We start from the raw sequence: 56,878 nt of genomic DNA, 5'->3' as shown, positions 1-56,878 counted from the left end.
CAAACGCTGAAGGCGTTCCGCGCGAACCAGGGGCTGCTGCTCGCGGGCGCGGTCGCGTACTACGCGTTGCTGTCCATCGTCCCATTGCTGATCCTGATCGTGGTCGTGCTGTCGCGGGTGGTGCCGCAGCAGTTGGTGCTCGATGCGCTCGCGCATCTGCTTCGCTGGCTCGTGCCGGGGCAATCGGCCGCACTCGTGCGTGAGCTGTCGAACTTTCTGCAGCATCGCGTGGTAATCGGCTGGGTGCTGCTGCTGACGATGATCTTCTTCAGCTCGCTCGCGTTCACCGTGCTCGAAAACGCGATGTCGTTGATCTTCGTGCATCGCGTCGTCGTGAAGCGGCGCCACTTCCTGATCTCGGCGCTGCTGCCGTACTGCTACATCCTGTTTCTCGGCGTGGGGCTGCTGATCGTCACGTTCGTATCGAGCGCGCTCGACGCGATCGGCGCCGAAGGCCTTCAACTGTTCGACCTGCATGTGTCTTTGCATGGCTTCACGCGCGTGGTGCTGTATCTGTTCGGGCTCGCCGGCGAAATCTTCGTGCTGACCTCGGTGTATCTGGTGATGCCGGTCGGGCGTCCGTCGCTCAAACACGCGCTGATCGGCGGCGTGGTGGCCGGCGTGCTGTGGGAGATCACGCGGCACGCGCTGGTCTGGTATTTCGCCACGCTGTCGCAGGTCAGCGTCGTTTATGGCTCACTGACGATGGCGATCGTGATCCTGCTCAGCTTCGAATGGCTCGCCACCTTGCTGCTGTTCGGCGCGCAGGTGATATCGCAATACGAGCGCTTTGGCCACGAACCGCTCGACGCACCGCAGCCGACGATCAGGACCGGCTAGGCAGGCTGGTCGCGACGAACATCCGTTGGTGGCGAAGCAGGTGCTCGGTGCCGTGCTGCCCGGGCATCACGACAAATGACGCGGTAGCCGTTCCACGATCCGCGCGCGCCGACGCTCGACGAAGGACGTGACTGGTAAAATGACGCGCGCTCCGTGCACGCGCTCATTAGGCCTGCTTCGTCGCGGGCCATCACGTCGGCCGTTATTTCATGCTCACACACGTCCTCGCCGCTTTCGCGGCAGCCTTCACTGCGTCATTCGCGCAAGTCACATCGTTCGCGCCATCAGGCATGGACGCTCTCGCCCATGCTTGACGAAGCCCGCATCGCGCGCGGGTTGAGCGCGCGCGGCATCACCCCCGATGCGCGCCAGCGCGAGGCCATCGGCGCGCTCGTCGCGTTGCTCGGCGCGCAGCAGCGCGCGCGGCATGCATGGTCAACCGCCGCGTTCGGGCCACAAGGCGTCTACTGCTATGGCATGCCGGGGCGCGGCAAGAGCCTCGTCGTCGATACGCTGTTCGAGCTTGCGCCATGCCGCAAACGGCGCCTGCATTTCCACGAGTTCCTGCGCGAAATGAACCGCCGGCTCGTGCACGCGCCGCGGGGCGACGACCGCCTCGGCGACGTGTCGCGGCAATGGCTCGACGGCATCGAGCTGCTGTGCTTCGACGAATTTCATGTGCACGATATCGCCGACGCGTTCCTGATGGGCCGCTTTCTCGACACCGCGATCAACCTCGGCACGCGCATCGTGCTGACGTCGAACTATGCACCGGACGATCTGCTGCCCGACCCCGAGTTTCACGAGCGCTTTGTGCCGACCATCGGGCAGATCAAACGCGGCTTCACGGTGATCCATTTCGACGGCGCGCGCGACTATCGCTTCGGCGGCGAAACAGCGGAGGTGCCGCGCTTTTTCGCGCCGCTCGACGCATCGAGCGACGCTGCGTTGCGCGACATCTTCATGAGCCACGAGCGCGACGCGGTGATCGAAGCAGTCACGCTGAGCGCGGCGGGCCGGCCCCTCGAAGCGCGCGCGGCGGGCAGCGCGCTGATGTGGGCGGACTTCGGGCAACTGTGCGTCGCGAGCCGCTCGCACCTCGACTACCTCGATCTCGCCGAGCAATGGCAAGGCTTGATCGTCGATCGTTTGCATACGGAAGCACTGAGGCAGTCGCATACGCTGCAGCGCCTCGTCTGGCTGATCGACATCTTCTACGACCGCAAGCGTGCCCTCTTCATCGCGTCCGATCAGCCGATCGAGAGCGCGTTGATCGGCCTCGAAGGCGCGCACGATCTGTCGCGTACGCTGAGCCGGCTGGCGGAGATGCAATCGCGCACGTATCGCAGCACGCTTGAACACGGCGCAGGGGACAACTCACAAGTAGGCATCGACGCCGACGGTTCATAGTCCCGCAACAGAAGAACCGCGCGCAATTCTGCAATTCTTGCAAAGCCACGGTAAAGCGTGCCAACGCCCTTTCGCGTCGACGCACGCGCCACGGTGCTGCGCGACGCGCCGGGCCGGCGACGAAGCGGCAGCGGACGCGGACGCGGACGAGGCCCGCCGCTTGCGCGGGAATAGCTTCTGCTACCGCGAGCGGACACTCCATTGTTCAGCGGATTGCTTCCGCTTCCGCCCGCCCATGCTCAGAACCGCTTCCTTGGCCGCCGCGTTGTGCGCCGCCTGCCTCACGACCGCGTGCGTGCATATCGGCCCCTCGCGTCTGAAGGCCGACCAGGTCGACTATGCGCGCGCGCTCGGCGACGCGAAGAAGCGCGCGATCCTCGCCGCCGTGATCGGTCTGCGCTACGGCGACGCGCCCGCGTTCCTGACCGTCAGCAGCATCATCGCCGCCTACACGTTCGATACCACCGGGGGCGCGACCGTCAACGCCGGCTCGGGCAGCATGCCGAACTACGCGCAGGCGACCGGCAGCGTGTCGTACTCGAACCGGCCAACCTTCACGTTCACGCCGACCACCGGCGAAGCGTTCGCGTCCGCGTATATCCGGCCGCTCGCGCCGGCGCTCGTGTTGCCGCTCGCTGAGGGCGGCGTGCCGATCGATCTGCTGTTGCGCATCACCGCTCAATCGATCGGCGGCCTGCGCAACGGCGATGCGCTGGGTGGTGACAACAGCGCGGGGGCGCCGGGCTTCTTCGAATTGCTGCAGGCGTTACGTCGTCTGCAAATGGCGGGCGAGCTGAACGTCGAGACGCGTCAACTCGATGCGAAGGCCGATCTCAAAGGCGGCCAGAGCCCCGCATTGGCCGTGTTCCTGTCGATCGGCGCGACCACGAGCGGCGAGTCGCCGAGCACGGCCGTCGATGTCGCGCGCGTTCGCAAGCTACTGCATCTGTCGGCGAAGACACGCAGCTATGAGATTGTGTACGGGCCTTCGTCGACTTCTCAGAAGGGTGAGCGCATTCCGATGGTCACGCGCTCGGTGCTCGGCATCCTCAGCGATCTCGGCGCGCAGGTGCAGGTGCCGCAGGAGCGCATCAGCGATGGTTCGACGAAGCCGACCGTCGGGTTGATCGGCGGCGAAACAAGGCCGACGATCATCGTCCATTCGGGCAAGGCCGCGCCGGACGACGCTTATGTGTCGATAGCGTATGGGCCTTCGGTGTATTGGGTCGAGCGCAATGACTTCGATTCGAAATATGCGTTTACGGTGGTGCAGAATCTGATGGCGCTCGCGGAATCGGATACGAGCAGCAAGGCGCCGGTGGTGACGATTCCGGCGAATTGAGTCGCGAACAAACCACCCGGCGGCTCGATCGGGATTTCCGCAATGGGAAGCCGCTGGCTAAACTACGGTTCTATGATTATCGACTTTATTTGGCGCATCGCGCTTCGCCTCGGATACCGGCTCGCTCGTGTCTGGTGGCACGTTCGACGCCCCCACCACGAGGGCGCGCTCGTGGCAATCTACGTCGGGCAGTCGCTGTTGCTCGTCAAGGCGTCATACCGGGCCGAGTGGAATCTTCCCGGAGGAAGTGTCCACCCGGGTGAGACGCCTGAGGCAGCGGCGCAGCGCGAGATGGAGGAGGAAATTGGTCTGCCGCCGCACCCATTGATCCCCGCGGGCAGCGTCTACGGCACGTGGGATGGGCGGAGAGACCGGGTGTATTTCTTTGAACTGCGCCTCGACAGCCTACCCGATCTGCGGATCGATAATCGTGAGATCATCGCCGCGCACTTCGCCTCGCCGCAGGAACTGCGCGGCACTGCGCTAACCGCCCCGGTAGCTGCGTATCTCGCCGGAGATCTTTGCCGTTAGGTCTCGACAGCGCCGGTGTCCGACACGCAAGCCTGGATCATCGACAATCAATTGATCCGCTAAAGGATGGAGGACGATTGAGATGGACAGCATCGATCTGTCGGATATCTACCGAGGCTACATCGCTTGCCTGAACAAACAGGACTGGTCAAAGCTGGGAGACTTTGTCGGCGACGACGTGGAGTACAACGACGAACGGATCGGCTTGTCAGGCTATCGTCAAATGCTGGAGAGAGATTTCCGTGAGATCCCCGACCTAAGCTTCAATATTCAGATCCTCGTTTGCGAACCGCCGCACATTGCAAGCCGGTTGTATTTTGACTGTACGCCGACCGGTATGTTTCTGGCGCTCCCTGTGCAAGGAAAGCGGATCGCGTTTGCTGAGAACGTCTTTTATGCATTTTGCGATCGTAAGATTGCGCAGGTCTGGTCGGTCATAGATAAGCGTGCGATCGAGAGTCAGTTGTAGTCATTGAGGAGTGGATTAAAAGCGTGGTGAATCGTTCTCTTCGGATGACGAAACATTAAGGATTTCTTAAGCCATTGTCTATTTGCCGGCACGCGCCATTAGCGCAACATCGGCTTCAACGAACGCGTCGATCGACCATTCCTCTCAGAGTCAATACGCTTTGACCAGAAAGACGTGCTTCAGGGTTTATCGCGAGATCGTCGAGTCGCAGCGCAACGGCGAAGCACAACGCATCCACGAACTGTACAAACAGCCATAAGAGCAGTTTGGGCCGTGCTCAATTCGCGCACTCTCTGTAGCAGATGTTGCTCTTACAGTTTGCCAACTTGAATAGTACTAAACGCTTGGCTGCTTAGGGATCATTCGCCACAACCTAGCGACGCTCAGAAATCGTAAGCAGTTGATTTCTTCAAGTGTACTAAGTTTTAATTCGAGCAGGACGTGATAGCTTCATACACGTCAACTGACTCGACCTGAAGAACAAGGAGGTCAACATGCCTAACTGTTTCTGGAATAACGTAACGGCAGCCGCGGTTGCACTGCTATCGCTGCAAAGCCTGGCATACGCTGACGGCAGCGCATGCACAACCGCCACACTGAGAGGCGCGTACGGCGTCAAGGTTCATGCGCAGTCGCTGGGCATACTCACAGGGACGCCCCCAAATCAGGTGCTTCACCGCTATGCCATTCCCAACGATGTCGACGCCGTTGCACTTGCGACCTTTGACGGCAACGGATCGGGCACGCAGGAGGACTTTGCAATGGTCAATGGCGCAGTGAGGCCCGGCTCACCACCCGATTCCTTTGTGCCAAACGAAATGCTGTCGTACGACGTGGATCGGAATTGTACGGGCCACCTGTACATTAGTTTTCCGAGTGATGTCACGCTGACGCAAAAGACCGTCGTTGTCGACAACGGCAACGAAATGTTCGGCGTGACGAGCTCTCAGCATATTCCGAGTGGCCCGCCTGCCGCCGACATGACATCGTGCACTATGGGTTGCGACGTAGCCCTTCAGGGAACCGCTCATTTCGTCAGAGTCGGACAGGGACACAAAGACTGACGTCGCGGTACTCGCTTCATGCGGCATCAAATACGCGGCGCGGCTCATTGCGCGGCACGCGAGGCGTACCCATGTCTTTGTGATCGAGCCCACCACCGTTGCGCGGCTGAACTTTACGAGCGGGATATAAGTCCAGCCGCCGCGCCAATTTTCGCGTCAAGCGTTCGCAAAACGCATCAAGCACATCGAGCGCATCACCTCAAGCAGCGCCCTTCCCTTTTGACACCCGCTCAATCTGCTGCCTGGCCGCCTGATACACAGCCTCCGGCGTGAAGCCAAACTTCTTCTTCAAATCCGCAATCGGCGCCGACGCGCCGAACGTGTGCATGACGACCTGCGCACCGAGTCGCCCCGTATAACGATCCCAACCGAGCGACGCAGCCTGCTCGACCGCGACGCGCGCTTCGACGTCCGCGGGCAGCACCGACTCCTGATACGCGCTGTCCTCGCGCTCGAAGATGTCCCACGATGGCATCGACACGACGCGCGCCGCAATGCCCTCGCTCTTCAGCTTCTCGTACACGTCGACGCAGATCGACAGCTCGCTGCCGGTCGCCATCAGGATCACCTGCGGCTTCTGGCCATCGGGCGCATCGGCGAGCACATATGCGCCGTGCCTGACACCGCTCGCGGATGCATAGCGGCTGCGGTCGAGCGTCGGCATCGCCTGGCGCGACAGGACGATGCACGCCGGCCGATGCGGCTGCGTCAGCGCGACACGCCACGCCTCGGACACTTCGTTCGCGTCGCCGGGACGCAGCACCGTGAGACCGGGCACGCCGCGCAAGGACGCCATCTGCTCGATCGGCTGGTGAGTTGGACCGTCTTCGCCGAGGCCAATCGAATCGTGCGTGAACACATAGATGGCCGGTACTTCCATCAACGCGGACAGGCGGATCGGCGGCTTCATGTAGTCGCTGAAGATCAGAAAAGTCGAGCCGTACGCACGCAGATTCGACAGCGCGAGACCGTTGACCACGGCGCCCATCCCATGCTCGCGGATGCCGAAGTGCAGGTTGCGGCCACCGTAGCTACCCGCCTGAAAACTGCCGGCCCCTTCGAACTTCAGGTTGGTTTTCGTCGACGGCGCCAGGTCCGCCGCGCCGCCGATTATCCATGGCACGCGCGCGGCAATCGCATTGAGCACCTTGCCCGACGATTCGCGCGTCGCGACGCCCTTCGCGTCCGCGGCGAAGCTCGGGATGTCGCTATCCCAGCCCTGCGGCAACTCGTGCGCTTCCATCTGCGCGAACTCGCGCGCGAGCTCCGGGTACTGCGTCTGATAGCTGTCGAACTTCGTCTGCCATTGTTCGCGCGCCGCCTTGCCGCGCGCGCCGATGCCCTGCGCGAAGCGCTCATGCACGCCTTCGGGTACGTAGAAGAACTTGTCCTCGGGCCAGCCATACGACTTCTTGGCCAGAGCGACTTCTTCCACGCCGAGCGCTTCGCCATGCGCGGACGCGGTGTCCTGCTTGTTCGGCGCGCCCCAGCCGATGATGCTGTTGATCACGATCAGCGTCGGCCGGTCGGTCACGCTCTTCGCTTCGACCAGCGCCTTTTCGAAGGCGGCGGTGTCGTTCGCATCGTTGACGTGCAGCGTGTGCCAGTTGTAGCCATGAAAGCGGCTCTCCACATCGTCGCTATATGCGAGGTCCGTATGGCCTTCGATCGTCACGCGATTGCTGTCGTAAATCCAGATCAGGTTCGACAGCTTCAGATGGCCCGCGAGCGAGGCCGCTTCGTGCGAGACGCCTTCCATCATGTCGCCGTCGCCGCAAATCGCGTACACGCGGTAGTCGAACAGCGGCGCGTCCGCGCGATTGAAGTGGCTCTCGTGCCAACGCCCGGCCATCGCCATGCCGACGCTATTGCCGAGCCCCTGGCCAAGCGGTCCCGTGGTGGTTTCGACGCCGGTCGTCATGCCGTACTCCGGGTGGCCCGGCGTCTTGCTGTCGATCTGGCGGAAATGCTCGATGTCGTCGAGCGACACGGCCGGCGCACCGGTCGGCTTGCCGTGTTCGTCGACGGCTTTCACGTTGGCCAGATGCAGCAGCGAATACAGCAGCATCGACGCATGCCCGGCCGACAGCACGAAGCGGTCGCGATTCGGCCACAGCGGCTCGTCGGGGTCGTAGCGCAGATGGTGTTGCCACAGGTGATAGGCGACCGGCGCGAGCGCCATGGGCGTGCCGGGATGGCCGGAATTGGCTTTCTGCACGGCGTCCATCGACAGCGTGCGGATCGTATTGATGCACAACTGATCGAGGGCGGGATCGTTTTGCATGGGGCGCTCCTTGTTCGGCAATTCGGAAGACGGCCGGCGCGCGCAGCGGAGCGCGGACGGATCGGCGCATCGTGTCTACATGGAATCGCGCAGGTCCGGGCGTGTCGACAGGGACGCGAAGCCGCACGTGGAACCGCACACGTGCCAGCGTCAGGGACGCAAGCGCGCGGGAAAATCGCGGCAAAGCCCACAGATGATGCGCCTAACCGCGCAACTCTGCACGCGCCGCCGACAAGGCGGCGGCTCAGTTACTTCGCGAACGACGAAGTTCAGGCCGCCTGCAGCCAAAGCTCGATCACAGGACCATGCTTGCCGTCGATCGGATCGAGCGGCGGAAACGGCAACGCCAGCATGTCGGCGAGTTCCGGCGGCGTCAGCGCTTCGCGGCGAAGGTCCCATTGCTGCCCTAACGGATAGCCCGCCACCACCTGAAAATGCCGCTCGAACGATTGCAAACAATGGCCGGTGCCGGCCGGCAGCAGCAGCACGTCGCCCGCGTGCAGCGTCACTACGCGTCCGCCCGGCCCGCCGACGATCACCTCGGCGCTCGCCTCGGTCACGCCGAGCACCTCGTGCGCGGTTGCGTGAAAGTGATGGAAGTCGAAGATGCTGTCGCGCCATTGCGCGGGCCATGCATTGCGCTCGAACAGGATTTCGAACGCGGCGGCCAGATTGCTGCTGCCCGGCGATAGCGCGCGCCGGTACAGCACCACCGGCAGCTTGCCGTTGTTCGGTACCCAGTCGTGCGGCTCCAGCATGAACGCTTCGTATTCGGTCTGCGCGGCGTCGAAGCCGTGCATGGACTCATTGAACATGGTTGGCTCCTGGCTTGTGATGAGGTTGCCGCGAACCTGCGCACGAGCGGCGGGTCAGCCGCCGCCGATGCCCTGCAGCACCTTGCCCGTGCCGCCGCACACCGCGCAGCGGGCGCCCTCGACCTTGCCGGTGCCGTGGCACGCGGCGCACAGGTCTTCGCCCGCGCCCGGCGTGTTGGGCGGCGCTTCGTCGCCGGGGTTCATCGATTCGGTTGGATTGTCCGGTTGCATCCGCTTTCTCCGGTTGCGTGTTGACGGATTCGAGGCGCGGGCTGGCCCGCAACGCGCCGAGTCATTGCTCGCCCGGCCGCTTGTGATGCGATGCGCGCCCGCCGCCGCCCGGCGGCTCGGCGTGCTCGCCGGTGCCGAGCGGCACTTCGGCGCCGTGCCGCGGCCGCTCGCTCGAACGCGGCGGATTGGTCGCTTGGTCCACGCCGGTCTGCACGACCGGTTCGATGCCGAGCGGACTCGGTTCGACGTAGTGCGTGCCGCTCGGCTTGTTGCGGGCTTTGACTTCGTCGGAGACCGTGGGCGCAGCGCGCTGATCCGGCGTGGTGGACTGCTCGCCGCCTGGCATCGCGCTCTGCTGCTGCGGGTCTTTCGATTGGGGATTCTGCATGACGCCCTCCTCGTATGTTCTGCCGTCGAGCCGCGTCGTTGCGCGCTGTGTCGAACGGGCACCTGTTGCATGCAGCAAGAGATCAGCAACAATCGCGCCTCGGCTGCGCAGCATCGACGTGGTGCGATGGGCACGACCGTCGCGCCGTCGAATACAGCCGCGCCGCATGATCTCTTTGTAAAAAGGAGAACCTGATGGGTATCACGACTATTTGCGTCTGCGCTACCGAGTGCAGAAGCAGCGCGAGTCGGACTGTGCGCCGCTCAGCTTTCCGGCGCGGCGCGATCGGCCGCGACGATCTCGCGGCCGTACGCAATCGCGGCGCGCCGCGCTTCATCGGCGGTCGCATAGGGACCGATCTGCGGTGCGCCGTCGAACGGAAACAGAATCCGTCTGTCCGCTTTCCTCAGTACCTTCAGTCCACCTATATATCGGCCGTCGCCTGTTCCGTGATAGCTGGCGAAGATCTCGAAGTCGTCGTCAGCGACGTCGGCCTTGTGTCGCGCCATGTGCGTTCCTCGTGCTGTGGTGGGCGATGTCCGATGTGAGCCGGGCGCGCGGTCATCGCGATGCGGTGCGCATGACGACCTCCAGCAATTGACGTTCCACACGAACAACTCTCGCCACGATGCGGCATGAGCATTGCGCGTCTGAACAAAAACTTTGTGGAGCCCCTGATGGATTTTCCTGACACGCGCCGGGAAGAACCCCATGCATTCGGCACCTTCGCCCCGCACGCGCGAGGCGAAGCGCAGATTTCGATGCGGTGGCCGGCGCCGCATCTGCATGTGCCGATGCCGCCCGAAGTCGACCCCGACATCGCGCTGCCGCCGCCGCCGAACATCGACCCCGATCCGGTCCCCGACGATCCGATCCACGACCCCCACCCGCCCCCTGAAGGCGATCCACCTGCGGCACCGCCGCCAGTGCGTGCCTCGAGCGAGAAGTTCGAGTTGCTCATGGAAGATCGAAAGCTGGCCAAGATAAGATAGGCGGCAATCCGGCTTCGGCCGACTCGAACCGCATCGTGCGATTCGACCTTTCTCTTCCTTGCCATGAGCGCGCCCGACCTGATCGAACACGAAGACGGCAACAAGGACGACAACCTCGGTCTCTATCGGCGCGCGACACAGGACGGCGCCGAATGGTGGCGCGTCAGCGTCGGCGACCGGCCCGAGACTTATCGCCTCGAACACGGCGCCGACGATCACGACAACGGTGCGGGCACGGTCGATATCGATCTGGTCGTCGATGCGGAAAATCTGCGCGCGAAGCTGAAGAAGTGGCGTCGCGAAGGCTTCGCGATCGAACGCGAAGCCGCGCACGATGCCGATGCGCCCACGCGCATCGCGTTCATGCCGGAATTGCAACGGGCGTCGGCGCGCATGCTCGCGGCAAGGCTGCACGATGCCGGGACGGCCGGCGAAGCGCTTGACGACGTCGCGCCGGACACCGTGCGCATCGGCAACGTCGACGTCCGTTGCGGCGCCGCGCATCCGCTCGTGCCGCGCGTGAATCCCGCCTATCTGTTCCCGGCGCGCTTCAACGATATCGTCGCGGACATCGTCGAGAATCGTCGCGTGATGCTGATCGGTCACACGGGTGCCGGCAAGACGAGCCTGATCGAACAGGTCGCCGCGCGCTCGCAACATGGGGTGTTGCGCTCGAACATGAACGGTCAGACCACGGTCGGCGATTTCGTCGGCTTCTGGACCGTCAAGGGCGGCGAGACCTTGTGGGTCGATGGCGTTCTGCCGACCGCGATGCGCGAAGGCCTGTGGCTGATCGTCGACGAGATCGACTTCGCCGAGCCATCGATTCTCGCCGCATTGACAGCAGTGCTCGAACCGCGGGGCCGTCTGGTGCTCAAGGAGAAAGGCAACGAGATCGTCGCGCCGCATCCGGCGTTCCGTCTGTTCGCGACCGCCAACGCGGTCGGCGCGATGAGCCAGTTCCGTCATCTGTACCAGGGCGCGAATCTGATGAACGAGGCGTTTCTCGATCGCTGGCGCGTGTACCTGCTCGACTATCTGTTGCCCGCCGAGGAAACCGACGTGCTGGTCCACACGCTCGCGCCGCACATGACTCGCCCGCTCGCCGCGACGCTCGCGGCCATCGCCGCCGACTGCCGCGCGGCGTTCGCGCGCGAGGACCTGTCGAGCGCATTCTCGACGCGGCGTCTGCTCGACTGGGCCGAGCTGATGCTGCGCACCGGCGACCCCGAACGCGCGGCCGGACCGGCGATCTACGCGAAGGTGAGCCCGGAGGACGCCGCGCTGATTCGCGGCATCATCCGTCATCACATCGCGCCGGCCGCCTGAGCGGACCTGAGCGCACACCAGAACAGCGGCCGCGATGAACGCACGCCACCCCGCCCATCTGCAACGCGACACGCAAGGCTTCGCGTTCGAATCGACGCTCGGCAAGGTCGCGCGCGTGCTGACCGGGCAATATGGCGTGACGGTCGTGTTCAGTCCCGACGGTCCGCGCGTCGAGCCGGGCCGTATCGTGATTCCCGACTACGACTCGACTGGCGGGGTCGAACGCGACGTGCTGATCGGTTACCTGGATCTGCTGGTCGCGCGAGCGAAGCACGCCTCGCTCGCGCAACTCGACGCGCTGCCCAAAGGCATCACCGCGACGCTCGCGCAGGTGATCGACGATCGGCGCGTGTGCGCGCTCCTGCTCGACGAATATCCGGGCGCGCGCTGGTTCATCGGCAAGCTGCGCGCGCATGCGGCCGAGCGCGTGCGGCAGCGCTGGCCGAAGCTGCATTGGCGCGACCGGCTCGCGTGGCTCGTCGAGCGCGCGCTATGGGACGAGCCGCCGACGCAAAGCGAAGCGAGTCATTCGCTGCTTGCCGCGTTGCATGCGGCGCAGGACCTGCTGCACGAGGCGCGCGCGAGCGGTTCGAGCGCGCGCAGCATCGCCGTGGCGCGCGATCTGGTGGCGCGCGTGCGGTCCTTGTCGGCGGGCGACGCGAACAACATGATGTTCACCGCCGCTCCGGCCGAAGACATCGACACGGACACGGCCGCGTCGTCCGCCTCGTTCGGTGACGACGACACGATGCTGCCCGAGCGTGACGGCCCGCCGCCTGGCGCTTCATCGGAGCGCGGCGGCGGCGAGCCATCGGACGACGCGGTCGGCATGGGCCAAACGCTCGCCGATACCGAAGCCCCTTCGACACGCGATGCAAACCAGCCGGGCGCGCAGTCCACACACCCTGCGCGCATGCTGCTGTCGCTTCCGCTCGCCACCGAATTCGACGTGATCGCCGATCTGACCGGCCAGGGCGACAGCGCCGCGTGGCGCGCGTTGCGTGCGCAGGCGCGCGCGCACACCGCGCCGTTGAAGGAAAAACTGGAACGCGCGCTGTGCGCCGACGAACGCATCCGCTGGCGCCGCGAACAGGAGCGCGGCGAGATCGACCGCACGGCGCTGGCAAGGCTCGCGACGTCGCCCGGTTATCGCACGCCGTTTCGCACGCAACGGGCCGCGAAGGGACGCGACGTCGCGGTCACGTTGCTGATCGACCGCAGCGGCTCGATGGCCGGCCGCAAGATCGAACTCGCGCGGCTGTGCGCGAGCGCGCTGTGCGATGCACTGACGCAGCTGTCGTTCGATTGCGAAGTGCTCGGCTACTGCTCGCTCGAAGCGCCGCCGATGAAGCAGCTCTACGAGCGCCAGCGCGCGGCCGGCGCGGATTTGCGGCGCTACAACCGTTTCGTCGAGCGGCTCGATCTGAAGGTGTACAAGCGCTTCGGCGCAACCGACCTGAGCGGCATCGCCGCAATCGACTGCGGACACGAGAACCCGGACGGCGAAGCGCTCGCGTGGGCCGCGACGCGTCTCGCCGATCATCCGGCCGCGCGCCGCATCCTGATGGTGTTCTCCGACGGCTATCCGTCGACCGGCGACGGCGACCCGCAGGTGTTGCGCAGCGACCTGCGCGAACGCGTCGCGGCGATCGCGAAGCGCGGCATCGAACTGGTGGGGATCGGCGTGCTGACCGACGCGGTCGAGGACTTCTATCCGCGCAACGTGGTGGTGAGCCGCCTCGCCGAATTGCCGTCGACGGTGTTCTCGGTGCTCAGTTCGATGTTGCTCACGCGTTGAGCATGAATCGAGTTCGACGACACGCTGCTACGGAGTTGCCCGCGTCGCCGCAATCGGAATCAGGAATTCGGACACGCCGGTCAGAATGATCTGCACGCCGATGCACAGCAGCAGGAACGCCGACACCCGCAACGCGACCTTGGTGCCCTCGACGCCGAGGTAGCGCGCCAACACCGTCGCGCGGCTATAGATCAGATAGACGCAGACGGCCACCGCGAACGTGATCGCGACCGACGCGATGCTCGACATCACGAACGCCGACAGCTTGTGCGTGCGATTCGCCGACAGCGCGATTGCGGTCGCGATCGAGCCTGGCCCGGTGGTCAGCGGCACGGTTAGCGGGAAGAAAGCGCGCGACTTCGCGCTCTCGGCGTCGACGCGCTTGACGTCCGTCTGCTCGGCCGGCGTGTCGGGCGCATTGAGCATCTGCCAGCCGCCCACGGCAAGCGCGAGACCGCCGCCAATGCGCAGCGCTTCCATCGAGATGCCGAAGAAATGCAGGATCGGCGTGCCGATGAAGAACGCGACCAGCAGTACGCAGGCAGCGTTGATCGCGATCTTGCGGGCGAGCGCGTCGCGCTCGTCGAGGGTCAACGACGCGGTCCGGTCCAGAAAAACGAATGCTCCGCTGAACGGATTGATGATGCTGATCATGCCGATGAAGCCAAACATAATGTCCGAGATCAGGCCTTCGAGCATGTGCGTGTCCGTGTGTCTGCGTTGGTTCGCGCGGGTTCGCGCCGGTTGGCAATGCGGGTCATGAAACCGGCTGGCATCGCGCGGTCCGGAAAATGCTGCAATGCTCGCAGATCCTGTCGCCACGCGCCAGTCGCGCCGCGAAAAAGCCGCACGATACCCCGTGCGCCAGCGCGCGTTCCGCCTTGCAGTGCAGCAATCCGTACTGGAAAGATGCAATTGCAACGGTCGAAAACCCGGCATTTATTTTGACCTACTTTACGGGACCGAAGTATCCGGCATACAGTCCTCAGCGAAGCCGGAATTTCAACGACACATACCTAACTGCTTCGAGGAGTTGCCCACATGCTGCTTCGTGTACTTGCCGCGTTGCCGTTCATCGGCATCCTGGTCGGCATATCGTTTGTCAATCGGGTCGAGCCCCTCGTGCTCGGCATGCCGTTCGTGCTGGCCTGGATCGTCATGTGGGTGGTGTTGAGCGCGATCATCATGGCGATCGTCTACAACCTCGATCCGTCCAACCGTCAGGTCGCCGCCGATGGCGAGGAGGTTCGCCCATGAGCGCACTCGTCATCATCGCCGCGGTCACGCTGTTCGCGCTGTTCCTCGGCGTGCGCGCAAGGCGCGGCCACGACATGAGCCTCGAGCAATGGAGCGTGGGCGGCCGCAGCTTCGGCACCGCGTTCGTGTTCCTGCTGATGGCCGGCGAAATCTATACGACCTTCACGTTCCTCGGCGGCAGCGGCTTCGCTTACGGCAAGGGCGCACCCGTTTACTACATCCTCGCGTACGGCACACTCGCGTACATCCTGTCGTACTGGATGCTGCCGCCGATCTGGCGCTACGCGAAGTCGCATCGCCTCGTGTCGCAGCCCCACTTCTTCGCGCGCAAATACGAGAGCCCGGCGCTCGGTACGCTGGTCGCGCTGGTCGGCGTCGCCGCGCTGATTCCGTATCTGGTGCTGCAATTGAAGGGCCTCGGCATCATCGTCGCGACCGCGTCGTACGGTGTGATCTCGTCGACCGCGGCGATCTGGATCGGCGCGATCGTCGTGACCTCTTACGTGATCGTGTCGGGTGTGCGCGGCTCGGCGTGGAACTCGGTGGTCAAGGACACGCTGATTCTCGCAATCGTGCTGTTCCTCGGCATCTATCTGCCGCTGCACTACTACGGCGGCTTCGGGGAGATGTTCCGCACGATCGACGCCGCCCGCCCCGGCTTCCTGACCTTCCCGGCACGCGGCTCGAGCGTCGTGTGGTTCCAGTCGACGGTGCTGCTGACCGCGCTCGGCTTCTTCATGTGGCCGCATACGTTCGGTTCGATTTTCACGGCGAAAGACGAGCGCATCTTCCGTCGCAATGCCGCGATCCTGCCGCTTTATCAGCTGATCCTGCTGTTCGTGTTCTTCGTCGGTTTCGCGGCGACGCTGCGCGTGCCGGGCCTGAAGGGCGGCGACATCGACCTGTCGCTGTTCCGCCTGTCGCTGCAAACGTTCGATCCGTGGTTCGTCGGCGTGATCGGCGCGGCCGGTATCCTGACCGCGCTGGTGCCGGGCTCGATGATCCTGACCTCGGCATCGACGCTGCTCGCCAACGACGTCTACCGCGGCATGGTGAACCGCAATGCGTCGGATGCATCGGTCGCGACGATCGCCCGCGTGCTCGTGCCGGTCGTGGCGCTGGTCGCGGTCGCCTTCACGCTGAACGGCGGCGAAACCATCGTCGCGCTGCTGCTGATGGGCTACAGCTTCGTCACGCAACTGTTCCCGGCCGTGATCTGCAGCCTGTTCCCGAACAACCGCGCGACGAAGCAAGGCGCGTTCTGCGGCATCCTCGCGGGGGTTGCGGTGGTCGCGCTGACCACGACGCTGCACTGGAGCGTCGGCCAGTTGCTGCCGTTCCTGCCCGATGCGCTGAAGGACGTCAACATCGGCTTCCTCGCGCTCGCGGTGAACGTGATCGTGTTCGTGATCGTCAGCGCGCTCACGCAGCCGAGTGCGGCCGAGCAGGAGAAGCATGCGTCGGTGCATTGACGAGGGCGGCGGCAAGCGCGATTCGAAGCTTTGGAGCGCACGCGCTTAAGTACGCTGCCGCGTAACGCAATTGAAGGGGCTGTCCGCTTCGGCGACAGCCCCTTATTCTTTCGGTTCACGGCTCGACCGCTCTCCCACCGATCCACGGAGCCCCGACATGTCCTACGTTCTGTACTACTCGCCCGGCGCGGCCAGCATGCCCGTGCACTGGATGCTGCTCGAAATGGGTGTGCCGTTCGAAGCGCGCCTCGTCGATATCGACTCGGGCCAGCAGCACGATCCCGAGTATCTCCGACTGAATCCGGCCGGGCGTGTGCCGACGCTGGTCGTCGATGGCGTGCCGCGGCATGAATCGGCCGCGCTGCTGATGCTGCTCGCCGAGCGTCACGCCGATGCCGGCCTCGCGCCCGCGCCCGGTTCGGCCGCGCGCGCGGAATGGCTCGAATGGATGATCTATCTCGCCAATACGCTGCTGCCCGCGATGCGCGACTGGTTCTACGCCGGCAGCGACGGCGAGCCGGACGGCGCCGAGGCCGTGCGCGCGCTCGCGCGACGCCGCATCGAGCAGGCGTGCGCGCGGCTCGACACGCATTTCGCCGATGGCCGCGCGTACCTCGCGGGCGACACGCTCAGCACCGCCGATCTGCTCGCGCTCGTGCTGATGCGCTGGACCCGCAACATGCCCCACCCCGCGACGGCAGGCTGGCCGCATCTGGCGAGCTATATCCGCAGGCTGCGCGCACGGCCTGCGTTCATCGAACTCAACGAGCGGGAAAAGCTGACCGAGTGGCGCAACGACGATCAGTGACGATCAGTGACGTTCAGCGGGTTCACAACGTCGCTTCCCTGCCCGTCTGCGCCGCGAACGCGAAGCCGTTCTTGCCGTCGCGCTTGACCTGATACATCGCGGCATCCGCGGCGGCGACCAGACGGCGGTGATCGTCGACATCGTCCGGATAGCTCGCGATGCCCACGCTCGCGCGCACACGGCCGATTCCCATCTGTTCGTCGGTCTCGACCACGCAGGCCATCAACCGGCGGGCGATCTCGGCCAGTTCGTCGTCGCCCGCGAAGGTGCGCACCAGCACCGCGAACTCGTCGCCGCCGATGCGCGCGACCAGATCGCCCTTGCGCACCGACGCGCGAAACCGCGCCGATACGGCGGCGAGGAATTCGTCGCCGGTGCGATGCCCGAACGAATCGTTGACCTGCTTGAAGCCGTCGAGGTCGATATACAGCACGGCGAGGCGTTGCTCGACGAGCGCGGTCCGCGCGGTTTTTGCGGCGGCGTCGAGCGCGGCCTGTAGCTTGCGGCGGTTCGACAGACCGGTCAGCGAATCATGCAGCGACGCGAGCTCGAACTCGTGCGACTGCCCCGCGAGTTGCCGGTTGCGCTTCGCGTACATGCCGAGGGCCGTGATCAGCATGCAGAACAGCAGCGCGGCAAGCGCGATCAGCGTGCGCGCGACGTGCGCGACGCGCAGCCGCACGTCGGCGCTCGACTCGTCGCGTTGCGCTCGCCAGTATTCCGACACTCTGCCGAGCACCGTTGCGACGGCTTCGGGCGTCGCCTGCGCGGGTGACAGCGACGGAATGGGCGGCGCCGGCGACGGACTCGCGTTGACGAGCGCCGCGAGCGACGCGAAACGCCGCGCGAGTTCGGTGCGCGCCGCGTCATAGGCCGGCACGAACGACGCGTCGTGACTCGCCGGAGTGTCGGCCATGCGCTGCCACACGGCCAGTTGTTCGCGCGCGCTGTCGACGCGCTCGGCCGCCTGCAGCACGAGGCCTGCGTACTCCTGCTTCAATTGATCGGTAAACACCGTGCGGATCTGCATCGCCACGTACAGCAGGCCGAACAGCAGACATAGCAGCGCGGCCACGGCGATGCTCGCGGGTCCAACCCGCAAGCGCCGCACCGGCACGCGCGCGTGTGCGGCGCCGCGCATCCCGGCTTGCGCCGCTGGCCCGACGACCACGGGCTCAGGGATGGGAGTAGTTATTTTGTTGCTGTCGGCCGTTGTCATGTTGACGATAGCTCACGCGTCGAAAGAACTGCCCGATCCGCGCAAACAGACCGCCTCTGTGCTCCGACGACGCGCGCCGATCCTGCTGCGCGAGCCGCGTATCTTTCGCGCCGTGGCCGGCCGGGGGCTTTGCGGTGGAATTGGCGGCGTGCCGCGTGGAGCGCGGGGGTTGCGTGGAAGCGGAGGCGGCTGTGGGCTTATCGAGCGAGGTATCGGCCGACGCATCGGCAGACGCATCGGCCGGCGTGTCGGTCGTGGTGTCCACCGGGGGATCGGCCAACGTGGCTGTGAGACTCGGGTCGGGCGTACCAGGGTGGATCTGGCCGGACCACACGGACGGGTTACTGTCCTCGACGCCGCCGTTCGCGCGGGCCGCTTCGTGCGCGACATCCGGTGCCGTGGGCTGCGCGGTTGACTGTGTGGCTGGCTGCGCGGCCAACTGTGGTGTCGCTGACTGTGTGGCTGGTTGGCCAGGTAACTGCGCGGCTAACGGCGCGGCAAACTGCGTGCCGGACGGCGCGGCGACCTCCTCCGGCGCGTGCGCGACGGCCACCGTCGGCACCCCGCCCGCCCCCGATGAGCCGAGCGCCAGGCGCGCGCCCGCAATCGCATCCGCGTAGGTCTGCTGATCCTGATTGAACCAGACGCCGTAGGCGACGGTGCCCATCACGCCGAAGGTCAGCGCGCCCGCTGCCGCGAGGCACAGTGCGAGACGGCCGAAGCGCGGCGGTGGCGCGCCCGATTCGTCCTGGCCGTCGGGTTCGAAGCCGGGGGACCGGCTATCCGTTGCGGAATGACGCAAATCGGTATCGTCGGGATCGGTAGCCATCGCAATACACTCCGGGTGTGCCACTTCCTGCTGACAGGCTGGCGCGCTGACGAGCCGGCGGGTAAAGCCGCGCTCGCGCGCTGCCGCTGCACGCAATGCTCAATGAATGTAATCCTGTCGCGATCGGCCGACAACATAGCAGCGTTGCGTTTCCGCCTCGCGTCAGTGGTGCTACGAATGAACGCCGTCAGACACCGTGCGAGTTGGCAAAAAATCGTGCAAAGCTGGTAAAAACTCCAACCCGCCAAATGGCCGATAGCCGGCCGTGCGCCTGCCGTCGCCCGCTACGCGAGAGACGACGCGGGTTCTGCGAAATGCGCCAACGCGGTCGCAATTTCGTATGCAACAACCGGGCCCGGCAGCAGGCCCGCGCGCGACACCCGGGACACCGCTCGAAACCCGCGCCGGACTGCGCGCGCCACACACCTCGAGCCGCATCCCGCGAACCTGCTACTGCGCGAATTCCCGCAAAACCGTGCGCGCCGGGTGGTAAGGTCACGTGCGCGCATGTCCCGAACGCCGCACCGTGCCCGGCCCAGCGGTGCGCGACACATCGGTGCGCGGCCCAACGGTGCCCGGCACATCGGTGCGCGGCCCAACGTCATCGGTCAGCATGAAAATCATGTCGAACAGGTATCAGCACAAACCACTCACACCGTTGCGCCGCGCGCTCGCGCGCTTTTCTCTTTCGGAAACCGCCAAGTACGCGAAGCTGACGCTCGGCCTGTGGATCGGTTTCGGCATCCCATACCTGCTCGGCTTCCCCGACGCGGCCGTGCCGCTCGCTGGTTCGACGATGCTGACGCTGGCGCTCGGTAGCTCGATTTCGGCGGCGCGGAGCTACTTCTACAAGCGCGTGTTTTCGAACGTGGTGGCGATGCCGATCGGCACACTCCTGATCTGGCTGACCGCGCCGCACCTGTGGATGGGCGCGGCGCTGCTGCCGCTCGTCATCTTCAGTATCGTCGCGCTGCGGCCGTCGCTGTTCCAGATGACCAGCATCACGGTGCCGATCACGCTCGTGCTCTATACCGGCGAACACATTCCGCTGCTCGAACAGCGCCTGATCGGCGTGGTGCTCGGCATGTTCCTCGGCTTCATCATCCAGCAGATCGTGTTTGCGCCCGATCACGGTTATTGGGCGAACACGCTCGTCAACGACGGCAACGAACTGGCCACCGATGTCGTCGGGCAACTGGCCGCCGCTCGGCTCGATAAAGCGCAGATCAAGCCGGCGGCCTCGAAGCTGCGCACGCTGAGCACGAACCTGAAGCAGGCGCACCTGCTGCTGAAGACCGATCTCGAGCAGGCGTGGGTGTCGCCGCATCTGAAGCGCAACGCGGCGCGGCTGCCGGTGTTCGCGTGCTATCAGGAGACCTTCGATTCGCTGGTCAATTTTCTCGAAACGATGGACACCTTCCACGATCAGTTCGCCGCGCTCGACGCCCCGTGGCGCGAAACGTTTCTGGCGCGGCTCGGGCAGCTCGTCGACGCTCACCGCCAACTGGCCGAGGCCGCGGATCTGCGCGTCGAGCGCCCTGGGCTCGCGGTACCGCCACTGCATATGGAGGACCTGCGTCAGCTGACCGAAGACCTCCCCGCATCGAACGTGTTTACGAGCGTGTACCTCGGGCACCTGACCGGCTACGGGATTCTGCTGTGCCGGTTGAGCGAGCTGCATACCGCGTGAGCGGCGCGGGTTGCCCGGTCCACCGCACCGCTCGTTGTACCGCCTATTGCACGGCTCATTGCACGGTAATCGTTGCCTTCATGTTCGGATGGATACCGCAAAAGATCTTGTACACCCCCGGCTTATCGAACTTGAACTGATAGGTGTCGCCCTGATCGAGCGCGGCCGAGCGGAACAGCCCCGAGTCGTTGACCACCGTGTGCGGCTCGCCGTCGAGATTTTTCCAGGTGACCGTCGTGCCCGCCTTGACGGTCAGTTCCATCGGCGTGAACATGAAGTTCTTCATGAACATCGCGTTAGGGGTCGCCGCGACAGTCTGTTTCTGCGCCTTCATCTGCATCGGCATCGTCGTTTGCGCGATGCCGAGCCCCGCCGACACCGCCAGAATCGCGACACTGCCGAGCAGAATCACGAGCGCGCGGCCCATCATGTTGGTTTTCATCATTGATCTCCTCGAGCGTAAAAGTAGCGCATGCCGTCAGGCGAGCGTGCTGTCGTTGAGCGTCGCCTTCAGCGGATGACGCGCGATGCTGACGCTCGTTACGCCGAGCATCTTCGGCAACTGATCGCTCGCAACCTTCAGCGGCCCCGGGCCGTCGCCCTGGCCGGCGGTAGGCTGCGGATAGGCGGTCGAGCGCGCCGTGTGGAACGTCACGTTGCCTTCGACCTTCGTCACGATCTGGTGAATGTGTCCGTTCAACACCGTCACCGAACCGAAGCGCTTCAGATAGCTCATCGCCTGACCCGCGTCGCCGGTGCCCCAGCCCCACGGCTCGTAGATCGTCCACATCGGCATGTGCGCGAACACGACGACCGGTGTGCTCGACGAGCGGCCTTTCAGATCGTTTTCCAGCCATTCGAGCTGCTCGTCGCCGAGACCGCCGAGGCCGTTCGGCTTGAAATGCATCACGTTGACGAGCGCGACGAAATGCACGCCCTGGTGATCGAAGCTGTAGTAGCCGCGGTTATCCGATGCCTTGCCGAAGCGGTTGAAGTACTCGGTGCCGGGACCGTCGGTGACGTCATGCTCGCCGGGGACCGTGTGCAACTCGGTGACCTTCAGGCCCGACAGCAGTTGCTGGGCAAGATCGAACTCCGAGGCCTTCGACAGATGCGTGATGTCGCCGGTGTGAATCGCGAGCGGCGGCCGCGCCGGCATTGCGTTGACGTAGTCGATCGTCTGCTTCAGCGTGCCCGCGACGTCCGGATTCGCTTCCTTGTTGAAGCCGATATGCGAGTCGCTGATCTGCAGGAACAGCGGAACTCCGGCCGGGGGCGACGCGGCGTTCGCGTCGGCGGCGAGCGCCAGCTCGACTGGCGTCAGCACGCCGCCCGACAGCATGAACACGGTGCCGAGGCCGCCGAACGCAAGACATTTCAGCGCGCCGCGACGCGCCGGATCGAATGAGTGATGTGACGACATGGTGACCTCACGATAAGGATTCGTCGAACCGAACCCGGTTCGTGAGGCATAACCGGCGTGCTACGGGTTTTATTCCCGTGACGAGCGAAGCTCGTGGGGAGCTGCGTTTGTATGCGAATGGAAAGCGGCAAGTAATCGTCGTGACGGATTGCGCACGGGGTTGCTCATCACGTCAGCCGCCGACTGCCGCGATGATCTTCGCGCGCATCGCGGCGTCGGGCAACGGTCCCGATCCCGCGCGCACGTTGTCCGCCATGTATTGCGGCCGCCCGGTGCCGGGAATCACGACCGTCACCGCCGGCTGCGCGAGCACGAATTTCAACAGAATCTGCGCCCAGCTTGCGCAGCCGATTTCGGCGGCCCATGCGGGCAACGGCGTCTTCATGACACGCGCGAGCAAACCGCCGCCGCCGAACGGTTGATTGATCACGACGCCGATGCCGAGATCGGCCGCGAGCGGCAGGATGCGCTGCTCGGCCGCGCGATCGTCGGCGGCGTAGTTGATCTGCACGAAGTCGGGTTTTTCGCTGCGCATCACCGCGGCGACTTCGTCGAACGCGCTCGACGTGTAATGCGTGATGCCGAGATAGCGAATCCGGCCGCGCGCTTTCCAGTCGCGCAAGGTCGCGAGCTGCGTGCGCCAGTCGAGCAGATTATGGATCTGCATCAGATCGACATGCGGCTGCTGAAAGCGCCGCAGCGATTCCTCCATCTGCGCGACGCCGGCGGCGCGTCCCTCGGTCCAGACCTTGGTCGCGACGAAGGCCTTGCGATGCGCGTCGAGTTGCGTGAGCAGCGCGCCCGCGACCGCTTCAGACGAACCGTACATCGGCGAAGAATCGATCACCGAGCCGCCCGCTTCGAACAGGATGCGCAGTACGTCGGCGAGTTGCGCGCGCGCGGCGGCATCGTCGCCGACGTCGAAGGTGCGCCATGTGCCGCAGCCGATCACCGGCAGCGCTTCGCCGGTGGACGGGATCGGGCGACGGTTCATGCGCGGTAACGCGCTACCGGTTGGCACGGGCGCGTCAGTCTGGGCGGTCGTGACACGCGACAACGCGAGCGTTGCCGGCAACCCGAGCGCCGCGCGCAGAAAACGGCGGCGCTGAGCGTGGTTCGACGGAAGTGTCATCACTTGATGATGCCCTCGCACACGAAAGTTCGACATGCATCACAGCAACAGCGGCAGCGGCAGCGGCTAGAGCACACCCCGCCGCGCGAATTCGACCGACAAACCCTCCGCGTCGACGAAGCGGTAGGCCTGCAAACCGGCCGCGAGCGCGCCGTCCACGTTGGCCTGGCTGTCGTCGATGAACAGTGTGTCCGTTGCGGCCGCGTCGAGCCGCTCGACGCAGCGCAGATACGTCTGCGTGGCGGGCTTCGCTGCACCGAACGCCGCCGACGAATAGACGTGCGGCCCGAACAGCCGCGCGACGGGCGGATTCAGATAAGCGATGTGATCGGTCAGCAGGTGGCAGTTGTTCGTCAGTATCGCGATCCGGCAACGCTGCGCGGCGCGGGACGCCAGCGCGAGCGCCGCTTCGTTCGGAGCGATCGATGCGAGCCGCGCGTCGAGCCATTCGGCGCGGCTCACCGGATAATCGAGCAGCACACCGAGTTCGCGCAGATATTCGTCGTCGCTGATTTCGCCGCCATCGGCGCGCGCCTCGAGTCCCGAGCCCCAGATCGCGTGACGCACGGTCTCCGCCGTGCAGCCCGCGATCGCCGCAAGACGCTCGACGCGCGCGGCGCGGTCGTAGTGCGACAGCACACCTTCCAGGTCGAACAGAAGCAGCGTGACGGGTGCGCTCATGCTGCGCTCCTAGCGCGCTTTCTGCCGCAACGGCCTGAAGAACTTCCGAATCTCCGCCGCCAGCAACGCGGGCTTTTCCATCGCCGCAAAGTGTCCGCCAGCCGGCATCTCGCTCCACTGCACGACGTTGAAAGTGCATTCGAGCCAGCTGCGCGGCGGATGATTGATCTCCTTCGGAAACAGCGCGAAACCGACTGGCGTGTCGATGCGCTCGCCGTCGGAAAAACGCATCGGCTGAAGACGGTTTTCCCAATACATCTGCATCGCCGGGCCGATGCACTGCGTGAACCAGTACAGCGAGATATTGGTCAGCAGCTCGTCTTTCGAGAACACGCTTTCCACGTCGCCGCCGCAATCGCTCCACGCGCGAAACTTCTCGCCGATCCATGCGGCGAGTCCCACCGGCGAGTCGTTCAGCGATGCGGCGACGGTCAGCGGCTTCGTGCTGTGCTGATGCGCGTAGCCGCCTTCGAGCGCGGCCCAATCGTTCTTCTCGCGCAGATAGTCCTGCTCGGCCGACGTCAGCTCCCGCTGCGCCGCGCCGATCGCCGGCTCGTAGGAACTCGGCAGGAAGTTCAGATGGATGCCGTCGACCGCCCGCGGATGACGCGCGGCCAACGCGATCGACACGCCCGCGCCGAGGTCGCCGCCCTGTGCGCCGAAGCGCTCGTAGCCGAGCCCGCGCATCAGCGACACCCACAGATCCGCGACCTGAAACGCGGACATGCCGGTATGCGCGGGCGCAGGCGAAAACGCGAAGCCCGGCAGCGACGGCGTGACGACGTCGAACGCGTCGGCGGGATCGGCGCCGAACGCGGCCGGATCGCACAACTGATCGAGCAGCGCGTGAAACTCGAAGAACGAACCGGGCCAGCCGTGCGTGATCACGAGCGGATAAGCCTTGAAGCCGGACGCGACACTGGCGGCGCGCCGATGCGCGAAGTGCACGGTCTGGCCGTTCACGTCGGCGAGGAATTGCGGCAGCTGGTTCAGGCTGCGTTCGGCCGCGCGCCAGTCGAATTGCCCAGCCCAATAGGTCGCGAGTTCGCGCAGCCAGCCCGGATCGGCACCCTGCTGCCATGCGGGCGAGGGCGTCACGGGCGCCCAGCGGGTGGCGTGGATGCGGCGGCGCAGATCGTCGATGTCCTGATCGGTGATCGCAATCTCAAACGGGTCGATCTGCATGCGGGTCATCCTGGGTCGGTTCGCGGCTCACCGTCATCGTACGCGCGTCGGACGAAAGCCGGATAATGGGCGTCCCTTCCCCACGATTCATTCACCGACCCACAGGAGATTGACGCGATGTCCGCTTACGATTCCAAAGTGCCGCGAGTGCTGCTGACGAACGACGACGGTATCGACGCACCCGGCCTCGCCGTGCTCGAAGCCGTCGCCGCCGAGCTCGCGCACGAAGTCTGGGTGGTCGCGCCCGAGCACGACCAGAGCGGTACGTCGCATTCGATCAGCCTGCATTCGCCGCTGCGCGTGAGCCGCCAGGGCGAACGCCGGTTCGGCGTGACCGGCACGCCCGGCGATTGCGTCGTGATGGGCGTGCGTCATCTGATGCGCGAGACGCCGCCGTCGCTGGTGCTGTCCGGCGTCAATCGCGGCGGCAACCTCGGCATCGAAACGATGTTCTCGGGCACCGTCGGCGCGGCGATGACGGGGCTGCTGCTCGGGCTGCCGTCGTTCGCGCTGAGCCAGGTGTTCAGCGATCGCGAGCGTGTACGCTGGGACACCGCGCGCACGCTCGCGCCCGGCGTGATCCGTCAGTTGCTCGCGATCGAGCATGCGGCGCCGACCTGCCTGAACATCAACTTTCCCGACGTCGATGCCGCCGCTGCCGGTCCGCTGACGCCGACGCGCCAGGGCGTCGGGCTCGTCAGGGACATCGACGTGTTGCCGGAAGTCGACCCGCGCGGCATCGCGTATCACTGGCTGCGCTTCGAGCGCGGCCCGCGCGAGAACGAGGCCGACAGCGAAACGGCAACGGTCGCGGCGGGTCGCGTATCGGTCACGCCGCTCGCGTTCGATCGCACCGACGAAGCCACCTTCGCGCGGCTCGCTGCATCGTTGATCTGACGGGTGCCGCGGACGCGGCGCAACGCCGCTGATTCAGTGCGCCCCTGCCCCCGTTGGTTCGGGTCTGCCGAACGCGGGCATCGTACCGTTCTCACGCGCGCGCACGAGTTCGGCCTCCACCTCCGCGCGGGTCTTGGGGCCGTTGCTGGCGACCGCTTGAGTTCCGCTCCTGCCGGTCATCCCCGCGCGCGGCATCGACCATGGCAACTCGACACCTTGCGTTGCAGATTGCGGCCACGCCCCCGCTTCTGGCACGACGCCGGACGCCTTCTTCGTAGTCCGCTCGGCAGTGGAACTTTTTCGGTGGCTGCTGCCCCGTGCGTGACTACCCGTTGTCGTCGCAACGCTTTGCGCTGAGCGCGGTTTCGTCGGGGTGCCAGACGCGCCTTTCGGATGTTCGCCGGACACAACGCGGCCATGGTGTGCGTGCCCGGTCTTTGCCGGCGGAGGCGCCTGGGTCCGGTTTGGCGTCACCGCAGGCTGCGGCGGCAAGCTCGTCTGCTGCGGCTGTACCTGTGGTTGCGCCTTGTTCGACTCCCGAGCGTACTGCAGTGCCGCGATGGCCAGAGCGTCGCCCGCCTGGGCGCCGATCGACGCGGCCGGTTGAGCCCGCAACACGGTCACGTCGTCACTCAGCGCATTGCGCCGCGCCGCCGGCGCGCCGCCCCGGCCTTCGCTCTGTCCCACCACCGCGCCCGTCACGCTGACGCCCCGTTCGCCATCGGCGGCGAGGCTCGCATCCTGGCCGGACGACCAGTCGTTGTCCAGCTGCGACACATAGGCCCCAATCGTCACCGCGCCGAAGACGAGGCCCGTCAACAGGATCATTCTCGGTTCGCTATACAAGGCACGCTCCCCATTCCAGCAGATCGACCGGCGAAGTCGACGCACGCGCATCCGAACGACCCACTTGTGAAAGTGTGGGCGATCTGAATGACAGTGTTTTCCTTTTAGACCGAACAACTGACGAATCGGCGGTTCCGGTCGGGGATGTGTCCGAAATCGACGGGTATTCTTCTGTCCAAACGTGCGCGTCGAGAGTCCCACGCATTTTTGGAGGGCGTCGAAAAAGGTGAAAACCGTCGACGATGCTACGTCTGCAGATACTTTATGTCGCCCACGCAATGGCACCCAAGCGCTCCCGCACAATCGCAAAGGCCTGGTCAGCCGCGGGAATGAGGGTCCGTCCTTTGAGGCGGACGATTCCAAGCGTCAGTTCCATGTCCGGCCACGGCGTCACATTGAGCACTTGCGTCTCCTTGCTGCGCAGCGCCCCGAGCATCGCAAAATCGGTCGATGTGACGATCGCGTCACTCGACGACACGAGGTCATAGACGGTAGGAAGATCGCTGGCGATCACCGCGAAGTGATCGACGAAAGGGCAGTTCAGTTCGTACAACTCCATGAAGCGACGGGCGAGCGTCTCTTCGAGATAGCCGGTCGCAATCAGCGGATACTGCCGCAAGTCGTTCATCGTGACCGCGGGCAACGCCGACAGAGGATGCCCGACCCGCGCATACCAGCCGAACCGGCATCGGTAGACCGGTTCGATCGCGACATCGGGATGACATGCCGCAACCCGGATGTCGCCGACGAAAAAGTCGAGCTTTTCCTCGAGCAGCAGGCGCATCAACTGGTCCGACGTTTCGATGACGGAGCGCAGCTTCACCTGCGGCGACGACGTGAGCGACAGCAGCAGCATCGGCTTGAGCAGGGTGCCGGCGAGCGACGAGCCCATGCCGAACGTCAGGGTTCCCGCGCCGCCGGAGCGCATGAACGCCAGTGCCCGCAACCCTTCTTTCTCTTCGAAGACGATCCGCCTCGCCCGCTCGGCGAACGTGTACGCGTACGGCGTGGGTTGCAGGCGCCGATCGGTCCGGTCGAACAGCGGCGCGCCCAGCGACTCCTCCAGCGCCCGCACGCTTCGCGACAGCGCCGGCTGGCTCAGGTGAACGCTTTCAGCAGCCGCGCTAAGCGTCCCCTCTCTCAACAGGGCCAGAAAGTGATGAAGTTGTCTCGTGTTCATGGCGATCGACCACTTGCAAAGACTGCATGTTAAGCCAAATTTATATGCAATTTACACAAATGACAGGGCTCACTAGACTGGGCCTGACCATCCTGAATATGTAATCGCCATGACTCATCCCCTCCCTCGCAGACCGGTCGTCGCCGTGGTGGCCGACCTGTTCGAACGACAGAAGCATGCGGCCCATGCCGTGCTCGACGGGTACGTGCGCGCCCTCGCCGATGTCGCGCAGGTGCTCCCGCTGATCGTCCCGGCCCACGACGAGGGGATCGACGCGGCAACGCTAATCGCCACGATCGATGGCTTCGTGCTGACCGGAAGCCCCTCCAACGTCGCGGCAGAGCGCTACGGCGCCGCGCCGCTAGCGGCCTCGACGATCGTCGACCCGGCTCGCGACGCCGTCTCGTTGCGTCTGCTACCTACTATGGTCGACGCGGGCGTGCCGTTTCTCGGCATCTGCCGCGGCTTCCAGGAACTCAATGTCGCGTTCGGCGGCAGCCTGGAGCGCGCGGTTCATGACCAGCCGGGTCGGCTCGATCACCGCGAGGGCGACCACGACCGGCCGCTCACCTGCTGGTACGAGGACCGCCACGCAATCCAGATCGTGCCGGGCGGCCGTCTCGCACGGCTATCGGGCGACACCACCGCGATGGTCAACTCGTTGCACCATCAGGGCATCGACCGGCTCGGCAGCGGCCTGAGCGTCGAGGCGACGGCGCCGGATGGCCTGATCGAAGCGATCTCGGTCGAAGCGGCGCCCCAGTTCACGCTGGGCGTGCAGTGGCATCCCGAAATGCGGGTCTCCGACAGTCCGTTTGCGCGGGCAATCTTCAGCGCCTTTGGCGACGCCTGCCGGCTTCGCCAACAACAGCGCCTGCAATCCCGCAATCACATCTGAATCTGTCTATTAACCGTGCTACACACCCAATTCAACCAGTTGTTTAGCGACAGCTATGCCGAGGCGCGTGAGAAATTCCTCGCCGCCGCGAGCCGTCGCGGACTCAGCGTCGACTCGTACGAACTGCCGTTGCGTGGCGCCGACGGCGAGACGCTCGCGACCGACGTCGTGCTCGACGGCCCCGCTGGAGCGTCGAAGCTGCTGCTCGTCATCAGTGGATGCCATGGCGTCGAAGGCTACTGCGGCTCCGCGATCCAGACCGGTCTGCTCGAACTCGGTCCGACCGCTGCCGCGGCCGACGCCGAAGACACGGCCGTGCTGCACATCCACGCGGTCAATCCGTATGGCTTTTCGCATGACCGCCGGGCTACGCACGAAAACATCGACCTGAACCGCAACTTCGTCGATTTCTCCACGCCGCTTCCCGAGAACCTCGATTACGCGGAAATCCATGATCTGCTGTTGCCACCCGAGTGGCCGCCGCATCCGGAAACCGAAGCGCGCCTGAACGCGTTCCAGCAGCGCGTCGGCGCACGCGGTTTCCAGCGCGCGGTCGCGCTGGGGCAGTACGCGTTCGCGGACGGGCTGCATTTCGGCGGCGTCGCGCCGAGCTGGAGCAACGCAACCTTCAGGTCGATCTTGCGCAAATACGGCTCGACGAGCCGCCATATCGGTTCCATCGACATTCACACCGGCCTTGGCCCGTATGGGGTGGGAGAGCGCATTTTCGCGGCGCCCGACGATTGCGCCACGCTGCTGCGCTCGCGACAGTGGTGGGGCGACAACCTGACCCGCGTGACGACAGGAACGTCGGCGAGCATTGCGCTGACCGGCCCCATCCAGACATCGCTCGCACAGGAACTGCCGCACGCCACGCACACCAATGTGTGCCTCGAGTTCGGCACCTATCCTCTAGAGGACGTCATTCTGGCGATGCGAGCCGAGCACTGGCTGCACCGATACGGCTGCCCGGACACGCCGAAGCGCGAATCGATCAAGGCCGCCTTCAGGCGCGCGTTCTACCCGTCGGGCGACGACTGGAAACTGGCCGTCTGGATACAGGGACGCGAGGTGTACCTGCAATCGCTCAATGGCCTGCGAAGAAGCAGTGCCGAATAGTCGCCCTAACCCGCCAGTCGCCATGCAGCGACGCGGACGACGATACCCATAAGGAGACCCAGCAAATGACCACTTCCAGTGCGCTCGACGCCTGCCTTCAGGACGGCAGCAGCGTGCGCCGCACGCGCCCTGCGATCAGCCGCACGGCGGTTGCCGGGGCCGTCGCCGGCAATGCGCTCGAATTCTACGATTTCGTGATCTACGCCTTTTTTGCCGTGTATATCGGCAAAGCCTTCTTTCCGGCTGGCGGTGAGTTCGGCAGCCTGCTGGCATCGATGGCCACGTTCGGCGTCGGCTTTCTGATGCGTCCGCTGGGCGCTGTCCTGATCGGCCGCTTCGCGGACCGGGCGGGACGCAAGCCGGCGATGATCCTCACGGTCGTGCTGATCACGATCGGCACCCTGGGTCTCGCCGCCACGCCGGCCTACTCGGTGATCGGTGCAGCCGCGCCGGTCATCGTCGTGATCTGCCGCCTCGTCCAGGGCTTCGCCCTCGGCGGCGAGGTCGGCCCGTCGACCGCGCTTCTCGTCGAGGCTGCGCCCGCTCATCGCCGCGGCCTCTACACGAGCTGGCAGCTGGCGAGCCAGGGGATCGCCGTGACGGTCGGCGGCACGATTGGCGTCACCGTGTCGCTGCTGCTCACCACCTCGCAGCTCGCGAGCTGGGGATGGCGGATTCCGTTCCTGTTCAGCCTGTTGCTCGTGCCGGTGGCGACCTACATTCGCCGCCATATTCCGGAAACGCTCGATGAAACGCGTGAAGCAGGTGCCGGGCGAGATGACGGCAGCCGCCTGTCCGGCAACCTGCGCTATGTCGTGCTCGGCACGCTGGTTCTGCTGGCCGGCGCGGTTTCGTCGCAGGTCGGCAACTACATGACGACCTTCGCGATTCAGGTCTTGAAGTTGCCGCCCACGCTCGCCCAGATGAGCGTGCTGATCGGCGGCGCGCTGACGTTCGTCTTCGGGCTGGCCGGCGGGCTCATCTGCGATGCATGGGGGCGCAAGGCCGCGATGATCGTGCCGCGCGTCGCGCTGGCCGTTCTGATCGTGCCGATGTTCTGGTGGCTCAGCACGGCGCCCCGCGCGACAAGCCTGCTGGCCGCGACCGCCGTGCTCGCCTCGCTGACCGCGGCGAGTGCCGCCGCGGGGCTGGTCGCAATTCCGGAACTGATGCCCGCGCGCTTTCGCAGTACCGGCATCGCCATCACGTATGGAGTAGGAACCGCGATCTTTGGCGGCACCACGCAACTCGCCGTCACGTGGATCATCGCCGTGACCCATAGCGCCCTCGCCCCCGCTTACTACGTGGTGGCCACCAGCGTGATCAGCCTCGTCGCCACGAGCTTGCTGCCGGAAACACGGAACCGCGATATCGGCGCTTGACGCGCCGGTTGCCCAGACACCCCACCGAGAAAGATCCAGCGGGCAGATCGCCCGCCAGGGGAAGCTGTTTTTCTAAATTATCGAACGTTGCCAGGAAAATAAATGAAGAGACACCACATCGCCGCAATGTTGATGCTCCAGTCGATCGGCGTCGGCGCCTTTGCCCAGTCATCGGTCACGATCTACGGTAGCGTCGACAACGGCATCAGCTACATCAACAACATCGGCGGGCACTCGGCGTTCAAGATGCAGGATGGCATCAACAAGGCCAATGCGCTGGGTTTCACCGGCACCGAAGATCTGGGCGGCGGCTGGCGTTCGGTTTTCAAACTCGAGAACGGCTTTTCGCTGAACACGGGCGCCATGAGTCAAGGCCTGATCTTCGGCAAGCAGGCGTACGTCGGTCTCGGGAAGTCGAACATCGGTGATGTCTACCTCGGTCGTCAGTATGACTACACGCTGCAATTGGAACGGTACATGGTGCCGTTCCTCAATGGTGGAATCATGGTGTTCCAGAACGCGGACCTCGACCGCACCTCGGGGGAGCGTCTGAACAACGCCGTGCAATTCAACAGCGCGAGCTTCGGCGGATTGACGTTCGGAACGATGTATTCGTTCGGTCAGAATGCCGGTACTTCGTCGACCAATATCGGGCGAGCCTATAGCGGGAATGTCCAATATAGCTACGGACCGTTTTCCGCGGCTGTCGTGCTGACCGACATCAACAAGGCACCGGTGTACGCAGGCCTCACGGGCGCGCCGACGCTGTTGGGCCAGCGATTGACGCCCTCGACGGTACTGCTGGTCGATAATCAGCGCATCTTCGGTGCCGCGAGCATGTACGCGTTCGGCAACTGGCGCGCTTCGGCAATCTATACGAACACCCAGTTGAAGCTGAACGGCCATTCAGCGACCGACCAGGTCATACACGTTGGCGGTGACTATCGGCCGATGGCCGATGTCGCGCTGTCCGCCAAGGTCTCTTACGACAAGCTGGAGGATTCGCACTGGTATTCGCTGAACCTGGCTGCCGACTATCTGTTATCGAAGCGGACCGATGTTTATCTCGAGTTGGCGGGACAGAAGGCGGGCGGCGCAACGGGCACCGTCGCGTCGATCGCTACGATGGGGCCGTCGTCGACGGATAAGCAGTTCGTGTCCCGCGTTGGTCTTCGCCACTTCTTCTGATTCGAGCGGCACCAACTCTTGTAGCACGTCCGAGCAACCAATGGATGGGCATCGGAAGCCTCATGGACTTCGACGCATTGCAGGTTCCGTTGAGGCGATGTTGTTGAACCGACGGTGGAAGTTGATGGGTTTCGCAAGCCCGATCCGCGAAATTTCGGATGGCCGTTGAGCATCCGAAAAGAGCCACCGTTGTCGCCCCTGACTCAGGGTCTGCGACGGGGCGCGACCCGCCGACCGCGTCGGGCGGCAGTCGGCCAGAAGCGGACCGTTCGAACAGAACTAAGCGGTGCGGTTCACTTTGGTTTTGGGAGCGTTCCGAGGCTTTCGACTTGCTTGCGCAAACACGTGCCGTAGGCGACAGGCCCGTTCCCCTTTTCCGAACCGCAAGCAAGCTCCATTGTTAGTCGCGTCTCGGTGTCGTAGCCGCTCAGACTTGGGATGCCCGGCGAGCTTCGCAGCGAAGCGATCTGCCGGTTCAGGCACGCGCCGTAGGCGACAGGGCCGTTCCCCTTTTCCGAACCGCAAGCAAGCTCCATTGTTAGTCGCGTCTCGGTGTCGTAGCCGCTCAGACTTGGGATGCCCGGCGAGCTTTGCAGCGAAGCGATCTGCCGGTTCAGGCACGCGCCGTAGGCGACAGGGCCGTTCCCCTTTTCCGAACCGCAAGCAAGCTCCATTGTTAGTCGCGTGTCGTTGTCGTAGCCGCTCAGACTTGGGATGCCCGGCGAGCTTTGCAGCGAAGCGATCTGCCGGTTCAGGCACGCGCCGTAGGCGACAGGGCCGTTCCCCTTTTCCGAACCGCAAGCAAGCTCCATTGTTAGTCGCGTGTCGTTGTCGTAGCCGCTCAGACTTGGGATGCCCGGCGAGCTTTGCAGCGAAGCGATCTGCCGGTTCAGGCACGCGCCGTAGGCGACAGGGCCGCTCCCCTTTTCCGAACCGCAAGCAAGCTCCATTGTTAGCCGCGTCTCGGTGTCGTAGCCGCTTAAGCTAGGGATGCTTGTGGGTAAGTCCTGCTTCGGCTGAGCGCAGACTCGTGTCAGCACTTGTTCGCCAAGCGTGCCTGGAGTCACGTCGTCTACGTAGCGCAGGGGGCTTTCTACCGATCCGGTGTGTAGCGGATCTCCTGTTCCATCGTCTGCGGCGTAGACAACCACTTTTCCTACGGCAAATTTCCTCGCGTTGCAATCGAACCAGGTAAGCATCAGGGTGGATCTGTACGGCTTGAAGCCTGTGTCCCGGTTGCCGGAATGGGCTCGCGAATAGCTGTATCGCACCCATGCCTTTCTGTAGGCGCGGTCGTTAGTGATGCTCTGCCGATCGATGTAGACGACCACCGACTTGTTTTGTGCGGCGCCGATGACTTCCCATTGAGCAGCGCCGGCCGACCAGGCTACGAGCGCCAAAAAGCTGGCTAGCGCTGGCGACTTTCCCATTTTCTGGTCCCAGATTCATCTAACGTAATGACAAGTTATACCGCCGACAGAATGTTTCCAGTCTTTTTCTAATGTCATACTTCGGATGAATTCGAATGTCGCACCCGTCCCGCATCATGCCAAGCTGGTGGCCTTGCCGCCACGCGAGGAGCGCGATCAACCTCGCCACCGACCGAGCGCTGCAAATACGCCGAGGGTAGAGGTATGTCCGTCAGACTAAGTGAGCTATGAACGACCGCTTTCGAGAGGGTCGAGAGTCCGCTCAGGGTCGACCAACGACAATCGCGGCCCCCCTCACACCCGCAATGACTTGTCGACTGCCCGGATCTTTTCAAGCACCGCGCCAGTAGTTTTTGACTTCCCTAACTCAAATTTCACCTCATGTGCCATCCGACATTTTCCGGCGCGCTTTTGAACCCCGTTTTCCGCCCCGCAAACCCGACCTAAACAAGCGGCCCTTCCTCCGACTTCCGCCGCATCGCAACGGCGATCGAACTACCAACGATCAGCGCGATACCGAGCATCGAAATCCCGCCAACCGTCTCGCCCCACACCAGGTAGCCGAACAGCGTCGCCCACACGATGCTCGTGTAGTTGTACGGCGCGAGCGCGCCGGCATCGGCGTCGCGAAACGCCATCGTCATCAGCAACTGTCCGGCCGTCGCGAGCGCGCCGAGTAGCGCCATGATCGCGAGCGCATCGAACGACGGTGTGCGCCACGCGAAAATCAGCGACGCACCCATCACCACCGTGCCGACCAGCGTGAAGTACAGCACGGTGGTGCTCGAATCGTCGCTGGCCTTGATGCGCTTGATCTGGATGATCGACAGCGCGCCGCACAACGCGCTCGCGATCAGCAGCGCGGGCCCGAGCCAGCTCGAATGCGAGCCGTCCGGACGCACCACCAGCAGCATGCCGGCGAAGCCGACCGCCGCGGCCAGTGCGTCGCGCGGCTTCAGCGTCTCGTGCAACAGCAGCGGCGCCAGCACGATCACCAGCAAGGTCTCCGAATAGACGATCGCCACCGCCTCGCTGAGCGGCATATACGGCAGTCCGGCAAAGAACAGGCCCGATGCGCCGAGCAGCGTCAACGCGCGCAGAGTCTGCCCGCGCACGTCCATATGCCGCAAGCGCGTGGCGAGCGGCTTGCCGCGCAGGCACATCGCGACTGCCGGAAACAAACCGAACAGCATGCGAAAGAACGTGACCTCGTTGGCCGGATAGGCGAGCGCAAGCGATTTCGCCAACGCGTCGACGAGCGCAAAGCAAAGCATCGATACGAGGATCAGCGCGACGCTGCGCAACGGTACGGCGCTCGGGCGGACGGCGACGACTGGCGGCATGAAGGGTTCGGTGAGCGTGGGTGACGGGAAACTGAGGGGAAACAGGATTATGCCCGCACTCGCGCGCACCCTCGCGCGTAACCCGCGCGCCCCACTTTGGCAAATCCGGGAATCCACCGATACTGGTCAGACGAACTAATAATATTATTCATATCGATTTCCGTACTCTTACAGCGACGCTTTCAAGCAGGTTCGCCGTATGCGCATTTAATAATAATTATGACCATCGACCAAGCGGGGACCTCAGGAGATACAGGTGCGCAATTACTATGTGCTGGCCGCGCTCGCGATGCTGAGCGCCTGCGGCGGCAATGACGGTTCGCAAAACGGGTCCGCTACGGCGAACCGCCAGGTCAACGCGATCGATGCGACGGCTGCCGCGGCCGCCTCGTCGGCGTCGGCCACCGCCGCGGCTTCGGCCGACGCGGCCGCCGTGCAGAATGAGTTCAAAGCCGCCAAGGCCATCCCGGTCGGCATGAAAACGACCACCCCGCCGCTCGTGATCGCGGACCCGACACTGAACCTGGCGCCCTACACGCCGCCCGCGCCGCCTGCCGCAACCGCGACGACGACGCTGTCGTTCGGCGATTTCACCAGCTACCTCGCGCCCGGTTCGGCGAGCACCTGGCACCCGGGCGCCAGTGCGTCGACGATCGCGATCGACGCGCCGCCCGCCAACGGCACCGGCGCCGGCGACAAGGCCGTCGCGCTAGGCTCGACCTACGCGAGCGCGTCGTACGAAGCGGACGTGACCGTCAGTGCGCCGGTCGGCACGGGCCCCGCGAATGCCGGCTTCGTGGTGCGCACGACGAACCCGACCGCGGGCGGCCCGGACAGCCTGACCGGCTATTTCATCGGCCTCGACACCGGCTCGCATGCGCTCGTGGTGGGCCGCGAGAACAACAACTGGACCAATTTCATCCAGTACCCGATCAGTTCGATCGTCGGCGGCAGCACGCATCATCTGAAAGTGACGACGAGCGGCAACGCGATCCTCGTCGACCTCGACGGCCAGCGCGTGGTGAGCGCCAACGACGCGACCAACGCGCTGCCCGCGGCGTTCCAGTCGGGCAGCTTCGGCGTGCGGCGCTTCGGGGTCGGCGTGTCGTTCAGCAACATCACGATCCATACGTATCCGACCGTGACCTCGCCCGTCTACGATTTCTCGAAGGTGGTCGGCGCGGTCTATACGCCGTCCAACGTGGTCAACGCGATCGACTTCTGGGAGAACTACGATCCCGAGATCGTCAACCGCGAGCTCACCTATGCGCAGACCTACGGCATGAACACGGTCGCCGTGTATCTGCACTACCTGGTGTGGGCGAACGATCGCGTGGCCTTCCTGAGCAAGTTCGAAAACCTGCTGACGATCGCCGCGCGGCACGGCATCAAGGTCTCGCCGATCTTCTACGACGACTGCTGGAACCCCACCCCTCAATACGGCCCGCAGCCCGCGCCGGTCTGGGGCGTGCATAACAGCCAGTGGGTGCAGTCGCCGGGCACGCCGGTCGAGCAGGCGTACTTCCAGGCGAGCGCGTCGAACCCGGCGATCACGTACAAGCAGAGCCTCGCGAACTACATCACCGACTTCGTCGCGCCGCATCGCAACGACCCGCGCATCATCTTCTGGGAGCCGATGAACGAACCGGGCTGCAGCGGTAACGGGTCATTGCAGAACACCCGCGCGGTGATGATGAACGATGCGCGCATCGCGATCCTGAACGCGGGCGCGACGCAGCCGATCAACTCGCCGCAGGTGCAGGAAGACGAAGGCACGTACTTTTCGGACTTCTATGGGTTCCATCCGTACAACAATCCGTACACGGGTCCGGTCAATGGCAGCAGCATCAACGCGCTGAACTCGGAGACGCTGCAACGCGGCTTCGCGGGCACGACGGGTCAGACGATGCCGGGTATCGTCGCGAACTACGGCGGCACCACCGGCTTCATCGTGTGGGAGCTGATGATCGGCCGCACCAATACGCGCTTCCACTGGGGCCAGACACCGGGCGCGCCCGCCACGGTCGAACCGGCGACGCCGTTCCAGGGGACGTTCTATCCGGACGGGCATCCGTGGCAGACGTCGGAAACCCAGGCGCTGACGGGCGGCTTCGACGTCAAGCTGCCGGTGCTGCAGGTCGCGTACTACAACGATCCGACCTTCAGCGCGGCGCCGGTGAAGACGTCGATCACGCCGCTGATCGACTTCGATCTGAACACCGAGCGCGGCACCGACTCGCCTGATGCATCGGCCGGCGTCAACGCGACCAACTACGGCGTGCGCTGGACCGGCGCGCTAAAGGCGACCCAGGACGGCGAATATACGTTCACGATCAACAGCGACAACGTAGCGCGTCTGTGGATCAATGGCGTGCAGGTGATCGACAAGACCAGCGCGACGCAAGGCAGTGCTTCGGCCAAGGTCCATTTCGCCGCGAACCAGAGCGCGTCGATCAAGGTCGAGTACGTGCACGGCACCGGGACGGCGAGCATGCATCTGTTGTGGTCGAACCCGGCCGCGAAGAGCCCCGGCGTGTTGCAGATCGTGCCGTCGGACGCGCTGGTGACGTCGAGCTGATCGAGGTGCTGGTGACGGGCGGCGCGGCGAGATTAAGACTGCGCCGCCCGCGCCGGCCGACCCGAAAAAAAACGCGGCGCAGCGGAAAAATCCGCTGCGCCGCGTTCGCTTTATGCAAGGGTTTTAGCAAACCAGGGTGTCAATCCTTCAAACTAGAAACCCCGTTTCAATCCCGCTTCAACCCGCATAAATTTCCCGATTATCCGCAAGCGACAAAAATTTACCGGTCTTGCCATCGAGCGCGAGCATTTCGCCGCTTTCGATATTGAAGATCCAGCCATGCAGCCGCAGCGTCTTGTTCACGAGCCCGACCGCCACCGACGGATGGGTGCGGATATTACCGAGCTGCGCGATCACGTTGTCCTTGACCAGCGCCTCGAGACGCTCCGCATCCGAGTGGTAATGGCGCGACGCGTTGATCGCTTTTGCCGCATCGGCGTGACGCAGCCAGCTCGCGACCGCCGGCATGTGCTCCAGATTCGTGCAGGTCGAGATCGCCGTCATCGCGCCGCAGTTCGAATGGCCGCAGATCACGATGTCGGTCACGCCGAGCACGGCGATCGCATATTCGACGGTCGCCGACACGCCGCCCGGCTCGGGGCCGTACGACGGCACGATGTTGCCCGCGTTGCGGATCACGAACAGCGAGCCCGGTTCGGTCTGCGTCAGCAGTTCCGGCACCACGCGGCTATCCGAACAGGTCACGAAGAGTGTGCTGGGATTCTGCGCGGTCGATAAACGCTTGAAGAGCGCGCTTTGCTGGGGAAAGACCTCGCGTTGAAAGCGGATCAGACCTTCGATGATTTCCTGCACGATATTCTCCAGAGAATCGAAGAGACGGATTTAAAGTTTGCCGCGACTATACCGCAGCCCTTCAATCGTCGCGCGAATCACCGTGCTAATCGTCGGGCGCTCCTGCGGCGAATTGCCAGCGGAATAATGGTGTGCATGCGCCATACTCCCGCGCCATAAAAAAAGACCCGGCTGCCGGCAGCCGGGTCCAACTCTCTCGCTCACACGCGTGAAGCGGTGTGTGCGTCGATACTGTAGCCGCGCCGGCGTTGCGGATACAGACGCCGCGGCGGAAGAGTCCTTTCCACCGCGGCCCGAATCGTTTGACCCGCTGTAATCAAGCGGATCGCTCAATCGAAGTCGCGCGTCTCGAGCTCCACGGACCGTCCCCCGTTGCGTTCGAGCACCCGCCGCGTGGCATTTTCAATGCGCGCGCGATTCGCCTCGAACGCTCCCACCAGATCGTGAGCCGACGGGGCGCCGTTGCCGAGGCTGCCATTGCCGAAATGGTCATTGAGCGCGTCGAGCGACACGCTGCACCATACGTCCTTCCCGTCCACATTGGCCTCGTAGGCGACGCGCGCAGCAGCCACCACTTCCCGCCGTCCGGTGAATTCGATCCTCATGATTGTCCTCCGTGTGTCAAAGGGAAATCCGAATACGCAACGGTCGTGCCCACGCCGGCCTGCCTCCCGGCTGCCGGGGCGCGAGCACGCATTCTCCACAAGGTGCATACTCCTGAGCGGCCGCCACACGTGGCCGCGCCGATGCGTCGCAGCAAGGCCTCCTCCGGGCCGTCGACGCACTCAACATATCGATACTACGCCCTTCATGTCCCGCAGCCTTCAATCTTCACGCCCGCTCGTGATCGCCGCCGTGATGGCCTCGATGGCGATGGTCGCAATCGAGGCGACCATCGTGTCGACCGCGATGCCGCAGATCGTCTCGCAACTCGGCGACCTGCATTTATATAGCTGGGTGTTCTCGTCGTTCCTGCTCACGCAGACCGCGATGACCGTCGTGTTCGGCAAGCTCGCCGACCTCTATGGACGCAAGCCCGTGATCCTCGCGGGCATCGCGATCTTCCTCGTCGGCTCGGTGCTGGCCGGCTTCGCGTGGTCGATGCCGGCGATGATCGTGTTCCGCCTGATCCAGGGGATCGGCGCGGGGGCGATCCAACCGGTCACGCTGACCGTCGTCGCCGATCTGTACCCGGCGCGCGAACGCGGCAAGGTGCAAGGCTATCTGGCGAGCGTGTGGGCGATTTCGGCGGTCGTGGGTCCGATGCTCGGCGGCTTCATCATTCACAACCTGTCGTGGGCGTGGATCTTCTGGATGAACGTGCCGATCGGGCTGGCGTCGGCGGCGCTCTTCATCGCGTTCCTGCGCGAATCGGAGCGGCACACGCGGCCGTCCATCGATTTCGCCGGCGCCGCGCTGTTCATGGCCGCGATCGCCGCGCTGATGATGGCGCTGACCTACGCCGGCGACGACGCAATCTCGCAAGCCTCGTTCGCGGCCGGCGTGTTCGTGCTGTGCGTGCTGCTGTTCGTGCTGCAGGAACGCCGCGCGGCCGAACCGATGATCTCGTTCGCGCTATGGAGCCGCCGCCCGATCGCCGCGTGCAACAGCGCGACGGTGCTGGCCGGCATGATCCTGATGGGCGCGACCACGTTCCTGCCGATGTACGTGCAGGGCGTGCTGCATCGTTCGCCGGTGGTCGCCGGACTCGCGCTGACGATGATGATGGTCGGCTGGCCGACCGGCGCGACCTTCGCCGCGAAGTCGTTTCACCGGCTCGGCTTGCGGCGCATCCTGATCTGCGGCAGCGCGTTCGTGCCGCTCGGCGCGGTGCTGCTGCTGTTCCTGTCGCCGGGCGCGTCGCCGCTCGTCGCCGGGTTCGCGTCGCTGGTCATGGGCTTCGGCATGGGCACGTCGAGCGTCAGTTCGCTGGTGCTGATCCAGGAGATCGTCAGGATGGACGAACGCGGCAGCGCGACCGCGTCGAACCTGTTCTCGCGCAATCTCGGCAGCACGCTCGGCGCAACGTTGTTCGGCGCGGTGCTGAACTTCGGGCTCAGTCATTCGGAAGGCACCGTGACGGTCACGTCGGATCAGTTGAAGGCGCTGCTGCAGAACCGCGCCGCCGATCTCGGCGACAGCGATCTGGTCCGGCTGGTGCTGCACCAGTCGCTGCATCTGACCTTCGTGTCGATGTTCGTGATCGCGCTGTTCGTGGTCGTGCTGCTTTCGCTGGTGCCGACGATCCGGTTCGGCGAGGACAAGCCGGTGCCAGTCAAAGCCTTGTCGCCGCTCGAGGAGTGAGTCGCGCGGCGTAGCGAACCACAGGCGTTCGCGAGCGCTACGAGCCGGCCGCCGGCAGCGTCGCCGCGAAGAAGTCGCGCACCTGTGCCGCGGTTCGCGCATGAACCGCCGCGCGGTCGACACCCGGTCCATCCTTGCAGATCGGCGCCAGCCGCTCCATCACCTCGGGCTCGCACACATCCATGAACGTGTAGTGCGAGGCGCCCGGCACCATCGTCACCGTCGCTTGCGGCATGAAGCCTGCGATACGGTGAATGTTGGTGTTGACCGGCGCGGTCGTATCGGCCTCGCCCGCGAGCAGAGCGACCGGAATCGTCACTTCCCTGAACGACGAGCTGTTGAACGCCTCACCGAGCGCGGGGGCGATCGCGAACGCGGCCTTGATGCGCGGATCGCGATACGAGTCGTCCGAACGCGCGCGCGATGCGTTCGCTTCGGCCGACAGGTTTTCAATCGTCAGCGCCGGCGCACCCGGCGCGTGCGCGAGACGCGCGGCTTCGGGCGGCGAGCAGATCGCATCGGCTTCGGGCGACGTGCAGAAGCGCTCGAACGCGGCACGATCGGTACGCGCGCCCGCGACTTCGAGCACCGTATATCCGCCGAGCGAAAAGCCCAGCGCGCCGATCCGGGTGGTGTCGACGCGCGGCCCGAAACGCGGGTCCGCGAGCATGCCGTCGAGCACTTCGCTCAAGTCGGTCGCGCGCTCCCACCAGAGGATGAAACCGTCGCGGGTGCGCGGCTCCAGCACGTTGTTACCCGGATGATTGACGCCCGCGACGATATAGCCCTGCGCGGCCAGCGACGCCGCGAGCCAGTCGAGACTGTCCGCGCTGCCGCCGGTGCCGTGCGACAGCACCAGCAACGGGTATTTGGGCTGCGTGGCGGACAGCGGCGCATCGTCGGCGGCCGCGTGGCCGACGAACATCGGATGGCCCGGCGCGCCGATATCGTGACGTGTCTCGGGTTGCGTCGCGTCGGCCGGATACCAGATGCGCGTGATCAGCGCCTGCGTTTGCGCGCCGCGCCAATTGCGGGCTACGGCGGGATGAAACACGCGGCTCGTTTCGCCGACATGCCAGTCGGCCGACGCGGTTTGCGCGATCGCGTGCGCCGGCCACGAAGTCCATATCGCGCCGGACAGCGCCCCCGACAACGCCACAGTTAACGATACCGCCAACGCGCTCGACAGCGCGGCACAGCCTCGACGCATCATGGTTAGTCCTCGCGAATGGGGATCAGCAGATCGGTGACGCAGGGATGCAGCGCGCCGCGATCGGGCGCGCTTCGATACAGTTCGAGCCCCGGACGTTGATCGCGCCGATAGCCGCTGCGCGGCAGCCAGCCGCTGTACAGCGCCCTGAAAGTCGGCGAGATCAGCGCATACGGGCCGACGAGGCGGTGCACCGCGTACAGGCCGCCTTCGAGCCGCAGCGGCTCGATGCCCGACGGCGGTGACCCGGCAGTACGCGAGCGTTGCGCGGACTCGTCGAGCCGCTCCATCGCAGCGCTGAACGCCACCTGCGACCCCGCGACGATTCCCGCGCGATAGCAAAACCCGCCGGCCATCGACGGATCGCGCGCGCAGATACCGACACGCTGTTGCAACAGCGGATTCTCGTCGCAGCGCAGCGCCGTCATCAGCGTGTGGAAGGTCTGGCCGATCGTCGCGACCGGGCCGTCATGGCGAAGGCACAGCACGTCGAGCGGCGCGAACTCGGCGACTTCTACGGACGGCAATGCGGGCGTGCTTTCGCTTGCGGCGCTTTGGTTGCGCTTAGCCTCGGCATCATCGTCAATGCCGAGGCCATCGTCGTTGCCACGCTGTGCGCTGCGCGCTTGCGCCGTTCGCCGCGTGCGCGACGAAGCCGCCGAAGCCGCCGGATTCGCAGCCAGATGCCGCTGCCGGGTCCTGAATTCGCTCGGCGACACACCGGTAAAGTCGCGAAACGCGCGCGCGAACGCTTGCGGACTGTCGTAACCGGCGTCGTGCGCGACCGCGGTCACCTGCGCCGCATCGGTCAGCCGCTGCGCCGCCTCGGCGAGCCGCAGACGCTTGACGGTGTCGACCACGCTCTCGCCCATCAACGCGCGATAGATCCGGTGGAAGTGATACGGCGACATATGCGCGACGGCGGCGAGGCTGTCCAGCGTGTGCCGCGCGCCGGGTTCGAGCAGAATGGCCTCGACCACGCGAGCGATCCGTCGACGGTAATCACGTTCGGTGCTGGGCTTCATCATGGCGCCACGATAGCGGTCTGCGCGCCGTGTGGCGGTGCAGAACTTGCGGATTTTCGGGCTTTCGCGCGTTCGCGTTTTGCCAGTAGACGGGCGACCGGGTTCGCGCTGCGTCACATTATGATCGACAAGTCACGGCGCTTCCTGACAGGTGAAAGGCTTTCACGGCGCCGCCCAAATCCGCCCTTGCCCGGTGCCGTCAGCTGCCCTTTCCATACAGCGTCGAATTGGCGAACCCTTCGGCCGCCAGCACCTGCCCGACCACGATCAGCGCGGTGCGTTCGATCGCGCTGCCCTGCACTTTCGCGACGATATCGTCGAGCGTGCCGGTGATTTTCTCCTCGTCGGGCCAGCTCGCGCGATAGATCACCGCGATCGGACACGCGCCGCCGTAATGCGGCCGCAATTCATCGACGATGCGCGCGAGATGCCGCACGCCGAGGTGAATCGCGAGCGTCGCGCGATGCCGTGCCAGATCGCCCAACTGCTCGCCCTCGGGCATCGACGTTTTGCTCGCGTAGCGCGTGAGGATCAGCGTCTGCGACACGCCGGGCAGCGTCAGCTCGCAACCGAGCGCGGCCGCGCACGCGGCCGTCGCGGTCACGCCGGGCACGATCTCATACGGAATGCCCAGCTCGCGCAAGCGGCGAATCTGCTCGCCGATCGCACCGTACAGCGACGGATCGCCCGAATGCACGCGCGCCACATGTTGGCCCTTCGCGTGCGCCGCTTCGAGCAGCGCGACGATCTGGTCGAGATCGAGCTCCGCGGTGTTGATCACCTGTTCGGCGCTGTGACCGTCGAGCACCGCCGCCGGCACCAGCGACCCCGCATACAGGATCACCGGACAACTGCGCACGAGCCGCTGCCCTTTCACCGTGATCAGCTCCGGGTCGCCGGGACCCGCGCCGATAAAAAACACCGTCATTCAGTACTCCAGTATTGATTCAATGCCCCGTTGCCCGACTCATGCAGGCAGTGCTACGAGCACCTCGGCAACGGTGGCGAACTCGCGATCGACCTCGGGCAACATCGGCCGTCGCAGCATGATCACCGGCAAGCCGCGGTCGCGCGCGACCTCGAGTTTCGCCTCGGTCGCGCCGCCACCGCTGTTCTTACTGACGACGACGTCGAACGCCTGCAGCGCGAACAGCGCGCGTTCGCCGTCGAGCGTGAACGGTCCGCGTGCCGCGATGATGCGAGAGCGCGCGGTGTCCGGATGCGAATCCAGCACGCGCACGGTCCAGAACTGATGCGGCGGGATCTCGTCGAGATGCGCGAGAGGTTCGCGGCCGAGCGTGAAAAGCGGCCGCCTGAACGGCGCGAGCGCGTCGATCAGTTCGTGCCAGTCGTCGACCATGCGCCAGTCGTCGCCGGCTTGCGGCTGCCATGCTGGACGCCGCAGCGCCCAGCACGGCACCTTCGCCACGCGACACGCCTCTGCGGCATTCGCGCTGATCCGCGCCGCGTACGGATGCGTCGCGTCGATCACGAGGCCGATCGCTTCGCTCGCGAGGTAACGCGCCAGCCCCTCGCTGCCGCCGAAACCGCCGACGCGCACCGCGCACTGCAAGTCGTCGGGCACCTTGCCGAGTCCCGCGAGACTGTACACATGCGCGGGATCGAGTTGGCGCGCGATCTTCAGCGCGTCGCCGGTGCCCCCAAGCAACAGGATGCGCGTCATCGGGCGGCTCCGACGAAGTTGCCCTGCCGGTCGATCGCGAAGATTTCGACGCTGACCTGCGGCGGCACGATGTCGCGTGCCACGGCCAACGCATGTTCGCAGACGATATCGCCGAGCCGCACCTGTTGCGCGTGAGCAAGCGCGAGCGCCTGCTGGCTGGTGTTGGCCGCGCGCATCGCCGCTTGCAGCTCGGCGTTGGCGCCATGCTCGGCGGCCCAGCCTGCGAGCTGTTCGAGATCGATACTGGAGTTGCGGCTATGCAGATCGAGATGGCCGGCCGCGAGCTTGCTGAGCTTGCCGAAGCCGCCGCAAATGCTCAGCCGCTCGAGCGGCGCGCGCTTCATATGCTTGAGCACCGCGCCGACGAAATCGCCCATTTCGATCAGCGCGATATCGGGCAGGCCGTAATGCGCGCGCATCGCGTCCTCGCTCGCGTTGCCGGTGCAGGCGGCCACATGCGTATAGCCGTTCGCGCGCGCGACATCGATGCCCTGATGAATCGACGCGATATATGCCGAGCACGAAAACGGCCGCACGATGCCGGTGGTGCCGAGTATCGACAGCCCGCCGACGATACCGAGACGCGGGTTCATCGTTTTCAGCGCGAGCGCTTCGCCGTTTTCCACGCCGATCGTCACTTCGAAGCCGCCGTGATACGCGTGGCGTGCGGCGAGTTCGTCGAGGTGTTGGGACATCATCTGGCGCGGGACCGGATTGATCGCGGGCTCGCCGACCGGCAGCGTGAGCCCCGCGCGCGTGACCGTGCCGACACCCGGCCCCGCCCGAAAGATCACACCGGGCCCGGGTACGAGCCGCACGCGCGCGAACACGAGCGCGCCGTGCGTCACGTCGGGATCGTCGCCGGCATCCTTGATCGTGCCGGCTTCGGCGATCCGCTCGCCAGCCATCTCGACAAGACGGCAGAACGTGAGCCGCATCGGCACATGCTGGCCCTTCGGCAACACGATCTCGGCAACCTCGCTGACCTCGCCGGCCAACAGCAGACGCGCGGCCGCGAGCGACGTCGCGGTCGCGCAGCTGCCGGTCGTATAGCCGCTGCGCAGCGGCGCCGGTTGTTCGGGGGTCTCGTCGCGCATCACGACCCGGACGACGCTTTGGCGGGTTTGGTCACATCGAGCAGCGTGATCGGCAACGCCTGGCGCCACGTATCGAAGCCGCCGAGCGGCTGTGCATGAGCGAGCGCGATGCGCGTCAGCGTGCCGCCATGCCGCTCGCGCCACGCGGCGAGCACCGCCTCGCCTTGCAGCGTCACCGCGTTCGCGACGAGCCGGCCGCCGTCGCGCAGTTGCGCCCAGCAGGTGTCCAGCACGTCCGGCTCCGTCACCCCACCGCCGATGAACACCGCATGCGGCGCAGGCAACCCCCGCAACGCGTCCGGCGCGCGGCCGGCCACGAGTTGCAGCCCGGGCACGCCCAACGCGTCGCGGTTCCGTTCGATGAAGCACTGCCGCGCTTCGTGCGCTTCGATCGCGATCGCGCGACACGTGGGATGCGCGCGCATCCATTCGATACCGATCGAGCCGCTGCCCGCGCCGACGTCCCACAGCAACTCGCCGGGCGCGGGCGCGAGGCGCGCGAGCGTGATTGCGCGCACGTCGCGCTTGGTCAACTGGCCGTCGTGGATGAAGGCATCGTCGGGCAAGCCGCAGGTCAGCGGCAGACGCGGCGCTTGCGCCGACGCGCGGCAGTCGAGCGCGATCAGATTGAGCGCGGCCATCTCGCCGGCCGGCCAAAGATCCGCGCGGCCATCGACAAGCCGTTCGCGCTCGCCGCCCAGATGTTCGAGCACGCTCATGTGAGTGGCGCCGAAACCGCGCGCATCGAGCGAGGCCGCCAGCGCGGCGGGCGTGCGCCCGTCCGCGCTCAGCACGAACAGGCGCGCGCCGTCATGCAGATGCGCATTCAGCGCGGCGAGCGGCCGGCCGACCAGCGACACGGTCGCGACATCCTGCAACGGCCAGCCGAGCCGCGCGGCCGCGAGCGACAACGACGACGGCGCGGGCAGCACGCGCAATTCGCCGGGCGGCAACTGCCGCGCGAGGGTCGCGCCGACGCCGAACAGCATCGGGTCGCCGCTCGCGAGCACGCACACCGCGTGCGGACGCTCGGCGAGCAACGGCGCGAGATCGAACGGACGCGGCCACGCGGCACGGCGCGCGGCGAGCCGCGCGGGCAGCATCGCCAGATGGCGCTCGCCGCCGTACACGACCGACGCGCCCAGCAACGCACGCCGCGCGGGCCGCCCCAAACCGGCGAAGCCGTCGTCGCCAATGCCCACTACGGTCAGCCATGCCGGCATGCATCCATCCTCATCAGTTGCGTCGTTTCTTTAGCGATTACGCAGCGCCGCGTCACGCATGCGGCCTCGCGCAGGCTTGGACCGCGGGTTGCGAAAGTCCGCATGATACCGCCGCAATGTGGCCCGCGGGTCCGCGGCACGGCGCCATGCCGTCGCGATCGGCGGCATCCCGCGATGGCCGACAAACCGGCGCTGCGGCCACAGCGTAAAGATATAATGGCCGCTTTCATTGCCCACGGTCAGCCCGAAGCGCTTTTCGGCCGCACGGTTCACGCCGGCCCTCATCGGGCAGCATGCAGCGAGGCCGCAGCCATGCCGTCGCGCGACGCTCAACCCGGTGCCCCTTTGAATCGAGCTTCGCCTCCCACCGTTTCGTCCCACGCGGTCACGACACCGCGGTCCTCGGCTTGTCCGGGGTTGCTGCGCATCGTCCCCGCGCGCGACGGCGGCATCTGCCGCATCAAACTGCCCGGCGGCGTGCTGAGCGCGGCGCAGGCACGCGCGCTCGCCGATGCGAGCACGCGGCACGCGAACGGCGTCGCCGAGTTGACCAATCGCGCGAATCTGCAACTGCGCGGCGTGCGCAGCGGACACGAAGCGGCATTGAGCGCCGCGCTGATCGCCGCGGCGCTTGGACCGGCTGCCGCGCTTTCTTCCGCATACGCATCTGCCTCTTTTTCGGTTACCGCTTCGCCCGCCGCCACCACCGACGCCACCGCGCTCAGTTCCGCCGACGACGTCCGCAACGTGATGATCAGCCCCGCCGCCGGCCGCGATCCATACGCGTTGATCGACACGACGCCGCTGTGCGCGGAACTGCTCACGCTGCTGCAATCCGATGCGCGTTTCGCGGCGTTGTCACCGAAATTCGCGCTGCTGCTCGACGGCGGCGAACGGCTCGCGCGAGTCGATCATCCGCATGACGTGTGGTTCGCGGCGTCGGCTGATGCAGACGGTGTGCGCTTCGTGTTCGGTCTCGCGGGGTGTCCGGGTCTGGCCGGTGAACACTCGAGCGCCGGCGAGCATCGCGATGCCAATGGCACGGGCGCGCTCGCTGCCGTGCCGCCATCGCGCTTGCCCGCGCTCGTGCGCGCGTTGCTGCGCACGTTCCTCGACCTCGCCGCCGCCGACACGACCCGCATGCGCGACCTGCTCGCCACGCACCGCGCCGATACGCTGCTGCGGCACGCGCAACGCTACGTTGATTTCCCGCTCGCGCGCGACGCCTCGCTGAGCCACTGGCAACGCCACGTCCCCGCCGACGCGTCGCTGCGGCTCGGTGCGCACGCGCAGCGTGGCGACGGCACGTGGCACGTCGGCGGCCAACCACCGCTCGGCCGTCTCGACGCAGCCACGCTGCACGGCCTTGCCGCGCTCGCGCAACAACACGGCAACGGCATGCTGCACGCAACGCCATGGCAAAGCGTGCTGCTGCCCGACATCGCGACGACCGCCGTGCCCACCGTGCTCGCGAAGCTGATCGCACTCGGCCTCGCCTGCGATCCCGCGCAGGCCATCACGCACGTGATCGCATGCGCCGGTTCGGCCGGCTGCGCGAAGGGACTCGCCGACACCAAGACCGACGCGCTGCGACTCGCCGAGCGCCTGCCCGCCGGCGTCGACGTGCATCTGACGGGCTGCCCGCGCTCGTGCGCGGCTGCGCATTGCGCGCCCTACACGCTGCTCGCCGCCGCGTCCGGCCTTTACGACCTTTATCGACGCGACGGCCACCCCGGCTTCGGCCAATGCGTCGCGCCCCAACTGACGATCGACGAGGCCGCCGCGCTGCTCGCGCGCCTCGCCCGGAGTACTCCACATGCTTGATTACATTCGCGACGGTCAGGAGATCTATCGCCAATCGTTCGCGACGATCCGCGCCGAGGCCGACCTCGCGCGCATCCCCGCCGACCTCGAAAAACTCGCGGTGCGCGTGATCCACGCGTGCGGCATGGTCGACGTGATCGACGACCTCGCGTTTTCCGACGGCGCCGGCAGCGCGGGCCGCCGCGCGCTCGCGCAAGGCGCGCCGATCCTGTGCGACGCGGGCATGGTCGCGCAAGGCATCACGCGCGCGCGGCTGGCCGCGAACAACGAAGTGATCTGCACGCTCACTCAGCCGGACGTCCCCGCGCTCGCGCGCGAAATCGGCAACACGCGCTCGGCCGCCGCGCTCGAATTGTGGCGCCCGCATCTGGCGGGCAGCGTCGTCGTGATCGGCAATGCGCCGACCGCGCTGTTTCATCTGCTCGACATGCTCGACGCCGGCGCGCCGAAGCCCGCGCTGATCCTCGGCTTTCCGGTCGGCTTCGTCGGCGCGGCGGAATCGAAAGCGGCACTCGCGCAAGACAGCCGCGGCGTGCCCTACGTGGTCGTGCACGGCCGACGCGGCGGCAGCGCGATGGCCGCCGCCGCGGTCAACGCGCTTGCGACGGAGATCGAATAAATGGCCAGCCAGCTAACGAGTCGCGGACGGCTGTACGGCATCGGTGTCGGTCCCGGCGATCCGGAATTGCTTACGTTGAAGGCGCTGCGTCTGCTGAAGGCAGCGCCGGTGGTCGCGTACTTCGTCGCGAAGGGCAAGAAGGGCAACGCGTTCGGCATCATCGAGGCGCATCTGCACGACGCTCAGCAGCATCTACCGCTCGTCTATCCGGTCACGACCGAAGCGCTCGAACCGCCGCTGTCGTACGAAGCGATCATCGCGGACTTCTACGACACCGCCGCCGACATCGTCGCGGCCCATCTCGACGCGGGCCGCGACGTCGCGGTCGTCTGCGAAGGCGATCCGTTCTTCTACGGCTCGTACATGTATCTGCACGACCGGCTCGCGGCGCGCTACGACAGCGAAGTGGTGCCCGGCGTGTGCTCGATGCTCGGCGGCACGGCGGTGCTCGGCGCGCCGCTCGTGTATCGCAACCAGAGCTTGTCGGTGCTGTCGGGCGTGCTGCCCGAAGATGAATTGCGCCGCCGTCTGGCCGATGCCGACGCGGCGGTCATCATGAAACTGGGCCGCAATTTCGACAAGGTGCGGCGCGTGCTCGACGAGCTCGGACTCGCGCAGCGCGCGCTGTACGTCGAACGCGCGACGATGCGCAATCAGCGCATCGTGCCGCTCGCCGAAGTCGATCCGATGGCGTCGCCGTATTTCTCGTTGCTGGTCGTGCCGGGGCAAAAATGGCAAGGATGAACGCGCCCGCCATCGTGATTCTCGGCGCGGGCGCGCTCGCGACCGCGCGTCGGATTCAGGCGCTGTACGTCGCGCGTGACGCGCATGGCGCGGCGGGCGTTGCTACCGACTGCCAGGTCCATGCGCTGCAAGGCCGCGTCGAGGCCGACGTCTCGTACAGCGAACTCGGCGCGCATCTGCGCGAGCTGTATGCGCGGGGCACGCCGATCGTCGCGCTGTGCGCGGCCGGCATCGTGATTCGCTGCCTCGCGCCGCTGCTGTCGAGCAAAGGCGCGGAGCCGCCGGTGCTCGCGGTCGCCGAGGACGGCAGCGCGGTCGTGCCGCTGCTCGGCGGCCTCGCCGGCGTCAATGTGATGGCGCGCGACATCGCCGCCGCGTTGGCCGTGCAGCCCGCGATCACGACGAGCGGTGAGCTGCGCTTCGGCACCTGCGTGCTCAATCCGCCCGATGGCTATGCGCTCGCCGACCTCGGTCAGGGCAAGCGCTTCGTGTCGGACCTGCTCGCGGGGGAAAGCACGCGCATCGAAGGTGACGCGCCGTGGCTCGACGACGCGCAGCTGCCGCGCTCGGAGTCGGCGCGTCTCGCGATCCGCGTGACGCCGCGCGCGTGGGATGGGCGTGAAGACGAGCTCGTGATTCATCCGCGCAGTGTGGTGGCGGCGGTGGTCGTAGGTGATGCCGGCACTGACGTCGATGCCGAGGCTGACGCCAATGCCGCCGACATGATCGCCGCACGCGTGCGCGCAGCGCTAGCCACGCACGGTCTCGCACCGCTTTCGCTCGCAGCCTTGCTCGCGCCTGCGGCAAGCATGGCCGATCCGGCGCTCGCGAAAGCGGCAACGCTTCTCGACGTGCCGCTACGCTTCGCCGATGCCAGCGCCGAACACGGCGAATCGAGCGCCGCGGCACTGCTGCGCGCCGCGTTACGCGTGCCGCACGAAACACTGCGCGACGCCGCCACCGACGACGCCCGGCCCCGCGTCGCCCTCGCCCTCTCCCCGCTCGCCATCGACCCTGCGACGCTCGGCCGTGCCCGCGGCCGTCTGACCGTGATCGGCCTCGGCCCCGGTTGCGCCGAGCTGATGGTTCCGGCCGCGCGCACCGCACTGAACGAAGCGACCGACATCCTCGGCTACGACACCTACGTGAAAATGGCCGGCCCGCTGCGCGCGGATCAGCGCGTGCACGGCACCGACAATCGCGAGGAAATGCAGCGCGCGCGGCACGCGTTCGAGCTCGCGAGCGAAGGCCGCTCGGTCGTGATGGTGTCCTCGGGCGACCCCGGCGTGTTCGCGATGGCGGCCGCTGTGCTCGAAGCGCTCGAAGCGTCGCAAAACGATGCATGGGCGGCCGTCGAACTATCGATCGTGCCGGGCGTGTCGGCCGCGCTCGCGACCGCTGCGCAGGCCGGCGCGCCGCTCGGCCATGACTTCTGCATGCTGTCGCTGTCGGACAATCTGAAGCCGTGGATGATCATCGAAACCCGCCTGCGCCATGCGGCGCAAGCCGATCTCGTGATGGCTTTCTACAACCCGATTTCGCGCGCGCGTCCGTGGCAACTCGACAAGGCGCTCGACATCGTTCGGGAGTATCGCGCGCCGACGACCCAGGTGGTGCTGGGGCGCGACATCGGCCGGCCCGGTGGCACGCTGCGCACGCTGACGCTCGGCGAGCTTCGCGCGGCCGACGTGGATATGCGCACGATGGTGATCGTCGGGTCGTCGCTGACAAGAAAGTTCGCGTGCGGCGACGAAGGCGCGCAATGGGTGTACACGCCGCGCTGGTACGAGTAAGCGGACCTCACCCGTACCAGCGCGCCCCGCTCACGCCACCTTCAGATCCTGCACCGCCCGCTGCCTGACGCCCAGGTCGTCCCACAACTCCGGATGACACGTGAACACCAGGATCTGATGCCGCGTCGCCGCGTCGATCAACACGCGTTTGAGCGCGTCGCGGCGCGCGGCATCGGTATGTACCGCGGCGTCGTCGAGCATCAGCAAAGTCGGCCGGCCTGAAGCCTGCAGCAGATCCGCGTAAGCGAGCCGCGTCAGGATGCCGAGCTGTTCGCGCGTGCCGAAGCTCAGCGCGTCCAGCAGTTCGGTGCGACCGTCGCGATCGAGCATCGCCGGGATCAGATCGTCGCCGAGCGCGAGGCTCGACTGCGGAAAAATCCGTTTCAGGTAGTGGCCGAGCCGCTCGGTCAACGGAGCCCGCAGTTGCGCGAGCACGGCGTCGCGTTCGTCGACGAGCACTTCGTCGAGCAGACTCAGCGCGCTCGCGCGCAGGCTCAGCTCGTCCTTGCGACGCGTGGCCTGCTCGACCTGCGCTTCGAGCGCGGCAAGCCGTTCGCCGAGGCCGGATGCGCCCATCGTTTCGAGCTGGCTGCGAAGCTGCGCGATCCGCAGTTGACGCTCGTGCTGCTCGTTGCGCGCGAGCTCCGCGGATGCACGATAGCGCTTCGCCTCCGCCACGGGATCGTCGAGGCGGGCCGCGTCGAGTTCGCGCTCGCGCTCACCGCGCTGGGTGTTCAGCGCATCGACCTTCACGCGCTGCTCGACGATATGCGCCTGCCACTGCGCGCGGTTGCGCCGAAACGCTTCGTCGTTCAGCTGTGCTTCCTTGCGCTGCAGTTGCGCCGTCAGCGAATCGGCCTTCGCGTCGCCCGTCGATTGCGCGCCCGCCGCCTCCGCAAGCACCTTGCGCGCGGCCTCCAACGCATCGCGCGCGATGTCGGCGTTGCGGCGCGCGTCGTCGAGCGGCGGCGCCGCGGACACGTCGGGCAGACCGGCGAGGCGCTCGCTCGACGACTGCAAGCGCGCCGCCGTCGATGCCAGCGCCGCCCGCAACGCATCGATGCCTTGCGGCGCGTGCACCTTGAGAATCCCCGCGTGGCTCTTCTGTTGCGCGACCAGCGTTTTCCATTGCTCGTGACGCGCCTGCGCATCGCCCACCGACGCAACGCCGAGCGCCCGCAGCAACTGCGCGTGCTGTGCATCGAGCGACGCCAGCTCCGACAACCGCGCGGACAGATCGGATACGCCCGGAATCACGCGCAACTCGCCGAGTTCGCCGAGGCCGATGCGCTTTTCTTCGTCGACGCGCAGCACGCCCGCGCCGCTGATCGTCTGCTCGCCGACGCTCAATTCGCCGTTCAGGCTGTACTCGATGCGCGTCATCGCCGCTTCGGTCCGCGCGCGCAGCACGGTCAATTCGCCGTCGAGCGCGACGAGGCGCTTGAACTGCGCGTCGTCGAGTTCGAGCGCCGCGGCGTCGCGCGCGGCTTGCAGCACCGCCGCGTTCGCTTTGTCCGCCTCGCCGATCGACGCTTCGAGCCGCTGGCTCTCCGCCCGGTAGAAATCGACCTGGCTGCGCAGGTCGGCGGCGGTCACGGCCGCGTTCGCGAGTTCCAGCGCGCGGTTCGCCTCGGCCGCTGCCTGCTCGAACTGCGTCACCCGGCTTTGCGCCTGCGCATGCGCGGTTTGCGCGGCCGCGACTTCGGCGCGCGCCGCATCGAGCTGCTCGCGTTCGCGCGCGATGGCCCCCTCCAGTTCGAGCGCGCCCTGCTCCTGCTGCACCGACAACGCGAGTTGAGCCTCGCCGATCTTCAACGACTGCGCGAGCCCTTCGAGACCGCGTTCGAGTTGCTCGACCGCCGCGGCACGTTGCTGCGCGAGCGCGGCCTTCTGCTCGTGAAGCTCCCACGGACGCCTGCGCTCGGCGTCGTCGAAGGCCTGCTGTTGGGTGGCGAGGCGCGCGATGTTGTCGTCGAACTGCTGGCGCTGCTGTTGCAGTTCGTCGCGGCTCGCGATCAGCGCTGCGAGCTTCTGCTCCGCCTCGGCGAGCGGCCCGGTCGACTTCTGCGTGCGCGCGGTCAGCAGTTGCCGCAGTTCGCGCTGCACGGCCGCGATCAGCGCATCCTCGCCGCCCGCTTCGTGCCCGCCCGACAGTTGCGTGAGCGCGTCGCGCAGATACTGCGCCGCGTGTCCGGTCGAATCGCGCATCTCCTGGGTGCCGCCTTGCTGCACCCACAACAGACCCGGCACGCCGGCGTTCTCGGCTTTCATCGGACCGCGCGCCGCGCGCGCGAAGCCGAGCAGCGCGGCGAGCTTGTCTTCGGCTTCGTCCTCGCTGTACACGGCCTGGCCGATCCTCAGCTCGCAGCGCTGACGCGACACGAACTGCTTCGACAGACGGCACGCGACCCCATCGAGCTCGAAGCTGACCTCGACCGAGGGCTGTCCGCTCGCCAGCCCCCAAGGCAACAGGTCCTTCAGATGCGAGGCCTTGTAGCGTTCGAGGAACACCGTGCGCACCGCTTCGGCGATCGTGCTCTTGCCGGCCTCGTTCGGGCCGACGAACAGGTTGAGACCGGGCTGCAGATCGTCGATCACGAGTTGCCCGCCGAACTGTCTGAATTCCTGAATCGCGATACGTTGCAGCTTCATGCGCAGGCTCCTTCGCGCGGCACTTCAGATTGCTGCCGATCGCGCGGCTGCGCGGGTGGTGCCGCATGTGAATCGCGTTGGCGCTGCTCGCGCTGAAAACGCGCCAGCAGCAGCAACGCCTCCGCCGCGCGCCGCGCCTGTTGCGGATCGGACTGCGCGTCTTCCTGCAAGCCGCGCAAGCGCGCGACCACCTTCGCGAGATAACCGCTTTGCGCGCCGAGTTCGGCGAGATCGTCGGCGGTGGGCAGCACCTGCAGGCTGCTCAGATCGGCGCGCAACGCGCGCACGCGCGCGCGGGCCTCTTCGACGGCGACATGCAACGCCTCGGCATCGGCGAGCGCCGCCGTGCCGTCGACCTCGATGCGCAGCACGTCGTTCGCGCCGAGTTCGGCGAGGCGGGTTTTCAACGCGTCGATGTCGGTCGGCACCGAAATCGTCTCGTCCCAGCGATGCCACCGGTATTGCCCGACTCGCAGCGCGTCGACCCGCGGCGACGCGCCCGGCTCGCTGATGGTGACGTCGAGCACGAAACCCGGCTCGTTTGCGCGGAAGCGGTCCTGCTCATGCGTGCCTGCGTACCACGTGCGCTCGTCGACGCGCAGATGACCGTGCCAGTCGCCGAGCGCCAGATAGTCGAGCCGCGCGCTGGCGGCGCGCGTCGGCGCGATCGGATTCGATGAATCGATGCCCTCTTGCAGAATGCCGCCGACGCTGCCATGCGCGAGCCCCACCCGGTGATAGCCGGGGGGTGTCTCGATGGAATCGAAGCATGCGGTGGTGTCGTCGTAGGTGATGCGCTGCGTGAGCGGCGCGCACAACAGCGCGCAGCGGCACGAGTCGAGCAGCACGACGCCGCTTTCGAGCACGAGGCGCACGTTCGGGGGCACGCAATCGAGCCGCCGCGCGCGAGTCCACACGCTTTCGACCAGCGCCGCGTCGTGGTTGCCCGGCAGCATGATCCACGCTCCGGAGAACGCTTGCAGCGCGGCGAACAAACGCCGGATCACGGTGTCCGACACCGTCTGCAGATCGAACACGTCGCCCGCGACGAGCACCGCGTCGACGTTGCGCGCGGCCGCTTCCTCGGCGATGCGGCGCACCGTGTCGAAGCGCGCCTGGGTGAGATGCGCGGCCTCGTCCGGTTCGAACTGACCGAATTGCGTGCCGATCTGCCAGTCCGCGGTGTGCAGAAACCTGATCACTGTGCCTCCATTGCGATTGCGTTGCGTCGTCTTGCGTTGGGCTCGACGCGAAGTCCAACCGCGAATGTTACCTTGCCGAAGCGTCGGCGCGTATTGCGTCGGCGCGTTGCGTCGGCGCGTATTGCGTCGGCGCGTATCCACGCTGGACGCGCGCGCCGGCCGTACCGCATCATTGCAACCGAACCGGCTGAACCCGGCCGCCTTTCAGCCGCCGCCCGACACGATCGACCGCGCCCGATGGACAAGACCACCGAACTGAAGAAGGCCAAGCGCACGCCCTTGATGCTGCTCGCCGCGGCCGCCTGCGTTTTCGTCGTCACCGCGTTCCTGCCGCGCGGCCTATGGGTCGACGGCATCAAGGCCGTCGCCGAGGCCGCGATGGTCGGCGCGCTCGCCGACTGGTTCGCGGTCGCGGCGCTGTTTCGCCGCGTGCCGATTCCGGTGGTGTCCGCGCACACCGCGATCATCCCGCGCAACAAGCACAAGATCGCCGACAACCTCGCGCACTTCGTGCAGGACAAGTTTCTCGATGTGCCGTCGCTGGTCGGTCTGATCCGCCGGCATGATCCGGCGCAGACCATCACCGCGTGGCTCAGCGAATCGGCCAATACCGCGCGTCTGGGCGACTACGTGGTGCG

53 protein-coding genes (2 of these 53 cut by a window edge) are annotated in these 56,878 nt (G+C 65.9%); 25 read left to right on the top strand and 28 right to left on the bottom strand.

What is annotated here, in order from left to right:
* The 6 genes from L0U84_RS27630 to L0U84_RS27605 form a co-directional block, all read left to right on the top strand.
* Positions 1–840, top strand: partial view of a YihY/virulence factor BrkB family protein gene (locus L0U84_RS27630; RefSeq protein ID WP_233854723.1) — the 3' portion only. It extends 63 nt beyond the left edge of the window; the window shows 840 of its 903 coding nt (coding positions 64–903); its start codon lies off the left edge, out of view; it ends in the stop codon at positions 838–840.
* 306 nt (positions 841–1,146) lie between these two features.
* Positions 1,147–2,250 carry a cell division protein ZapE gene (gene zapE, locus L0U84_RS27625; protein WP_233854721.1) on the top strand — a complete coding sequence of 368 codons (1,104 nt, stop codon included), beginning with the start codon at positions 1,147–1,149 and terminating at the stop codon, positions 2,248–2,250.
* Between the two features lie 235 nt (positions 2,251–2,485).
* On the top strand, positions 2,486–3,592 hold the full coding sequence (locus L0U84_RS27620) for a hypothetical protein (RefSeq protein WP_233854719.1): 1,107 nt from the start codon (positions 2,486–2,488) through the stop codon (positions 3,590–3,592).
* Positions 3,593–3,634: 42 nt separating this feature from the next.
* Complete coding sequence (locus L0U84_RS27615) at positions 3,635–4,123, top strand: NUDIX domain-containing protein (RefSeq protein ID WP_233854717.1); 489 nt, start codon at positions 3,635–3,637, stop codon at positions 4,121–4,123.
* An 82-nt stretch (positions 4,124–4,205) separates the two neighbouring features.
* Positions 4,206–4,592, top strand: coding sequence for an ester cyclase (locus tag L0U84_RS27610; protein ID WP_233854715.1), 387 nt, complete (start codon positions 4,206–4,208; stop codon positions 4,590–4,592).
* Between the two features lie 494 nt (positions 4,593–5,086).
* Positions 5,087–5,656: a hypothetical protein gene (locus L0U84_RS27605; RefSeq protein WP_233854713.1), complete on the top strand. Its 570-nt coding sequence runs from the start codon at positions 5,087–5,089 to the stop codon at positions 5,654–5,656.
* A 199-nt stretch (positions 5,657–5,855) separates the two neighbouring features.
* On the opposite strand, the gene tkt is transcribed toward L0U84_RS27605, so the two are convergent.
* The 5 genes from tkt to L0U84_RS27580 form a co-directional block, all read right to left on the bottom strand.
* Positions 5,856–7,940 carry a transketolase gene (tkt, locus tag L0U84_RS27600; RefSeq protein ID WP_233854711.1) on the bottom strand — a complete coding sequence of 695 codons (2,085 nt, stop codon included), beginning with the start codon at positions 7,938–7,940 and terminating at the stop codon, positions 5,856–5,858.
* Positions 7,941–8,209: 269 nt separating this feature from the next.
* A complete protein-coding gene (locus tag L0U84_RS27595; protein ID WP_233854709.1) occupies positions 8,210–8,755 on the bottom strand; it encodes a cupin in 546 nt (181 codons plus the stop codon).
* Positions 8,756–8,809: 54 nt separating this feature from the next.
* Positions 8,810–8,986: a hypothetical protein gene (locus tag L0U84_RS27590; protein WP_018425189.1), complete on the bottom strand. Its 177-nt coding sequence runs from the start codon at positions 8,984–8,986 to the stop codon at positions 8,810–8,812.
* Positions 8,987–9,047: 61 nt separating this feature from the next.
* Entirely contained in the window at positions 9,048–9,374 is a 327-nt protein-coding gene (locus L0U84_RS27585) for a hypothetical protein (protein ID WP_442794053.1), read from the bottom strand.
* 263 nt (positions 9,375–9,637) lie between these two features.
* Positions 9,638–9,883: a DUF6723 family protein gene (locus L0U84_RS27580; protein ID WP_233854707.1), complete on the bottom strand. Its 246-nt coding sequence runs from the start codon at positions 9,881–9,883 to the stop codon at positions 9,638–9,640.
* Positions 9,884–10,009: 126 nt separating this feature from the next.
* Here L0U84_RS27580 and L0U84_RS27575 point away from each other — a divergent pair, with 126 nt between their 5' ends.
* The 3 genes from L0U84_RS27575 (at position 10,010) to L0U84_RS27565 (ending at position 13,493) form a co-directional block, all read left to right on the top strand.
* Entirely contained in the window at positions 10,010–10,366 is a 357-nt protein-coding gene (locus L0U84_RS27575) for a hypothetical protein (RefSeq protein WP_233854705.1), read from the top strand.
* A 63-nt stretch (positions 10,367–10,429) separates the two neighbouring features.
* Positions 10,430–11,695: an AAA family ATPase gene (locus L0U84_RS27570; protein WP_233854703.1), complete on the top strand. Its 1,266-nt coding sequence runs from the start codon at positions 10,430–10,432 to the stop codon at positions 11,693–11,695.
* A 34-nt stretch (positions 11,696–11,729) separates the two neighbouring features.
* Positions 11,730–13,493 (top strand): cobaltochelatase CobT-related protein, encoded by a 1,764-nt coding sequence (locus L0U84_RS27565; protein WP_233854701.1) that lies wholly within the window; start codon positions 11,730–11,732, stop codon positions 13,491–13,493.
* Between the two features lie 27 nt (positions 13,494–13,520).
* Here the strand turns inward: L0U84_RS27565 and L0U84_RS27560 are convergent, their stop codons facing one another.
* Positions 13,521–14,192, bottom strand: a complete 672-nt coding sequence (locus L0U84_RS27560; RefSeq protein ID WP_233854699.1) for a MarC family protein — start codon at positions 14,190–14,192, stop codon at positions 13,521–13,523.
* A gap of 342 nt (positions 14,193–14,534) precedes the next feature.
* Here L0U84_RS27560 and L0U84_RS27555 point away from each other — a divergent pair, with 342 nt between their 5' ends.
* From L0U84_RS27555 to L0U84_RS27545, 3 genes are all read left to right on the top strand, one after another.
* Positions 14,535–14,750, top strand: a complete 216-nt coding sequence (locus L0U84_RS27555; protein WP_233854696.1) for a DUF3311 domain-containing protein — start codon at positions 14,535–14,537, stop codon at positions 14,748–14,750.
* Positions 14,747–16,222, top strand: a complete 1,476-nt coding sequence (locus L0U84_RS27550) for a sodium:solute symporter family protein (RefSeq protein ID WP_233854694.1) — start codon at positions 14,747–14,749, stop codon at positions 16,220–16,222. The genes L0U84_RS27555 and L0U84_RS27550 overlap by 4 nt, the downstream gene beginning before the upstream one ends.
* Positions 16,223–16,379: 157 nt before the next feature.
* The gene (locus L0U84_RS27545; protein WP_233854692.1) at positions 16,380–17,030 is read left to right on the top strand and encodes a glutathione S-transferase family protein; all 651 of its coding nucleotides are present in this window, start codon (positions 16,380–16,382) and stop codon (positions 17,028–17,030) included.
* A gap of 22 nt (positions 17,031–17,052) precedes the next feature.
* Here the strand turns inward: L0U84_RS27545 and L0U84_RS27540 are convergent, their stop codons facing one another.
* Together L0U84_RS27540 and L0U84_RS27535 are read right to left on the bottom strand one after the other, a co-directional pair.
* Positions 17,053–18,249 carry a GGDEF domain-containing protein gene (locus L0U84_RS27540; protein ID WP_233854690.1) on the bottom strand — a complete coding sequence of 399 codons (1,197 nt, stop codon included), beginning with the start codon at positions 18,247–18,249 and terminating at the stop codon, positions 17,053–17,055.
* Positions 18,206–19,078 (bottom strand): hypothetical protein, encoded by an 873-nt coding sequence (locus L0U84_RS27535; protein ID WP_233854688.1) that lies wholly within the window; start codon positions 19,076–19,078, stop codon positions 18,206–18,208. The genes L0U84_RS27540 and L0U84_RS27535 overlap by 44 nt, the downstream gene beginning before the upstream one ends.
* Before the next feature lie 622 nt (positions 19,079–19,700).
* On the opposite strand from L0U84_RS27535, the gene L0U84_RS27530 reads away from it, so the two are divergent.
* A complete protein-coding gene (locus tag L0U84_RS27530) occupies positions 19,701–20,768 on the top strand; it encodes an FUSC family protein (RefSeq protein ID WP_233854680.1) in 1,068 nt (355 codons plus the stop codon).
* Positions 20,769–20,823: 55 nt separating this feature from the next.
* On the opposite strand, the gene L0U84_RS27525 is transcribed toward L0U84_RS27530, so the two are convergent.
* The 5 genes from L0U84_RS27525 to L0U84_RS27505 all read right to left on the bottom strand — a co-directional run bounded on the left by L0U84_RS27525 (position 20,824) and on the right by L0U84_RS27505 (position 25,189).
* Complete coding sequence (locus L0U84_RS27525) at positions 20,824–21,210, bottom strand: cupredoxin domain-containing protein (protein WP_233854678.1); 387 nt, start codon at positions 21,208–21,210, stop codon at positions 20,824–20,826.
* Between the two features lie 36 nt (positions 21,211–21,246).
* Complete coding sequence (locus L0U84_RS27520; RefSeq protein WP_233854676.1) at positions 21,247–22,191, bottom strand: metallophosphoesterase family protein; 945 nt, start codon at positions 22,189–22,191, stop codon at positions 21,247–21,249.
* Positions 22,192–22,363: 172 nt separating this feature from the next.
* Complete coding sequence (locus tag L0U84_RS27515; RefSeq protein ID WP_233856831.1) at positions 22,364–23,323, bottom strand: aldo/keto reductase; 960 nt, start codon at positions 23,321–23,323, stop codon at positions 22,364–22,366.
* 66 nt (positions 23,324–23,389) lie between these two features.
* Positions 23,390–24,004 (bottom strand): HAD family hydrolase, encoded by a 615-nt coding sequence (locus L0U84_RS27510; RefSeq protein ID WP_233854674.1) that lies wholly within the window; start codon positions 24,002–24,004, stop codon positions 23,390–23,392.
* Between the two features lie 9 nt (positions 24,005–24,013).
* Positions 24,014–25,189: an epoxide hydrolase family protein gene (locus tag L0U84_RS27505; protein ID WP_233854671.1), complete on the bottom strand. Its 1,176-nt coding sequence runs from the start codon at positions 25,187–25,189 to the stop codon at positions 24,014–24,016.
* A 117-nt stretch (positions 25,190–25,306) separates the two neighbouring features.
* Between L0U84_RS27505 and surE the strand changes: the two genes are divergently transcribed.
* On the top strand, positions 25,307–26,086 hold the full coding sequence (gene surE / locus L0U84_RS27500) for a 5'/3'-nucleotidase SurE (RefSeq protein WP_233854668.1): 780 nt from the start codon (positions 25,307–25,309) through the stop codon (positions 26,084–26,086).
* 33 nt (positions 26,087–26,119) lie between these two features.
* Here surE and L0U84_RS27495 read toward each other — a convergent pair whose 3' ends face one another.
* Together L0U84_RS27495 and L0U84_RS27490 are read right to left on the bottom strand one after the other, a co-directional pair.
* Positions 26,120–26,914 carry a DUF4148 domain-containing protein gene (locus L0U84_RS27495; protein WP_233854659.1) on the bottom strand — a complete coding sequence of 265 codons (795 nt, stop codon included), beginning with the start codon at positions 26,912–26,914 and terminating at the stop codon, positions 26,120–26,122.
* A 280-nt stretch (positions 26,915–27,194) separates the two neighbouring features.
* Positions 27,195–28,112 carry a LysR family transcriptional regulator gene (locus tag L0U84_RS27490; RefSeq protein WP_233854657.1) on the bottom strand — a complete coding sequence of 306 codons (918 nt, stop codon included), beginning with the start codon at positions 28,110–28,112 and terminating at the stop codon, positions 27,195–27,197.
* 145 nt (positions 28,113–28,257) lie between these two features.
* On the opposite strand from L0U84_RS27490, the gene L0U84_RS27485 reads away from it, so the two are divergent.
* The 4 genes from L0U84_RS27485 to L0U84_RS27470 all read left to right on the top strand — a co-directional run bounded on the left by L0U84_RS27485 (position 28,258) and on the right by L0U84_RS27470 (position 32,699).
* Entirely contained in the window at positions 28,258–29,010 is a 753-nt protein-coding gene (locus L0U84_RS27485; protein ID WP_326491204.1) for a gamma-glutamyl-gamma-aminobutyrate hydrolase family protein, read from the top strand.
* Between the two features lie 15 nt (positions 29,011–29,025).
* Positions 29,026–30,129: a M14 family metallopeptidase gene (locus L0U84_RS27480; RefSeq protein WP_233854646.1), complete on the top strand. Its 1,104-nt coding sequence runs from the start codon at positions 29,026–29,028 to the stop codon at positions 30,127–30,129.
* 65 nt (positions 30,130–30,194) lie between these two features.
* The gene (locus tag L0U84_RS27475) at positions 30,195–31,511 is read left to right on the top strand and encodes an MFS transporter (protein WP_233854644.1); all 1,317 of its coding nucleotides are present in this window, start codon (positions 30,195–30,197) and stop codon (positions 31,509–31,511) included.
* Between the two features lie 102 nt (positions 31,512–31,613).
* The gene (locus L0U84_RS27470) at positions 31,614–32,699 is read left to right on the top strand and encodes a porin (RefSeq protein WP_233854642.1); all 1,086 of its coding nucleotides are present in this window, start codon (positions 31,614–31,616) and stop codon (positions 32,697–32,699) included.
* A gap of 293 nt (positions 32,700–32,992) precedes the next feature.
* On the opposite strand, the gene L0U84_RS27465 is transcribed toward L0U84_RS27470, so the two are convergent.
* A complete protein-coding gene (locus L0U84_RS27465) occupies positions 32,993–34,129 on the bottom strand; it encodes a surface-adhesin E family protein (RefSeq protein WP_233854640.1) in 1,137 nt (378 codons plus the stop codon).
* A gap of 443 nt (positions 34,130–34,572) precedes the next feature.
* Positions 34,573–35,472: a DMT family transporter gene (locus tag L0U84_RS27460; protein WP_233854638.1), complete on the bottom strand. Its 900-nt coding sequence runs from the start codon at positions 35,470–35,472 to the stop codon at positions 34,573–34,575.
* 256 nt (positions 35,473–35,728) lie between these two features.
* Here L0U84_RS27460 and L0U84_RS27455 point away from each other — a divergent pair, with 256 nt between their 5' ends.
* Complete coding sequence (locus tag L0U84_RS27455) at positions 35,729–38,050, top strand: PA14 domain-containing protein (protein WP_233854630.1); 2,322 nt, start codon at positions 35,729–35,731, stop codon at positions 38,048–38,050.
* A gap of 177 nt (positions 38,051–38,227) precedes the next feature.
* Here L0U84_RS27455 and L0U84_RS27450 read toward each other — a convergent pair whose 3' ends face one another.
* Complete coding sequence (locus L0U84_RS27450) at positions 38,228–38,863, bottom strand: carbonic anhydrase (RefSeq protein WP_233854628.1); 636 nt, start codon at positions 38,861–38,863, stop codon at positions 38,228–38,230.
* A 329-nt stretch (positions 38,864–39,192) separates the two neighbouring features.
* Entirely contained in the window at positions 39,193–39,468 is a 276-nt protein-coding gene (locus L0U84_RS27445) for a DUF1488 domain-containing protein (protein ID WP_008923225.1), read from the bottom strand.
* A 205-nt stretch (positions 39,469–39,673) separates the two neighbouring features.
* Between L0U84_RS27445 and L0U84_RS27440 the strand changes: the two genes are divergently transcribed.
* Complete coding sequence (locus L0U84_RS27440; RefSeq protein WP_233854626.1) at positions 39,674–41,167, top strand: MDR family MFS transporter; 1,494 nt, start codon at positions 39,674–39,676, stop codon at positions 41,165–41,167.
* A gap of 37 nt (positions 41,168–41,204) precedes the next feature.
* Here the strand turns inward: L0U84_RS27440 and L0U84_RS27435 are convergent, their stop codons facing one another.
* The 7 genes from L0U84_RS27435 to L0U84_RS27405 form a co-directional block, all read right to left on the bottom strand.
* Positions 41,205–42,380, bottom strand: coding sequence for an alpha/beta hydrolase family protein (locus tag L0U84_RS27435; protein WP_233854624.1), 1,176 nt, complete (start codon positions 42,378–42,380; stop codon positions 41,205–41,207).
* A 2-nt stretch (positions 42,381–42,382) separates the two neighbouring features.
* A complete protein-coding gene (locus L0U84_RS27430; protein ID WP_233854622.1) occupies positions 42,383–43,405 on the bottom strand; it encodes an AraC family transcriptional regulator in 1,023 nt (340 codons plus the stop codon).
* Positions 43,406–43,601: 196 nt separating this feature from the next.
* Complete coding sequence (gene cobM, locus L0U84_RS27425) at positions 43,602–44,330, bottom strand: precorrin-4 C(11)-methyltransferase (protein ID WP_233854620.1); 729 nt, start codon at positions 44,328–44,330, stop codon at positions 43,602–43,604.
* 39 nt (positions 44,331–44,369) lie between these two features.
* Entirely contained in the window at positions 44,370–45,086 is a 717-nt protein-coding gene (locus tag L0U84_RS27420) for a cobalt-precorrin-6A reductase (RefSeq protein WP_233854618.1), read from the bottom strand.
* On the bottom strand, positions 45,083–46,183 hold the full coding sequence (locus L0U84_RS27415) for a cobalt-precorrin-5B (C(1))-methyltransferase (RefSeq protein WP_233854616.1): 1,101 nt from the start codon (positions 46,181–46,183) through the stop codon (positions 45,083–45,085). Before L0U84_RS27415 ends, L0U84_RS27420 begins: the two co-directional genes overlap by 4 nt.
* A complete protein-coding gene (cbiE, locus tag L0U84_RS27410; protein ID WP_233854614.1) occupies positions 46,183–47,406 on the bottom strand; it encodes a precorrin-6y C5,15-methyltransferase (decarboxylating) subunit CbiE in 1,224 nt (407 codons plus the stop codon). The genes L0U84_RS27415 and cbiE overlap by 1 nt, the downstream gene beginning before the upstream one ends.
* A gap of 30 nt (positions 47,407–47,436) precedes the next feature.
* Positions 47,437–47,679: a hypothetical protein gene (locus L0U84_RS27405; protein ID WP_233854612.1), complete on the bottom strand. Its 243-nt coding sequence runs from the start codon at positions 47,677–47,679 to the stop codon at positions 47,437–47,439.
* A gap of 39 nt (positions 47,680–47,718) precedes the next feature.
* Here L0U84_RS27405 and cobG point away from each other — a divergent pair, with 39 nt between their 5' ends.
* Genes cobG through cobJ form a run of 4 tightly spaced genes read left to right on the top strand, consistent with a single transcriptional unit; the run spans position 47,719 to position 52,386 of the window.
* Positions 47,719–49,230, top strand: coding sequence for a precorrin-3B synthase (cobG, locus tag L0U84_RS27400; RefSeq protein ID WP_326491203.1), 1,512 nt, complete (start codon positions 47,719–47,721; stop codon positions 49,228–49,230).
* Entirely contained in the window at positions 49,223–49,849 is a 627-nt protein-coding gene (locus L0U84_RS27395) for a precorrin-8X methylmutase (protein ID WP_233854600.1), read from the top strand. Before cobG ends, L0U84_RS27395 begins: the two co-directional genes overlap by 8 nt.
* Positions 49,850–50,593, top strand: coding sequence for a precorrin-2 C(20)-methyltransferase (locus L0U84_RS27390; protein WP_233854598.1), 744 nt, complete (start codon positions 49,850–49,852; stop codon positions 50,591–50,593).
* A complete protein-coding gene (cobJ, locus tag L0U84_RS27385) occupies positions 50,590–52,386 on the top strand; it encodes a precorrin-3B C(17)-methyltransferase (RefSeq protein WP_233856829.1) in 1,797 nt (598 codons plus the stop codon). Before L0U84_RS27390 ends, cobJ begins: the two co-directional genes overlap by 4 nt.
* A 30-nt stretch (positions 52,387–52,416) precedes the next feature.
* Here the strand turns inward: cobJ and L0U84_RS27380 are convergent, their stop codons facing one another.
* Complete coding sequence (locus L0U84_RS27380; protein ID WP_233854596.1) at positions 52,417–55,038, bottom strand: AAA family ATPase; 2,622 nt, start codon at positions 55,036–55,038, stop codon at positions 52,417–52,419.
* Positions 55,035–56,240, bottom strand: coding sequence for a metallophosphoesterase family protein (locus tag L0U84_RS27375; RefSeq protein ID WP_233854594.1), 1,206 nt, complete (start codon positions 56,238–56,240; stop codon positions 55,035–55,037). The genes L0U84_RS27380 and L0U84_RS27375 overlap by 4 nt, the downstream gene beginning before the upstream one ends.
* Positions 56,241–56,477: 237 nt before the next feature.
* Here L0U84_RS27375 and L0U84_RS27370 point away from each other — a divergent pair, with 237 nt between their 5' ends.
* A protein-coding gene (locus L0U84_RS27370; RefSeq protein WP_233854592.1) for a DUF445 domain-containing protein crosses the window boundary here: on the top strand, positions 56,478–56,878 show its 5' end (the start). 880 nt of this gene lie beyond the right edge of the window; 401 of the gene's 1,281 nt are visible here — the first part of the coding sequence; its start codon is at positions 56,478–56,480; its stop codon lies off the right edge, out of view.

Origin of the sequence: Paraburkholderia sp. HD33-4, from assembly GCF_021390635.1 — a bacterium.
In the GTDB taxonomy this organism is placed as follows: Bacteria; Pseudomonadota; Gammaproteobacteria; order Burkholderiales; family Burkholderiaceae; genus Paraburkholderia.
This window is presented reverse-complemented; position numbering and strand designations above follow the sequence as displayed.

What these genes read in the sequence shown, in the direction of transcription:
- L0U84_RS27535 (WP_233854688.1), bottom strand. Translation starts at nt 19,078, where the DNA reads ATGGCTACCGATCCCGACGATACCGATTTGCGTCATTCCGCAACGGAT.
- L0U84_RS27580 (WP_233854707.1), bottom strand. Translation starts at nt 9,883, where the DNA reads ATGGCGCGACACAAGGCCGACGTCGCTGACGACGACTTCGAGATCTTC.
- L0U84_RS27490 (WP_233854657.1), bottom strand. Translation starts at nt 28,112, where the DNA reads ATGAACACGAGACAACTTCATCACTTTCTGGCCCTGTTGAGAGAGGGG.
- L0U84_RS27415 (WP_233854616.1), bottom strand. Translation starts at nt 46,183, where the DNA reads ATGCGCGACGAGACCCCCGAACAACCGGCGCCGCTGCGCAGCGGCTAT.
- L0U84_RS27475 (WP_233854644.1), top strand. Translation starts at nt 30,195, where the DNA reads ATGACCACTTCCAGTGCGCTCGACGCCTGCCTTCAGGACGGCAGCAGC.
- L0U84_RS27460 (WP_233854638.1), bottom strand. Translation starts at nt 35,472, where the DNA reads ATGCCGCCAGTCGTCGCCGTCCGCCCGAGCGCCGTACCGTTGCGCAGC.
- cbiE (WP_233854614.1), bottom strand. Translation starts at nt 47,406, where the DNA reads ATGCCGGCATGGCTGACCGTAGTGGGCATTGGCGACGACGGCTTCGCC.
- L0U84_RS27545 (WP_233854692.1), top strand. Translation starts at nt 16,380, where the DNA reads ATGTCCTACGTTCTGTACTACTCGCCCGGCGCGGCCAGCATGCCCGTG.
- L0U84_RS27560 (WP_233854699.1), bottom strand. Translation starts at nt 14,192, where the DNA reads ATGCTCGAAGGCCTGATCTCGGACATTATGTTTGGCTTCATCGGCATG.
- L0U84_RS27440 (WP_233854626.1), top strand. Translation starts at nt 39,674, where the DNA reads ATGTCCCGCAGCCTTCAATCTTCACGCCCGCTCGTGATCGCCGCCGTG.
- L0U84_RS27585 (WP_442794053.1), bottom strand. Translation starts at nt 9,374, where the DNA reads ATGCAGAATCCCCAATCGAAAGACCCGCAGCAGCAGAGCGCGATGCCA.
- L0U84_RS27435 (WP_233854624.1), bottom strand. Translation starts at nt 42,380, where the DNA reads ATGATGCGTCGAGGCTGTGCCGCGCTGTCGAGCGCGTTGGCGGTATCG.
- L0U84_RS27565 (WP_233854701.1), top strand. Translation starts at nt 11,730, where the DNA reads ATGAACGCACGCCACCCCGCCCATCTGCAACGCGACACGCAAGGCTTC.
- L0U84_RS27515 (WP_233856831.1), bottom strand. Translation starts at nt 23,323, where the DNA reads ATGACACTTCCGTCGAACCACGCTCAGCGCCGCCGTTTTCTGCGCGCG.
- L0U84_RS27445 (WP_008923225.1), bottom strand. Translation starts at nt 39,468, where the DNA reads ATGAGGATCGAATTCACCGGACGGCGGGAAGTGGTGGCTGCTGCGCGC.
- L0U84_RS27390 (WP_233854598.1), top strand. Translation starts at nt 49,850, where the DNA reads ATGGCCAGCCAGCTAACGAGTCGCGGACGGCTGTACGGCATCGGTGTC.
- L0U84_RS27595 (WP_233854709.1), bottom strand. Translation starts at nt 8,755, where the DNA reads ATGTTCAATGAGTCCATGCACGGCTTCGACGCCGCGCAGACCGAATAC.
- tkt (WP_233854711.1), bottom strand. Translation starts at nt 7,940, where the DNA reads ATGCAAAACGATCCCGCCCTCGATCAGTTGTGCATCAATACGATCCGC.
- L0U84_RS27380 (WP_233854596.1), bottom strand. Translation starts at nt 55,038, where the DNA reads ATGAAGCTGCAACGTATCGCGATTCAGGAATTCAGACAGTTCGGCGGG.
- cobM (WP_233854620.1), bottom strand. Translation starts at nt 44,330, where the DNA reads ATGACGGTGTTTTTTATCGGCGCGGGTCCCGGCGACCCGGAGCTGATC.
- cobJ (WP_233856829.1), top strand. Translation starts at nt 50,590, where the DNA reads ATGAACGCGCCCGCCATCGTGATTCTCGGCGCGGGCGCGCTCGCGACC.
- L0U84_RS27465 (WP_233854640.1), bottom strand. Translation starts at nt 34,129, where the DNA reads ATGGGAAAGTCGCCAGCGCTAGCCAGCTTTTTGGCGCTCGTAGCCTGG.
- zapE (WP_233854721.1), top strand. Translation starts at nt 1,147, where the DNA reads ATGCTTGACGAAGCCCGCATCGCGCGCGGGTTGAGCGCGCGCGGCATC.
- L0U84_RS27520 (WP_233854676.1), bottom strand. Translation starts at nt 22,191, where the DNA reads ATGTCGTCACATCACTCATTCGATCCGGCGCGTCGCGGCGCGCTGAAA.
- L0U84_RS27510 (WP_233854674.1), bottom strand. Translation starts at nt 24,004, where the DNA reads ATGAGCGCACCCGTCACGCTGCTTCTGTTCGACCTGGAAGGTGTGCTG.
- cobG (WP_326491203.1), top strand. Translation starts at nt 47,719, where the DNA reads ATGCCGTCGCGCGACGCTCAACCCGGTGCCCCTTTGAATCGAGCTTCG.
- L0U84_RS27430 (WP_233854622.1), bottom strand. Translation starts at nt 43,405, where the DNA reads ATGATGAAGCCCAGCACCGAACGTGATTACCGTCGACGGATCGCTCGC.
- L0U84_RS27605 (WP_233854713.1), top strand. Translation starts at nt 5,087, where the DNA reads ATGCCTAACTGTTTCTGGAATAACGTAACGGCAGCCGCGGTTGCACTG.
- L0U84_RS27530 (WP_233854680.1), top strand. Translation starts at nt 19,701, where the DNA reads ATGTCGAACAGGTATCAGCACAAACCACTCACACCGTTGCGCCGCGCG.
- L0U84_RS27420 (WP_233854618.1), bottom strand. Translation starts at nt 45,086, where the DNA reads ATGACGCGCATCCTGTTGCTTGGGGGCACCGGCGACGCGCTGAAGATC.
- L0U84_RS27620 (WP_233854719.1), top strand. Translation starts at nt 2,486, where the DNA reads ATGCTCAGAACCGCTTCCTTGGCCGCCGCGTTGTGCGCCGCCTGCCTC.
- L0U84_RS27615 (WP_233854717.1), top strand. Translation starts at nt 3,635, where the DNA reads ATGGGAAGCCGCTGGCTAAACTACGGTTCTATGATTATCGACTTTATT.
- L0U84_RS27505 (WP_233854671.1), bottom strand. Translation starts at nt 25,189, where the DNA reads ATGCAGATCGACCCGTTTGAGATTGCGATCACCGATCAGGACATCGAC.
- L0U84_RS27610 (WP_233854715.1), top strand. Translation starts at nt 4,206, where the DNA reads ATGGACAGCATCGATCTGTCGGATATCTACCGAGGCTACATCGCTTGC.
- L0U84_RS27525 (WP_233854678.1), bottom strand. Translation starts at nt 21,210, where the DNA reads ATGAAAACCAACATGATGGGCCGCGCGCTCGTGATTCTGCTCGGCAGT.
- L0U84_RS27495 (WP_233854659.1), bottom strand. Translation starts at nt 26,914, where the DNA reads ATGATCCTGTTGACGGGCCTCGTCTTCGGCGCGGTGACGATTGGGGCC.
- L0U84_RS27470 (WP_233854642.1), top strand. Translation starts at nt 31,614, where the DNA reads ATGAAGAGACACCACATCGCCGCAATGTTGATGCTCCAGTCGATCGGC.
- surE (WP_233854668.1), top strand. Translation starts at nt 25,307, where the DNA reads ATGTCCGCTTACGATTCCAAAGTGCCGCGAGTGCTGCTGACGAACGAC.
- L0U84_RS27395 (WP_233854600.1), top strand. Translation starts at nt 49,223, where the DNA reads ATGCTTGATTACATTCGCGACGGTCAGGAGATCTATCGCCAATCGTTC.
- L0U84_RS27540 (WP_233854690.1), bottom strand. Translation starts at nt 18,249, where the DNA reads ATGACAACGGCCGACAGCAACAAAATAACTACTCCCATCCCTGAGCCC.
- L0U84_RS27570 (WP_233854703.1), top strand. Translation starts at nt 10,430, where the DNA reads ATGAGCGCGCCCGACCTGATCGAACACGAAGACGGCAACAAGGACGAC.
- L0U84_RS27590 (WP_018425189.1), bottom strand. Translation starts at nt 8,986, where the DNA reads ATGCAACCGGACAATCCAACCGAATCGATGAACCCCGGCGACGAAGCG.
- L0U84_RS27550 (WP_233854694.1), top strand. Translation starts at nt 14,747, where the DNA reads ATGAGCGCACTCGTCATCATCGCCGCGGTCACGCTGTTCGCGCTGTTC.
- L0U84_RS27555 (WP_233854696.1), top strand. Translation starts at nt 14,535, where the DNA reads ATGCTGCTTCGTGTACTTGCCGCGTTGCCGTTCATCGGCATCCTGGTC.
- L0U84_RS27575 (WP_233854705.1), top strand. Translation starts at nt 10,010, where the DNA reads ATGAGCATTGCGCGTCTGAACAAAAACTTTGTGGAGCCCCTGATGGAT.